The following is a 57,671-nucleotide window of genomic DNA, read 5'->3' on the forward strand; positions in this document are numbered from 1 at the left end:
TCGCTGCCGCTCGACTTGCATGTGTTAGGCCTGCCGCCAGCGTTCAATCTGAGCCATGATCAAACTCTTCAATTAAAATTTGATTCGCTGCTAAATAAATAGCGGCTCAATGAAATACTGTTAAACCATTACCGAAGTAATGATTGAATTGACTGTGCCAAAATATCTCTTCTATAAATAGAATCTCTATTTTGTATTGGTCACTCAGTTTCATTGATAATTCTTTTGTTGACTATCATTTCACGAGTGCCCACACAGATTGCATGGTCAAATTGTTAAAGAACAATACTGACTGGATAGCGGCTTAAGTTGCCGTGCTCCGTGTCAGTGAGGACGCATTATAGAGACTTCGATCACATTGGCAATAGCGAACATGCAATTATTTCATTCAAATTAACCAATCGTTCAATAAATAGACAAACCTTCTGTTTTACGCATAATTTGCCGACACAGCAGCGCATTGAGCAATATTTTTGCCGCTTCGGAACTCTACTTTTTCTGTCCCAACCTCCTAGCATTGCGTATTACCAAGGCCGCAGCAACAAAGCAAACCCAACAAGACATGGCGGTTGATTCTAATCAATTGATTTACAATTTGCGGCTGAAGCGGCGGTGGGGCTTTGAATTGGTTGAAGTGAGCTGAGACATTATAGCCGCTTTGTGGTTTCACATAGATCCAACCCTCAAGCTCCAACGGCTCATAGGCTTTCATGACGGTCATCATGCTGATTGATTGTAGCTGGCTCATTTTGCGAATAGATGGGATCCGCTCGCCCGGTAACCATAGTTGGCTAACTTGCTCTGTTTAATCAACTCAACAACGCCTATTACCCGGTTAGGCTCCCTTTCAGATCGCATAGTAGTTCCTGTGTCACTGGAATAAGGACAAGCAATAAAAGAGCTTAAGATAATGAGGCTGGTGATGGTGACCGAAACAAAGCTGATACGCAGATACAACAAAGCCCCGACTTACGTCGAGGCTTTGTCATTTAAAAATGGTGCCCGGGGCCGGACTTGAACCGGCACAGTTATTCACCGGCGGATTTTGAATCCGCTGCGTCTACCAATTTCGCCACCCGGGCAGATGCGGCTTATTATACGTATATAGGGCTGATAGACAATTGTTTTTTTGCAAACAATTCAAAAACAAACACTAAGCGCCTAATGAACAACCAAGCCGCTCAGATATAAAGCAGCAACAGGTAATTGGGAGCTACGCCGTATAATAAGACAGGGAGTAAGACCTATCGAAGGATATAGCAATCATGAGAGATCAACACATTGCAACTTGCTCAGCACACACAATATCCAATAAGTCACAGGATTGAGTTATGTCGTATGTATCAAAGAAGCCAAAGTTTATCTTTCTCGCAAATACAACAAAGCCCCGACTTTCGTCGAGGCTTTGTCATTTAAAAATGGTGCCCGGGGCCGGACTTGAACCGGCACAGTTATTCACCGGCGGATTTTGAATCCGCTGCGTCTACCAATTTCGCCACCCGGGCATGCGAATCATTCTACGCATATCGCTTACCAACGCAATAGGAAAAAGTAGGAAAATCGCTCCTTTGCGTTTGTTTGCTGAGATTTTGAGCGTTTTAAGCAAAAAGGTCCATTAGCAAGTGCTATGAACGCCAGAATTGGTACATGAATTTAGGCCCATGACGCATCCACCACCCTACCCCTGATATCGATACTTTATATGGTAGCCAGACACGTAGCCAACTTTGGCGCCGGGCAATCCTCAAGGAACCACCGTCAGGAACACTGACAACTAGCTGATGACCCTCAAAGATAAAAGGGATTCGTGATAACGTTTTTGAAACCGGAAAACGGCAATAGAGCCAAATCAAAGACACAAGCATGCTTTCACTTGGAACCTCTAGGGTTAACCGCCCTCCTTGTGCGTTGAGGTGAGCAATTTCACCACCATGCTCAACCTCAACCTCAACCTCACCATCATATTCCAACATCAATCCAGATTACGCCCACGAATGCTGATACTGCCATTCACCTTCCAAATCGAGTGCTCTGGTTTATCACCAGCTCCGCTTGGCACGCTGATTTCAACATGGTCAAAGTCATAGGTCAGTTCAGCATGCCGCTCTGTTAGTTTGTCATATAGAGCACCGGCCAATTCAGGCCAGTTGGTGGTATTGTCATTGATATCAGCCATGGTGTTGCTCCTCAATCTCAATGCCCCGGAACAGGCTATCGTGTGGACATCTGCTATTTTTACCTCGCCCTATTAAGCGTTGAACTGCAGACTCAATAAATATAGTGCTGATAGCAAAAAGTGCTGCTGAGATGGCTCTCATTTCCAAGATCCGCCCCATTCACCCAACTGGCTTATATTGCTACACTGCCTGCAACATATTGAAGCTACGTTAATTTGGAAAGCCTTGTGAAAAAGAAGAAACAGCCGGACGTTGCATCCACAAAACAATACCCAAGCCTTTTTCGTCGCCTTGCGGCATGGCTCTATGACACCCTGGTCATCGCCGCAGTACTTATGCTTGCTGGCGGCATCGCTATCGGCTTGATGGCCATTTTGGTCTCTATCGGAATGGTCGATATTACTGGCTACGAAGATGTCAGTGCCTACATGACCAAGCACCCTGTGGTTGGCATGATTTATACCGGCTACCTAACCATGGTCATTGTGGGCTTTTTTACTTATTTCTGGTGCCAGGCAGGACAAACATTGGGCATGCGGGCATGGAAGTTACGCATACAAAATAAAGATGGCTCCAATATTAGACCGACCCAAGCGATGATTCGTATGGCAACGTCGGCATTTGGACTGGGCAACTTGTTATCACCTTTCAGCAAGACAAATCAATCTTTCCAAGATGCCATGGCAGACTGCGAGATGGTAGTCCTGCCTAAGGTCAACTAGCCGTAGTTGGGCAGACATAAAAAAGGCGCCAGTGGCGCCTTTTCTTTTGTCCATCCCTATAGCTTTCTTCGCAACAGATAGATAGTGATAAACAAGAACACTAAACTCGGCCCTAGCGCCCCAATAATGGGGTGCAATCGGTAGACAATACTCATCGGTCCGAAAACTTCGTTTGATATATAGAAGCCGAAACCAAAGATCACCCCTGACAGTACCCTCGCCCCCATAGTGACCGAACGCAACGGGCCAAACACGAATGACAGCGCCAACAGCATCATAACCGCGATAGAGAAAGGCTGTAGAGCCTTTCGCCAAAATGCCAATGCATACCGCGATGAATCCTGCTTGGAATCCTCGAGGTAATTTTTGTAGTCATACACACCGGTCAGTGAAAGCTCTTCCGGCTTGAGGGTTACCACCGCGAGCTTATCCGGTGTGAGCGTGGTCTGCCAATGCATCTCAGGAATGCGCTCATTGACTTGCTGAACCTTACCCAAGGTCGTCACTGTCACATTCTTGAGTTGCCATCCCTGCTCGTTGTCATAATCTGCCGATTCGGCAAAGGTCGAATGAGTCAGTTCGTCTTGTTCGTTGAACTGCCAGATATTGATACCATGCAGCTCTTTTTGTTCATGCACCCGAGCGATATAGATAAAGTCATTATCGTCTTTGGTCCATATACCACGCTGAACAGAAAGAATATTACCACCAGAAGTCCAAAGTGCGCGTAGCTCTCGGGCCGCTTTCTGGGCTTCAGGAGCCCCCCACTGGCCAAGCAATGTCACCATCAACATCAAAGGGACTGCTGTTTTCAGCACCGACAAACCAATATCCAGCTTGGAGAAACCAGCCGCCTGCATCACGACCAACTCCGAGCTTGATGCCAACATGCCGAGACCAATCAACGCCCCCAGCAATACCGCCATCGGGAAGAACATTTCGATATCACGCGGGATACTGAGCAGAACATATGCCAATGCCTTCCACAAATCGTAAGTTCCATCGCCCACTTTACGCAACTGCTCGACATACTTGATGATCGCCGACAGGCCCACCAAAGTCGACAATGTCAGGGCCGACGTCGAAATCAGTGTCCGGCCAATGTATAAATCCAGAATCTTAAACATTAACCGCGTCTCCGAAACTTCTCTCTCACCTTACGTATCGCTAAGGTATCCCAACTGTTCAGCGCAATCGCCACGGCAAAAATCACCCCGTTGATTGACCACAAACCAATATACGACGGTAAACCGCCGTCTTCGATGGCCGATTTTCCCGCACTGATCGCCAAAAAGTACGTCAGGTAAATCAAGACTGCCGGTACCAGCTTGGCAAAGCGCCCCTGGCGAGGATTCACCGCAGACAACGGAACCACCACCATAGTTAGCAACGGAATACACAGAACCAGCGACATCCGCCACTGGAATTCGGCCCTGGCTGCTAGCTCCGAGCGTTGCATCAACTCAAGTGTCGGTAAAGCATCCCAATCACGACTTTTTTCACGCACCGCCCGCTGACCGATAAGCGCTTGGTAGTCATCAAACTGGGTAATCGAATAATCCAGCCGAGTTGGAAGCCCCTCGTAGCGGGTTCCTTCTTTTAGATCCAGCACCTGGCGTCCATCAGGAAGTTCACTGACATAACCGCGATCAGCAACCATCACACTCGGGCGAAGGGTATCGCGGGAAGACAGTTGGGCAACAAACACTTTATCCAACCGGCTACCGCTATCGGTAATATCATTGACGAATACAACCCCCTGGCCATCAGGCGCCCCTTTGAATTGGCCTTTCACCAATAAATCGAGGCCTGAATCGGCTTTGACCTGCTCCACCAACTGCTCGGTTTTCTCTACCGACCAAGGGGCTAGCCACAGCGCATTGAATGCCGCAAAAGCGCCGGTAATAATCGCCAGCAACAACGCCGCCTGGATCAGGAACTTATTCCCAATACCTGTGGCATTCATCACCGTAATTTCACTTTCGGCGTATAAACGACCGAAAGTAAGCAAAATGCCAATGTACAAACTCAGCGGCAACATCAACAAGGCCATCGATGGCATGTATAAACCGAGCAAGGTCACAATCAAATCACTCGGGATGGAACCCTCTGTTGCATCAGCTAGAATGCGAATAAATTTCTGACTGATAAAGACAAGAAAAAGGACAAAAAGAACTGCAAATTGGCTTTTTAATGTCTCACGCGTCAAATACCGAACAATAATCACGCTTTAATTACCCATAGAAAACTTGTTTTTTTACTGGAATCACTATAATTTTTCGGTTAATCAGTTATTTTTTTAATCTTTCGGCTAATTGTTAACCTGCACTTTAATCCTATACCGAAATTAGGGTCCAGCAACATAAGTGCGGCATTATCTAACATTTAGCTTTAATTGTCTTTATTAGGATGTAGGAGTACGCATGGAGTTCAGTGTAAAAAGTGGTAGCCCCGAGAAACAGCGCAGTGCCTGTATTGTCGTTGGGGTATTTGAACCACGTCGCCTTTCTCCCATTGCCGAACAGCTCGACAAAATCAGTGATGGCTATATCAGCTCGCTGCTTCGCCGCGGCGATCTAGAAGGCAAGCCTGGTCAAATGTTGCTGCTTCACCATGTACCAAACGTACTCTCAGAGCGTGTATTACTGGTTGGTTGTGGTAAAGAGCGCGAACTTGATGAGCGCCAGTACAAGCAGATCATCAAAAAAACAATTAGCACCCTAAACGAAACCGGTTCAATGGAAGCCGTCTGCTTCCTAACCGAATTGCACGTAAAAGGTCGAGATACCTACTGGAAGGTCCGTCAGGCCGTTGAAACGACAAAGGACAGCCTGTATACCTTCGACCAGTTCAAGAGCAATAAGCCGGAAACCCGCCGTCCATTGCGCAAGCTGGTATTCAATGTGCCAACCCGCCGTGAGCTATCTTTGGGCGAACGCGCTATTTCACACGGCCTAGCTGTCGCTTCGGGCGTCAAAGCGGGTAAAGATCTGGGCAACATGCCACCCAATGTGGCTAACCCAGCCTACCTAGCTTCTCAAGCTCGTCGCCTAGCCGATGACTTTGACACTGTCAGCACCAAGATCATTGGTGAACAGGAAATGAAAGAGCTTGGCATGACCTCTTACCTAGCTGTCGGCCAAGGTTCGAAGAACGAAGCCATGATGTCGGTGATTGAATACAAGGGCAACCCTGAGTCAAGCGCCAAGCCAATTGTCTTGATCGGCAAGGGCCTGACATTCGATTCCGGCGGTATTTCTATCAAACCATCGGCCCAAATGGATGAGATGAAATACGACATGTGCGGTGCGGCGACCGTCTTTGGTGCCATGAAAGCACTGGCGAAACTGAACCTACCAATCAATGTTGTGGGTATCCTTGCTGGCTGTGAAAATATGCCTGGCGGTGGTGCCTACCGTCCGGGTGACATCCTAACAACGATGTCAGGCCAAACTGTAGAAGTATTAAACACCGATGCCGAAGGCCGTCTGGTACTGTGCGACGCACTGACTTATGTTGAGCGCTTTGAGCCAGAGTGCGTGGTCGATGTGGCGACACTGACCGGAGCCTGTGTTGTAGCACTAGGCAACCATATCAGTGGCTTGCTTTCAAACCACAACCCGCTAGCTCATGAGCTGATCAACGCATCCGAGCAAGCTGGTGACCGTGCGTGGCGCCTACCAATGAACGACGAGTACCAAGAGCAACTTGCCAGCCCGTTTGCCGATATGGCCAACCTTGGCTCACCGGGTGCGGGGACCATCACAGCAGGTTGCTTCCTGTCTCGCTTTACCAAGAAGTACAACTGGGCACACCTTGATATTGCCGGTACCGCCTGGGTCGGTGGCAAAGCCAAAGGGGCAACCGGTCGTCCGGTCCCATTGCTGGTCCAGTTCCTGCTCAACCGAGCCGGCCTAGAAAACGTCGAGTAACATTGACGCTTAAAAGGGGGCCAAACGGCCCCCTTCGTTTATAGAGAAAACGCCATGACTCATGCTACTTTTTATATAATCAGTGAAGAGCAACATGCAGGGGATAACCAATTCCAACTGCATTTTGCTTGTCACCAAGCAGCAATGAGTTACCGTCAGGGCCACAAAGTCTACCTGCTGGCAGCCGACAAAGCGCAAGCAGAACAAATAGATGAGTATTTATGGCAACTGGACCCCGATAACTTCGTGCCCCATAACCTGATAGGTGAGGGCCCCCGCGGCGGCTCACCGGTCGAAATTGGCTGGCCCGGACTACGCCACAGCGGACGCCGCGGGATCCTGATTAATTTGGGGCAAAATGCACCAAATTTTGCCGTAACCTTCTCACAAGTGATAGACTTCGTCCCTTGCGATGAAAATCTGAAGCAATTGGCACGCGATCGCTACAAGCAATATCGCCTAGCTGGTATCCAGCTCAATACGGCCAATGCTGCTACGACGCCTTAATTCCACATAGATCCTTCTAAGAGCGCTATGGAAAAGACATACAACCCACAATCAATTGAAAAAGCGCTGTACCAGCGCTGGGAAGAGGCTGGTTACTTCAAGCCTCACGGTGACACATCAAAAGATGCCTACAGCATCATGATCCCACCGCCAAACGTCACAGGTAGCCTACATATGGGCCACGCGTTCCAGGATACCATCATGGATACCCTGATCCGCTGTGAGCGTATGAAGGGCAAGAATACCCTATGGCAAGTCGGTACCGATCACGCGGGTATCGCAACCCAGATGGTTGTGGAGCGTAAGATTGCAGCCGAAGAAGGCAAGACTAAGCACGACTACGGCCGTGACGCCTTCATCGACAAAATCTGGGAATGGAAAGCGGAGTCTGGTGGCAACATCACTCAACAGCTTCGCCGCCTAGGTGCATCTGTAGACTGGGATCGTGAACGCTTTACGATGGATGACGGTCTATCTAATGCGGTTCAAGAAGTGTTTGTTCGCTTGTACGAAGATGATCTCATCTATCGCGGTAAGCGCCTCGTTAACTGGGATCCAAAGCTGCACACCGCTATTTCCGATCTTGAAGTTGAGAACAAAGACAAGAAAGGCCACATGTGGCACTTCCGCTACCCGCTGGCTGACGGCGTGAAGACGGCGGAAGGCAAAGACTACATTGTGGTAGCAACAACCCGTCCAGAAACTATGCTGGGTGATACCGGTGTTGCTGTTAACCCGGAAGATCCACGCTACAAAGATCTGATTGGCAAAGACATCCTTCTGCCTATCGTTGACCGCCGTATTCCAATTGTTGGTGATGAGCATGCCGACATGGAAAAAGGCACAGGTTGTGTGAAGATCACTCCTGCGCACGACTTCAATGACTATGAAGTCGGTAAGCGTCATAGCCTACCGATGATCAACATCCTGACCTTCAATGCTGACATTCGCGATGCTGCTGAAGTCTTCACCACCAACGGTGAAGCTAGCGATGCATACAGCACAGAGCTACCAGCGAAATACCACGGCATGGAGCGCTTCGCTGCCCGTAAAGCGGTTGTTGCAGAGCTTGATGAGCTTGGTCTGCTTGAAGAAATCAAAGATCACGATCTGACTGTACCTTACGGCGACCGCGGTGGCGTGGTTATCGAGCCGATGCTAACTGACCAATGGTATGTCCGTGCTGCACCGCTTGCAGAAACAGCGACCAAGGCAGTGGAAGACGGCGAAATCCAGTTTGTTCCAAAGCAGTACGAAAACATGTACTTCTCTTGGATGCGCGATATCCAAGATTGGTGTATCTCTCGCCAGCTTTGGTGGGGCCACCGTATCCCGGCTTGGTACGATAACGACGGTAATGTCTATGTTGGCCGTACAGAAGAAGAAGTACGTGCAAACAACAATCTGGCACCGGTTGTGGTTCTACGCCAAGACGACGATGTGTTGGATACCTGGTTCTCATCAGCCCTTTGGACATTCGGTACGCAAGGTTGGCCAGAGCAAACAGATGATCTGAAAACCTTCCACCCGTCAGATGTACTGGTAACCGGTTTTGATATCATTTTCTTCTGGGTTGCCCGCATGATCATGATGACCATGTACTTCTGTAAAGATGAAAACGGCAAACCACAAGTACCATTCAAAACAGTTTATGTAACGGGCCTGATCCGTGACGAGAACGGCGACAAGATGTCGAAGTCGAAAGGTAACGTTCTTGATCCAATCGATATGATCGATGGTATCGGTCTTGAAGAGCTTGTAGAGAAACGCTGTGGCAACATGATGCAGCCAAAACTTGCCGCGAAGATCGAAAAGCAAACACGTAAAACTTTTGAAGACGGTATTGAACCTTACGGTACAGATGCCCTGCGTTTCACTCTCGCAGCAATGGCCTCAACGGGCCGTGACATCAACTGGGACATGAAACGCCTAGAGGGTTACCGTAACTTCTGTAACAAGCTTTGGAACGCAAGCCGTTACGTGCTGATGAACACGGAAGAGCAAGACTGCGGCTTCGGTGAAGGTGCTGAGCTTGAATACTCTCTAGCAGATAAGTGGATCGAATCTCAATTTGAACTCGCGGCTAAAGATTTCAATGCACACATTGAAAACTTCCGTCTAGACATGGCTGCTGGCACAATTTATGAGTTCATCTGGAACCAATTCTGTGACTGGTACCTAGAGCTAACTAAACCAGTATTGTGGAAAGGTAACGAAGCACAGCAACGTGCTACGCGTCGTACTTTGATCACTGTACTTGAGAAAACGTTACGCCTTGCACACCCAGTTCTGCCTTACATCACTGAATCTATCTGGCAGAGTGTTATGCCGCTAGTAGACGGTGTTGAAGGTGAAACAATCATGACTCAGGCGTTACCACAGTTCGACGAGTCTAACTTCGATGAGAACGCACTGGCAGATATTGAGTGGGTGAAAACCTTCATCACCTGCATCCGTAATCTACGTGCCGAGTACGACATCGCACCAAGCAAAGCGCTTGATGTGATGCTGAAAGTCGCTGACGAGAAAGATGCAGCACGCATCGAAGCCAACCGTACAGTACTGATGTCTCTTGCTAAGCTAGAAGGCATTAAGGTACTGGCTGACGGTGAACTTCTTGATGGCAAAGAGCTTCCAGCTTGTGCAACCGCACTGGTGGGTAAATCTGAGCTGATGATCCCGATGGCTGGCCTTATCGACAAAGATGCTGAACTTGCTCGCCTTGCGGGTGAAGTGAAGAAAACGGAAGGTGAGATCAAGCGTATCGAAGGCAAGCTAGGCAACGCAGGTTTCGTTGCCAAAGCACCGGAAGCCGTGGTAGCAAAAGAGCGCGAGAAGCTTGAAGGCTACAAAGAAACCTTGGTGAAACTGGCTGAACAGCAAGCGACTATCGCAGCCCTCTAATCGCTAACAAATACAAATCATTAAATAAAAGCCGGCCATGTGCCGGCTTTTTTCTTGCCTGCTCTCCCATAGCACCGGATATCCCCTTCCCCCCGATTAGATCAACGTAATCAGCCATAGCTCACACCTATCAAAGCGATAGATGATAATTAGTTGCAAGTGATAATGGTTATCACTACTATCTAGTTATCAACTGAGGGAGAGTCCACCATGAAAAAGACCATTAGCTTTGCCATTATCCACTTCTTTGTCGCATTTAGCGTTGCCTACTTACTGACGGGCGAGATCCTGATCAGCAGCCTGATCGCCATGATAGAGCCAATGGTCAATACGGTAGCTTTCTACTTCCATGAAAAAGCTTGGCAAACCAAAGCGCTGCTTCGCCGTGGCTATGCCAATCCGGGACGCAAAACCTTCAGCTTTGCAGTTGTCCACTTCAGCGTAGCGTTTGGTGTTGCCTACCTACTAACCGGAGATGTGTTGATTGGTAGTGTGATGGCAATGATTGAACCGGCTATCAATACCGTCGCCTACTACTTCCATGAGCGTATTTGGCAAAAGAAAACCGCCAAACAGGCAGCCAAAGAGGCTCTGGGGCACCTTGCCTGCCACCATGGTGAATTGCAGCAGTGCGCCGATGTCAGTGATATCTCGGTTGACAATGTTGCGAGAAGCAACTAATTTTGATTGCATCACGCAACCAAAAGAGTTTGATACATGGACGCCGTTACCCTCAGAGCCCAATCCCGCCTGCTCGTGCGGGAATTGGGAATGCTTGACCGCCAGTGCGGAAATCTTGATATTACCCCAGTCCAAGCCCACGCCTTGATTGAGCTGGAAGACCAACCACTGTCCGTCAACCAGCTTGCCGCCCGGCTTAAGGTAGATAAATCCAATGCCAGCCGAACCTGTGCCACCCTGCTCAATGCTGGCCTACTAACCACCCAGGCTGATCCAGAAGACGGTCGCAAGCAGCTCTCGCGCTTATCCGAGCAAGGCCAAGCGCTACTTGGCACCCTCAACCAGTCACTCAACCAGCAAGTGGCCCACTTCATGGCGCAACTCGATCAGGACGAAATAGACAGCCTGGCCCAAAGCCTGCAACGTTATACCAAAGCGATTCAAGCCAACAAACAACAGGAAGGCTATCAGTTACGGCTTCTAACTCCGCTTGATAACGCCGCTATGGCTGCAGTTGTACGCAGGGTATCAGACGAGCACGGCTTAACCGCCGATAAAGGCTATGGTGTGTCAGACCCGACTCTGGATGCGCTCAGCGAGGTCTACAGCGCGCCTGGCTGCGCATTTTGGGTGGTAGAGAGGGACAATCGTATCCTTGGCGGCGGAGGGATCGCGGCCTTAGCGGGAGAAGAAGGAGTATGTGAACTGCAAAAGATGTATTTCTTACCGGAGTTACGGGGTAAAGGCTTCGCCCGGCGGATCGCCGCCACAGCACTGAAATTTGCCCGTCAGCAGCAATACAAGGCATGCTACCTCGAAACCACCGCCTCACTGCAGGCTGCCATCAACTTGTATCTGGGATTGGGTTTTGTCCGGATCCCCCACGCCATGGGACAGACCGGCCACGATGCCTGCGAAGTCAGGATGCTGAAAACACTCTAGTGCTGAAATAGCTGCTGAAGACAAAAAAAGCCGGCTACAAGCCAGCTTTTCAACGTTATCAAAGTGCAGTTATACCAATCTGGATAAGTCGTTGATCAAGTATTTACACTAGAAAAACCGTTGTTATCAAGGCAGATATTGCAGTAACAAGTGACTCTAGTTACAAAATATCTAACGCAGAGAACAGCGGTTTTAACCAGCAAGGCTGATCAAATATTTATGTAGGTTGGTATTATGGCAGGCGAAGATTACTCTTCGTCTTCACCCTCTTCTTCATCGTCTTCGCCCGACTCGAAGTAAGTGCCCCAACCGTCGTAATCGATGTTGTGCTTCTCAGCCAGTTGGATCAGTTTATCAGCCTGCTCATCAATAACCTCTGCATTCAGCGCAGATTCCATCACGGCATCAAAACACACCACTTTGCCACCACCGTCTTCCGGTGCCAACTCAAGCTCTTCCGCTTCCAGCACTTCAAAGCCCATTTTGAAAGCTTCAACAGCTGCAGCTTCAAGCTCTTCAAAAGTATCGGCTGAGAAATGGTGCTCGATGGTGTAAAGCGCATCAGGCACACTGCCATCTTCTAGCAACGCCGCAATAATTTCGCGCGTTTCTTCCTTCTGCTCTTCGATCAGTTCTGCATAAGACATGGGGAAACTCCACCTATGGAATAAATTCGAACGCAAATATCGCATGGATCGCAATAAAATACCAAGTGAAATCTCCCTAGTTTGAAAACTTGATATTTATCAAACTAACCGCCGATTTATTCCGCCACACAATGGCTCTGGGAAATGCATAATATTCCCCAATATGCGCTTCAAGCGAATAAACACAAAACCCTCAATAGCATATTCACCCACAAAACTCAGAGAAATACCCTAAGCCGCCTATTTAGCGATGGACAGGCGATATGAAAGGGCGGGAAAAGTGTGAACAATCCCAAAGATATACTGCGCCTAGCGGCATAAAATTCACTGGCAACAAGCCAATAGAGCCACGGCAAAGACTGATGGCCATTAATAAGCATACGAGAGATACGATCATGAGTAACTTCTACCACGGCCTTGAGCCTGGGAGGCGGCGCCGTAATCAGCTGCGTCGTCCCCGTAGGACACTCACCAACCTTACATTCGCATTGGACAGCGTTCCGCTGTCGGGGATCACTTCCCCTCCCTTTGCGGTGTCAGGGAGTGAGTATACGGCTTCGACACCTCACCCAACGTTGACACCCCGATCCCGCCTGTTTCGACAGCAAGGATAAACAACCTGTAAACCATTCCCGTTAGCAACTTGCTAATGCCTGGTTCTGCCTGCTCCGGCGTCATGTCCGGCGAGTCCCGTCATGCCTGACGACAGGCCTGGTAGATGAATCACCCTTGTGCTGAATGTACAAGGGCAAGGAGATAACAATGACAACCGAAACAATGAAACAGGAACAGAAAAGCGGCTTTTTTGCCAATTTTAAATTCCCTTCTGCTTACACCATTTTATTTGCTCTTATTGCCCTCGTCGCATTAATGACCTGGATTGTACCTGCTGGTCAGTACGACCGTGTAATGAATGACGATTTAGGCCGAGAGGTCCCAGTAACCGGAACTTATCAATCCGTAGAAAGTAACCCGCAAGGCGTGGTCGACGTCCTGCTGGCCCCCATTGATGGCTTCTACGATCACAACACTTATGAAGCCGCGGCAATCGATGTTTCACTATTTATATTGGTAATCGGTGGCTTCCTCGGCCTCGTCACCAAGACTGGTGCAATTGATGCCGGTATCGAACGGGTAACCGCGCGCTTACAAGGGCGTGAAGAAATGATGATACCGATACTGATGGCGCTGTTTGCCGCAGGCGGTACTGTCTACGGTATGGCGGAAGAGTCACTGCCATTCTACACACTGTTGGTGCCTGTCATGATGGCCGCCCGCTTTGACCCTGTCGTTGCCGCTGCTACAGTACTACTCGGTGCCGGTATAGGTACTCTGGGATCAACCATCAACCCGTTTGCCACCGTTATCGCGGCCAACGCTGCGGGCATCCCATTCACCGATGGCATCATGCTTCGCATCGCCATGTTGGTAGTCGGCTGGTTGATCTGTGTTGCCTATGTTATGCGCTATGCAAAAATGGTTCGCGCCGACAAAACTAAATCGATTGTCTACGACAAATACGAAGAGAACAAAGCCCACTTCTTGGGTAACCAATCTGGCGAAATGCTGGAATTCACAACGACCCGTAAAGTCATTTTGGCTATCTTCGCCGCTTCATTCGGTATCATGATTTACGGCGTAGCTGTTGCAGGATGGTGGATGGCTGAGATTTCAGGCATGTTCCTGGCTTCAACCATCATCATCGGCTTGATTGCCCGCATGAGCGAAGAAGAATTCACGTCAAGCTTCATCGACGGTGCTCGAGACCTACTGGGTGTTGCTCTTATCATCGGTATCGCTCGCGGTATTGTGGTGATTATGGACCGCGGTATGATCACAGACACCATCCTCAATACTGCAGAGCATGCAGTGACTGGTCTGTCTTCAATCGTATTCATCAACGTCATGTACTGGCTAGAGATCCTGCTGTCGTTCTTAGTACCTTCATCATCAGGTCTGGCGGTATTGACCATGCCGATTATGGCACCGTTGGCTGACTTTGCCGGTGTAAGCCGCGACCTTGTCGTAACGGCATACCAATCAGCATCGGGTATTGTGAACCTAATGACACCAACATCAGCAGTGGTAATGGGTGGCTTGGCTATTGCTCGAGTCCCTTATGTACGCTGGGTAAAATGGGTGGCGCCACTACTAGGTATCCTAACGGTGCTGATCATGGCGATGCTGAGTGTCGGTGCCATGCTGTAAATAACAATCTACCTTTCGATCTTGCTTGTTTCGCCGCCCCTTTTGGGGCGGCTTTTTTATCTTATACCGACCATACCGCCAACCACGAAAGCACAATAAGCTGTCGTACAACCCCGCATAACAACGAGCGAGCTAGCTCGACCGTCACCGAACTTATATTCCACCGCCCTTAAAGATTTTTAAAGAAAATATAAATAAAACACCATAAAAACGACACCTGTTATTTTTAAACTCATACCAAAAAATCAATCAACGGATAAAAACCACAAATAAACCTGTGTGGATAAATTACAAAAAAGCACTCACATCAAATAAAAAGAAAAATATTTGTTACTAACACAGTAACATTCCAATTATTTTTATATAGACAAACACTTTTAATGCATAAGATTATAGCTTTTACATTACAACAACATGAATATTTCTGAATAAGATTCCACCACCACCACCTAACATGATAAAAAACAAATAGATAAGAAAGTCACAGCCACTTAAAACCTAATGAAAATACATAAATACCCATGCATGTAATCCAGTGACAACTGCATTAAAAATGTTAACAAATCAAATATATAGCGTTACCAGCTTAATAATAAAAGTGTGATAGACCTCTAAGACTCCCCCCCCCTTTGGGGTAAAATGAAACCCAGATACGAAAGCAAAGAAATAAATAACTTCTTACTTTGCAATAAAATAAATACAGCCAAAAAAATTGGCAATAAATAAAGAGAGATACGATCATGAGTAAGTTCTACGTAGGTTCTGAAATAGGTCAATTACGCCGCGTTCTTATCCACCGTCCAGAGCGTGCGCTAACTCACCTAACTCCATCAAACTGTCACGATCTACTATTTGATGATGTATTAGCGGTTGAGCGCGCTGGCCAAGAGCACGACGTATTTGCTAACACACTACGTGAGCAAGGTGTTGAAGTCATGCTTCTTGGTGATTTGCTAGCAGATACGCTAGAAGTGCCAGAAGCAAAAGATTGGCTTCTTCAAACGCAAATCTCTGACTACCGCCTAGGTATTGCATTTGCTAACGATGTACGTTGCTTCCTTGCAGACCTACCAAGCAAAGAGTTATCTTCCATTCTTCTTGGCGGTCTTAGCTATGCTGAGCTACCAATTCAGTCTTCTTCAATGATGCAAGGCATGCACGAGCCAACTGACTTCATCATTGAGCCACTACCAAACCACCTATTTACTCGCGACACATCTTGCTGGGTATACGGCGGTGTCTCTATCAACCCAATGGCGAAAGCAGCCCGTCAACGTGAGACAAACCACGTTCGCGCTATCTACCGCTGGCACCCAACCTTCGCAGGCCAGGACTTCATCAAGTACTTCGGCGACGAAGAGAAGATGTACGACAACTCGACTATCGAAGGCGGTGACGTACTGGTTATCGGTAAAGGCGCAGTCCTTATCGGTATGTCTGAGCGCACAACACCACAAGGTGTTGAGCAGCTAGCATCAAGCTTATTCAAGCACGGTGAAGCCAAGCAAGTTATTGCAATGCAACTACCTAAACACCGCTCTTGCATGCACCTAGATACTGTTATGACGCACATGCGTGAAGATACCTTCTCTGTTTACCCAGAAGTTGTACGTAAAGACGTTCAGTGCTGGAGCCTAACTGGCGACGAATCTGGCGCAGTCAAAGTGAAGGAAGAAGGTTACTTCGTGACCGCTATCGAGAAAGCACTAGGCGTAGACAAACTAAACCTAATCACGACAGGCGGCGACAGCTTCGAAGCAGAGCGCGAGCAGTGGAACGATGCGAACAACGTACTGACAGTGAAACCAGGTGTGGTTATTGGTTACGAACGTAACACTTACACCAACGAGAAGTACGACAAGGCTGGTATCACAGTACTGCCTATCCCAGGTGACGAACTAGGCCGCGGCCGTGGTGGCGCTCGCTGCATGAGCTGCCCAATCGAGCGTGACGGTATCTAATACCGAGGCCATTTGCCTAACCTGACAGCCGGTGCTCAGCACCGGCCACCAAACAGCAAGACCTCTCAGAATCCAGGCGAAAAGCCAAATAAAACACAATAACTGAGAGTAAACCAAGAGAGACGATCACATGACCAAGCAAACTGTTGTAGTAGCACTGGGCGGCAATGCCCTGCTTCGCCGCGGCGAGCCACTCGAAGCCGATGTCCAACGCCAGAACATTGCCAAAGCGGCACAGACGATCGCGGAGATTGGCAAGGATTACAACGTTGTTCTCGTGCACGGCAATGGTCCACAGGTTGGCCTGCTAGCGCTACAAGGGTTGGAGTACAAAAAAGTTAACCCATACCCATTGGACGTACTAGGTTCAGAAACCCAAGGCATGATTGGCTACATGCTGATGCAAGAACTGAAAAACCTACTGCCGGAGCAAGATGTCTCCTGCATGCTAACCCAGATGACTGTAGACCCGAACGATCCGGCCTTTGCAGATCCAACCAAGCCTATCGGTCCGGTCTACGAAGAAGCCGAAGCCCGTGAAATGGCGGAAAAATACCACTGGACAGTCAAGCCTGACGGTCAGTACTTCCGTCGCGTGGTACCAAGCCCACTACCAACCGGTATTGTCGAAAGCGATGCAATCACGACCTTGATCAAACAAGAGCACCTCGTGATCTGCACTGGTGGCGGCGGTATCCCGGTCAAAAAAGAAAATGGCAAATTGGTTGGTGTAGAAGCGGTTATCGACAAAGACATGTCTGCGGCATACCTTGCCCAGCAGCTTAATGCCGACGCCCTGCTGATCTTGACCGATGCCGATGCAGTTTACCTGGACTGGGGTAAACCAACCCAGAAAGCACTGCGTAGCACCACCCCACGTGAACTGGCTCAGTATGCCTTTGATGCTGGCTCCATGGGACCAAAAATCGATGCCTCCTGCAAGTTCATCGAAAAAGGCGGCAAGCTGGTTGGGATCGGTGCCCTTGCAGATGGCCTAGCCATCCTAAAAGGTGAAGCCGGCACAAATATTATTGCAGAATAAGAGAATACTTATTCACAAATCATACGTAATGCGTTAAACAATACATAATAACTTCCGGTCGTGGGGCAGATTCATTAAACCCTGCCCCCTCCGGCCAGAGAGATACAGATTCAGAGAGGATAACATCATGGCTTTTAACCTTCGCAACCGTAACTTCCTAAAACTACTAGACTTCACTCCTCGTGAGATTCAACACATGCTAGATCTATCTGCTGAGTTGAAAAAAGCGAAGTACAACGGTTACGAGCAACCTCGCCTAACAGGTAAGAACATCGCGCTAATCTTTGAAAAATCATCAACGCGTACTCGCTGTGCATTCGAAGTAGCGGCATTCGACCAAGGCGCTAAAGTGACTTACTTAGGCCCATCGGGCTCTCAAATCGGTCACAAAGAGTCAATGAAAGATACAGCACGTGTACTAGGTCGTATGTACGATGGTATCGAGTACCGTGGCTTTGGTCAGGAAATCGTTGAAGAACTAGGTGCACACGCAGGCGTTCCTGTATGGAACGGCCTAACAGACGAATTCCACCCAACACAAATCCTAGCTGACTTCCTGACTATGATGGAGCACGGCCGTGGTAAACAACTGCACGAAATCACTTTCGCTTACCTAGGCGATGCTCGTAACAACATGGGTAACTCACTAATGGTTGGCGCTGCGAAAATGGGCATGGACATCCGTCTAGTGGCACCAAAAGCGTTCTGGCCTGAAGAAGCGCTTGTTGCACAATGTCGCGAAATCGCAGAAGAAACTGGCGCAAAAATCACTCTGACTGAAGACGTGCAAGAAGGCGTTCAGGGCTGTGACTTCCTATACACTGACGTATGGGTATCTATGGGTGAAGCGAAAGAAGCGTGGGCTGAGCGTATCAACCTCATGCTACCTTACCAAGTAAACATGGATATGCTTAAAGCAACCGGTAACCCACATGTGAAATTCATGCACTGCCTACCTGCTTTCCACGGTGAAGACACAACCGTAGGTAAAGAGCTAGCTCAAGAATACCCAATGCTGAAAGACGGCGTTGAAGTAACCGACGAAGTGGTTGAATCTAAGCACTCTATCGTCTTCGATGAAGCAGAAAACCGCATGCACACAATCAAAGCAATCATGGTTGCCACGCTAGGTCAGTAATCGACTCTCTTGAGTGTAATTACTCTCAAGCCCATACCGGCCTTCGGGCCGGTATTTTTTTATGCCCCTCCCCATTCTTCGCTTTCTACTTTCGAAAATAAACCCTTACAGAACACAGGGTTAGTTCACCTTTTCTAGCCCGAAAAACACCCACGAAAAGTGCATAAAGTTCCACTAAATGAATACTTTAGGCAAACGCTTGCGTTCGCTAGAAATGGGGGTATAATCCTTCGCAATTTGTCTAGAGAGAGATAAAAAATGCGCCCGTCTTTTCAGCTAAACCTGATGACCCTACACCGACTTTCGGTGCAGGCGCCGTTTTTTGTTTTTCCTGTTTTTGTAAAAAAAGCCTCCTTTGTTAAGGGGGCTTTTTTTTGCCGGCTGCCCACGCCAGCGGGCACCTGTCGTTCATCATCGTAATTAAAAGGGAAGAGAAGCCATGGCGAATTCGCTGTTTCAAAAGCACATCATCTCCATTCCGGAACTGAGCCGTAGTGAGCTTGAGCTAGTAGTAGAGACTGCCGGTAAATTGAAAGCCGATCCGAACCCTGAACTTCTAAAAAACAAGGTCGTTGCAAGTTGTTTCTTCGAGCCATCTACCCGTACCCGCCTATCTTTTGAAACCGCTATCCAGCGCCTAGGCGGTACCGTGATTGGCTTTGACAACGGCGGTAACACGTCACTGGCGAAGAAAGGTGAAACCCTTGCTGACTCGGTCCAGGTAATCTCCTCATATGTTGACGCTTTCGTTATGCGCCACCCGCAAGAAGGTGCCGCTCGCCTGGCTTCTGAATTTTCAAACAATGTCCCAGTGATTAATGGTGGTGACGGTGCCAACCAACACCCAACCCAGACCCTGCTGGATCTGTTCACTATCTACGAAACTCAAGGTACGCTGGATAACCTCAATGTCGCTTTCGTCGGTGACCTGAAATACGGGCGTACAGTCCACTCCCTGACCCAAGCACTTGCTAAGTTTAACAACGTGAAATTCTTCTTCATTGCACCTGAGATTCTGGCAATGCCAGATTACATCTGCGAAGAATTGGACGAAGCAGGCATCAGCTACAGCGTACACAGCGCAATGGAAGAAGTCATTCCTGAGCTGGATATCCTGTACATGACCCGCGTCCAGAAAGAGCGCTTCGACGAATCGGAATACGCCCACATGAAAGCGGCTTATATCCTAACTGCACCGATGCTGACCGATGCCCGTAGCAATATGAAAGTACTGCACCCGCTACCACGCATTGACGAAATCACCACTGACGTCGACAAAACAAAACATGCTTACTTCTTCCAGCAAGCAGAAAACGGTGTCTACGCACGTCAAGCCCTACTGGCACTGGTCCTAAACGAAGCAATCTAAGCAGGAGAAAGAACAATGACGAAGGAAACACAACTACAGGTTGAAGCGATAAAGAACGGTACGGTTATCGACCATATTCCTGCAAATATTGGCATCAAGGTGCTAAAACTGTTCAAAATGCACAAGACTAACCAGCGCGTCACTGTAGGCCTTAACCTGCCTTCTTCAGCGCTAGGCGGCAAAGATTTGATTAAGATCGAAAACATCTTTATCAGTGAAGAGCAAGCGAGCCAACTGGCACTGTATGCGCCACAAGCAACGGTCAACCAAATCGAAAACTACGAAGTCGTGAAGAAACTGACCCTTGCGCTACCTGAGCAAATTAATGCGATATTCAAATGCCCAAACTCCAACTGTATCTCGCATGGTGAGCCCGTCGACAGCAGCTTCAAAGTCGTCACCAAAAAAGAAGATATCCAGCTTAAGTGTAAGTATTGCGAAAAAGTGTTTTCACGCGAAATCATGACTGAGAACAACTAAGCAAAGATTGAAAACATCGCTAACCAGCTGAAAAGCTGTCTCATTAGCGACATTTCCTGCCTAAGTAAAAAGAAAGCCTGCTCAACTTTGAGCAGGCTTTTTTATTCTCATTTCCGACCATCCCCCGCTTCTCTCTTACTCACTACCTTTATTATTCCGGCCCCATATGCCGACACGAAAAAACTATAAAAATAAGGCTAGTAAAATGAGAAATATTGCGCACCTAGTAAAAGCAGTCAGGTGCCTGCTTGCCCGCCCCTGTCATATCTGTATTACCGCCGTCACCCTGTCTGGCTGTGTGGCCAGCAATGGTCCGGTCCAGCAAACCTACCAGCATTCAGCCAACGAAATGGTGGTAATCGGGGTTCCGATGCTGCTGGGCGGCTTTGGCTCCGCTGTTCCCATCAATAATGACTATATGATCACTGCCAAGCATGTGGCCCAACTGTCCTGGGATACGGGTGTCATCTACCACCCAGCCTGTGACTTGGCTTTGGTCCCTCGCTCCTCGAATGCCCAACCGACCTGGGGATTAATTTACCCCGATCAGACCGTTATCCACCATGGTCACTCCCTAGTAGGTACCGCTGTTAGCGGTGAAGGTAGATACATCCAGGATGTCGTCGATACCACTACCGACTGCCTCTACTCGCTCAGTGATGCTCCTGTAATGTCGGGCATGAGTGGCGGGCCGGTATTCAATGCCGATGGAGAGATCGCCGGGATCACCGTGGCCATCGTCGACAATCCGGAAGAATTGCAGAATCTGCAACCGGCAATCCGCTACAGCCAATTTGTCCCCTCACCACTGATCTTTGACTGGCTGGACGCTCTGGGTATTGAGGTTCAATCGGCCAGCACCGAGCTCGCTGGAATTAAGGTCTCGGACTACGTCAGCCAGCTCAACCGTCCGAGTACAGAAGACATTCAAGTTGCCAGCAATACCTCAGATACCACCTCGGAGGCTCAAGCAAACAGCTCACAACGCCGCGCTCTTCTACCTGTAACCCAAGACAGTACCTACTCAACAAACAACCTGTCAGGGCTTAACTTCCCCGAAGAAAACGACGGTGTGGCAGCGAACCAGTCCCAGCAGGAAATCAAGTTAAATCCTCGGACCCTTCTAGATCGTTCGGGATATAATTCCTCATTCTAACCATGTAGATGGCGTTTTGTTTTGGTGATAGGGGTCAATAAATTACGGTTGCATTGTTGATATGATGCCATTGCAAGATTATGCAATCAAGGCATTATATCTTGCCAACCTGCAGCCCATTACTCGCATCGTAAAGAAGCACAGACTTCCCGAACAATAAGCCAATGCGAGGGCTGTCCACGAGATACGATCAAAGACCCAACAGAATAACAAGGAGTTGCCCGTGAGTGGATACAGTATGCACGGAGCGATAGACGCTTTCTGTCAAGAAGAAAGCATGACTTCCGCCTGTAAGCGATTATTGCAGCAACAAAGCTTCTCAACCCAAGATGATATCCGCACACAGCTTATCGATATGGGTTTTGAAGATGTCAGCCAATCTACCGTGTCCCGCCTGTTATCAAGGCTGGGCGTGGCAAAAGTGCCGAATGCCTACGGTAAGAAGGTCTACTGCCTGACAGTGGAAAGCGAGCCGGTACAAGTCGGCTCATCGATTGCTTCCCAGATCGAATTTATCACCCACAACCAGCTCGTCGTAGTGGTAAAAACCCACCCCGGCGGTGCCCAGCTCGTCGCTCGGCTGATCGACATCCAACCGCATGCCGAGATCCTCGGTACTGTGGGGGGGAACGACACCGTGATGATCGCACCGAAAGATATCTCTCGTATTGACGAGTGTGAAAAAGTGGTCAAGGCAAGACTTGGGATCCCAGCCTAAAACCGGTTTTCCCTAGAGCCGACCTGTTACCGACCGCTAGGGATAAAGGCAGCCAAAGTCCAACCGTGCTGCCTTTTCAACCCGCTTACCTGAAACCCTTTGACCTCTTCGTCAATGGGTTGCAAACTAGACCTCTAACGATGACCTAACATAATTAAAGTAAGGACAAGTAATGACTCAAGTACTTCACACAGAGCAGGCTCCAGCTGCAATCGGCCCTTATGTACAGGGTGTTGACCTAGGTAACATGGTTCTGACTTCAGGCCAGATCCCGGTGAACCCTGAAACCGGTGAAGTGTCTGACGATATCGCTGAGCAAGCTCGCCAGTCACTAGAAAACGTTAAGGCGGTTGTTGAGTCATCTGGCCTAAAAGTGGCTGATATCGTAAAAATGACGGTATTTGTGAAAGACCTTAACGACTTCGCTACCGTTAACGAAGTGTACGGCAAGTTCTTTGACGAGCACAATGCCCCTTACCCTGCGCGTTCTTGCGTTGAAGTTGCTCGCCTACCAAAAGATGTGAAGATTGAAATCGAAGCGATTGCTGTTCGTAAATAGTCGCTTTTTGATTCGCTATTAAAGCGTACAAAAAAGCTGCCTTCAGGCAGCTTTTTTGTTTCTATCACAACTTATAGTCCTATAGCGCTAAGCATTCGCCAAAGCCAATACCAGCACCTGCGGGAACCAAGCGGTAAACAAGTGAGGCTCTTGATCTAATGCTGCTAGGAGCTCACTCTGAGCCCACCAGCGATAAGCCAACACTTCTTCTGGATTCGGGTTAATCACGATGTCAGAGGCCGGTGCCATCAGGACATGGTCCAGTTCGTGTTCAACTAAATCATTATCCAGTTCAGCACGATAGACAAAGCTTGCCACATCAGACAACGTCCGAATATCGACAATCCCCATCTCTTCTTCAAGCCGGCGGATCCCTGCCTGTGCCATCGACTCGCCCAGGCGTGGGTGTGAGCAGCAAGTATTGGTCCACAACCCGCCACTGTGGTATTTACCCAATGCACGTTGGTGCATCAGAAACTCACGCTCATTGCCACCGTCCCGGTACAACAAGACCGAAAACGCCAGATGAAGGACACCATCCCGGTGAGCCTGCATTTTTTCCTGAACGCCAAGCTCCCTGCCTTGCGGATCGACCAATATTACCTGTTCTTCAATCATGGTGTTTTCATCTACATACAATACCAACCTAAATTAAGTCTAGATCAAAGACTTATCTTGGTTGGTAAAAACAAAAAGGACACGCACAGGCATGTCCTTCATCAGTCATATTTTGGCTAACAGCCTAATCGATTACTTTGTCGAGCGGCGCGTCGCCTCAGCATTTAGCTCATCCAGTTTAGCCGCCATCATATCGCGACACTGGTTCGATAGTGCTCGGACATCTTCTTTTGTCATACCGTCTACCGGTACGGGTGGTAGCATCTCAACGATCACCACACCGTTGTCCCATTTGTTCAGCTTAACATTTTCCGTGCTACTACACACAATCGGCACAACTGGCACACCAGCAGAGATCGCGGCATGGAAGGCGCCAGTTTTGAACGGCAGTAAACCACGACCACGCGAGCGGGTACCTTCAGGGAACATCCAAATAGAGACATTGCGCTGTTTAATTTGCTCAACCACCTGGCCGATTGTACCGACAGCCTTACTGCGGTTAGCTCGGTCAATGAGGATATTACCGGTTAACCAATAAAGCTGACCAAAGAAAGGCATCCACGAGATGCTTTTCTTACCCACGGTCACGGTTCTTGGTTGGATAGCACCAGAGACGGTAAACAAATCATAATTGTTCTGGTGATTCGCTAAATATACGCTTGGAACGGGCTGCTCGCCATCAGGGTAACGAAATTCCAGCTTAATACCGAAGATACGGGCCATCTTGCAGAAATGGCGACCGACAATATAAACATTCTTAGGGTTACGCGGGCTTAGCAGACAATAGCCACAACCGAATACAAACATGACAACAGTAAACACTACTACAGCAATCATGCGCAATACAAATAACATCAGACTCTCCTCAGCGTACAAGCGTTCGCTAGTATACTTAGGCTGCGGGAAAAAACACCTTTTATGTTCAGAAATTAGACCACATCCTACCTCTTTCTGCTCCGAACTACTGGAAAAGGCCCAACAAAAAGCCCTCCGTCTGGAGGGCTTGAATCATGGCTCATCCACCTAACTTATTCTTCCGATGTTTGCGGTGAATCTATTTCAAAGCGAGTCACACGCTGCAGGCCACGTGGCAACATGCTACCCCGTCGGCCGCGCTCACCACGGAAGTTATCCAGATCAGCAGGCTTGAGCCCCAGCTTGCGCTTGCCAGCATATAGTGTCAGGTGACTGCCTTTCGGTAGCACAACTAATTGTGACAAAAACTCTTCCCGCGACTTCGAGCGGGCCGCTGGAATATTGATGATCTTATTGCCTTTCCCCTTGCCCAGCTGAGGCAACTCTTTGATCGGGAACAACAGCATCCGGCCTTCGTTGGTAATGGCGAGGATCTCGTCATTGTCCAAGTCCGCAATACACTGCGGCGGTACCACCTCGGCATTTTCAGGAACCGTCAGCAACGCTTTACCGTTCTTGTTCTTCGACACCATGTCACTGCATTTACAGATGAAGCCGTATCCTGCATCCGACCCCATCAACCATAGCTGATCATCATCAGACATCATGACCTGACGGATATGGCTCCCCGGTGTCAGGTTCAAACGACCAGTGACCGGTTCACCTTGGCTACGGGCTGATGGTAGGCTATGGGACTCAAGCGCATAGCTGCGACCATCCGACCCAAGGAAAACGGCAGGTTGATTGCTCTTGCCACGGGTATGGGCGAGATAGCCATCTCCCGATTTGTAGCTTAAGGAAGTAGGGTCAACCTCATGCCCCTTGGCATGGCGAACCCAACCTTTTTCAGACAACACAACCGTGATAGCTTCAGACGGGATCAGCTCACGCTCGGTCAGCGCCTTAGCTTCTTCTCGCTCAACCAATGGCGAGCGGCGGTCATCGCCATACTTCTCGGCATCGGCCAAGATTTCTTTTTTGATCAAGGTGTTTAAACGACGCTCTGAGCCCAGTAGCTTCTCAAGGTGATCACGCTCTTTCGATAGCTCATCCTGTTCACCACGGATCTTAATTTCTTCCAGTTTGGCCAACTGGCGAAGCTTGATTTCTAAGATCGCATCAGCTTGGATGGCTGACAGGTCGAAACGAGACATCAACTCGGCTTTCGGATCATCCTCGGTACGGATGATTTCAATAACCTCATCAATATTAAGGTAAGCCGCCAACAAACCCTCAAGGATATGTAAACGGGCATTCACCTTGTCCAAACGATGCTGCAAGCGACGGCGCACCGTGGTACGGCGGAATTCGATCCACTCAGAAACGATCTGCACCAGCCCCTTAACCTGCGGACGACCATCAAGGCCTAGCATGTTGAGGTTAACACGGAAACTCTTTTCCAAATCGGTAGAGGCAAACAGGTGGTTCATCAACTGCTCGCTATCGACCCGATTTGAACGTGGCACAATCACAATACGGGTCGGGTTTTCATGATCCGACTCATCACGCAAGTCTTCAACCATCGGCAGTTTCTTGGCGCGCATCTGGCTGGCGATCTGCTCCAATAGCTTCGAGCCCGACACTTGGTGTGGCAAAGCGGTGATCACGATATCTCCGCTTTCCTTGTGCCATACCGCACGCATTCTGATACTACCGCGGCCAGTGCGGTAGACCTTTTTAAGATCGGTTTTCGAGGTGATGATTTCGGCTTCAGTTGGGTAATCCGGCCCTTGGACAAACTCCATGACCTCGTCAAGTTCCGCTTTCGGATTCTCAATCAGGTGTACAGCGGCATTGGCCACCTCACGGGTATTGTGCGGCGGGATATCCGTTGCCATCCCCACGGCAATACCGGTTACGCCATTGAGCAAGATATGCGGCAGGCGGGCAGGCAGCATCTTCGGCTCTTTCATCGTGCCGTCAAAGTTCAAGCCCCAGTCAACCGTGCCTTGGCCCAGCTCAGCAAGCAAGACTTCAGAAAAGCGCGACAGGCGAGATTCGGTATAACGCATCGCGGCGAAGGATTTCGGATCGTCCGGAGCACCCCAGTTACCCTGGCCGTCCACCAGCGGGTAGCGGTAGGAGAAAGGCTGCGCCATCAAGACCATGGCTTCATAACATGCCGAGTCACCGTGCGGGTGGTACTTACCCAGTACATCACCGACAGTACGTGCCGACTTCTTATATTTCGCGGTTGCCGATAAGCCCAGCTCGGACATCGCATAGATAATGCGGCGCTGAACAGGCTTGAGGCCATCACCGATGAACGGCAAGGCACGATCCATGATCACGTACATGGAGTAATTGAGGTAGGCATCTTCGGTAAACTTCCGTAGCGGAAGCTGTTCTACGCCATCCATTGAGACATCAGTCATCGTTGGGTATTCCGTTTATATTTCTAGTCCGGGCGCATTGCATCCTCGGGCTATCAAATCATCAGGCAAGGCCCGCCACTATACAAGACAGTACTGGCAGGCCCGGTCAATCACACTTCGGCCATATCGCCTTTGCTCTGCAGCCAGTGGCGGCGGTCTTCCGCACGCTTCTTACCCAGCAACATATCCATCATCTCGTTGGTCTGCTCATCATCATCGATAGTCAGCTGAACCAGGCGACGAGTATTCGGATCCATGGTGGTTTCGCGCAGCTGAAGCGGATTCATCTCACCCAGTCCTTTAAAGCGCTGGACGTTGACCTTACCACGCTTGTTGCTAAGGCGATCGAGGATCCCGTCTTTCTCGGCGTCATCCAAGGCGTAATACACTTCCTTGCCAAGATCAATCCGGTACAGTGGCGGCATGGCGATATACACATGGCCAGCACGAACCAGAGACTCGAAGTGACGGACAAACAGAGCGCACAGCAAGGTTGCAATGTGCAAACCATCCGAGTCGGCATCAGCAAGAACGCAAATCTTACCGTAGCGCAAGCCACTAAGATCATCACTGTCCGGGTCGATACCCAATGCCACAGAAATATCATGCACTTCCTGCGAGGCCAGCACCTGATCGGCAGAGACTTCCCAGGTGTTCAAAATCTTACCGCGCAGCGGCATAATAGCCTGGAATACACGGTCACGGGCCTGCTTGGCCGAGCCGCCTGCCGAGTCACCCTCGACCAAGAACAGTTCAGTTCGGGACAAATCCTGCTGCGAACAGTCTGCCAGCTTACCCGGCAATGCTGGACCAGAAGCGACCTTCTTACGTACCACCTTCTTGCTGGCGCGCATCCGGCGATGGGCATTGGCAATACACACCTCTGCCAACTGCTCGGCAAGTTGCGGACGCTCGTTCAACCACAGGCTGAAGGCATCTTTTACCACACCAGAGACAAATGCCGCACACTGGCGCGATGATAAGCGCTCTTTAGTCTGGCCGGCAAATTGTGGATCCTGCATTTTCACCGACAACACATAGGCACAGCGGTCCCAAATGTCATCTGCTGTCAACTTCACGCCACGAGGCAACAAGTTGCGGAACTCACAGAATTCACGCATGGCATCAAGCAGCCCCTGACGCAGGCCGTTAACATGGGTACCACCTTGAGCCGTTGGAATAAGGTTAACGTAACTTTCGGTGATCAACTCACCGCCTTCCGGCAGCCATAGCAACGCCCAATCAGCCGCTTCAGTCTGGCCGCTGAAGACACCGGTAAACGGCTCTTCCGGCAGCAGGGTATAACCCTTGACACCTTCAGCCAAGTAGTCCTTCAATCCGTCTTCGTAACACCAACGGATGGTTTCATCATTGGTTTTGTCGGTAAAGACAATTTCCAGTCCCGGGCAAAGCACCGCTTTGGCCTTGAGGTTGCTTTTCAGGCGAGAGACAGAGAACTTCGGGCTGTCAAAATACTTAGGATTTGGCCAGAAATGGACACTGGTTCCTTTGGCACGGCGACCGCAAGTTCCAATCACTTCCAGTTCACTGACCTTATCACCGTTTTCAAACGCGATCTGGTAGAGCTGGCCGTCACGTTTCACCGTGACTTCTACCCGGTTAGACAGGGCGTTGACTACCGAGATCCCAACCCCGTGCAAACCACCAGAGAACTGGTAGTTTTTGCCTGAGAATTTACCACCGGCGTGAAGCTTGCATAGGATCAGCTCGACCCCAGAAACCCCTTCCTCAGGGTGGATATCTACTGGCATCCCCCGTCCGTCATCAATCACTTCCAGCGACTGATCCGCATGAAGAATGACCTCTACCTTGCGGGCATGGCCAGCCAAGGCTTCATCGACACTGTTATCGATGACTTCCTGGCCAAGGTGGTTTGGCCGTACCGTGTCGGTATACATCCCCGGACGGCGGCGTACTGGCTCAAGGCCATTTAGAACCTCTATGGCTCCAGCGTTATAGCTTTGATCTGTCATAATTACGGAAAGTTACGGAATAATTTTTGGCCACAATAGTCAGTAACCCCAGCTCGGTTGTCAAGCTGGGGTCGAAAATGGGGCCCACAAATGTGAGTCGAATTTGATCCAAGTCGGGACAAATACCTCTCAAGCAACAAGTGCTCGGAAGGTATTACAATCCCAAGAATTGAATGATTTTTTCAGGATAACGATCAAATCCGACAAAACTATGATCCCCTTCGGGCTCAACGGTTTGCCGGCAGGACGAGTATCTCTCGACAGCCTGGCGGTAATCCAGTACTTCGTCACCTTCTTGTTGCAGCAGCCACAGCTGCTCGGGACGGCTAGGTTGGGCCACATTCATCTGGCGCAGTTCATCCATATGTTTGGGCTCAAGGAAATAACGTTCACCGGTGTAAGGGTTTTCTTGCTCACCCAAATAGTCCTGCAGCAGCTCATAGGGCTTAACCGCGGGGTTAACCAAGACTGCAGGTAACTGATAACGGTCATTGAGCCATGTAGAGATGTAGCCTCCCAGCGAACTGCCAACCAACGCTATCTGGTATTCATGACGCAATGATTGCACCAGCTCATCAATAAACGTCGCCGCCTCCAAAGGATAGCAAGGCATTTGCGGGATCTCGACTCGAATATCCGGTCGCTCACGCTGGCAGTATTCCGCCATCAGGGTTGCCTTGAGAGATTTCGGAGAGCTATTAAAGCCATGGATATACAGTAGCAGCGGCTTCATCTAGTAACCTGCAGATTCAAAGTTTGGTGTAAAGTCATGGCCTTCCAGACGACAGACTTGGGTGTCGAGCTGCCCATTGCTATGCAAAACAAGGTAGCGCCAACCTGGGCTTTTCTGGTCCAAGGCAAAGTCATGGGAGTCAGGCTGAAACTGTATGCAAGTAGATGGTGTCGCGAGCACCCTTACCCCTTGCTGAATCCGATCCAGTTCTTGGTGAATATGGCCACACAAAATTGCCTTCACCTGCGGATAGCGCCCAATCACCTGCCAGAACGGTTCACTGTCATGCAGTTGGTGCTGATCCAGCCAAGAACTTCCGGCTGGTAGTGGGTGATGGTGCAACAGGACCAGCGCATGGCGATCTGGCTGGGCTGATAATGCCTGCTCCAGCATCTCAAGCTGAGCTTGGCTCAGCTCACCATGGGGGACCCCCTTGACCTGACTGTCAAGCAGGATCACCTGCCAATACTCACCAGCCAACACTTGATGGCAAGACTTGATTTGCGCTGAAGGCAAAACGGCTTGCATGCTCGGCTGGTAGTCATGATTACCCGGCAACCAGAAACATGGCTGCGACCAACGAGCAATACCATCGCAAAAGCGCTGGTAGGAATGTTCCGTATGATCTTGTGAAATATCGCCCGTCGCCACTATGGCATCAAAAGGACGCGCAGCAGCATCTACCGCGTCCAAAACGGCATGAAAGCTGTCTTTCGTCGCGACACCCAACAAACTGCCGCCATCGTCGGCAAAAAGGTGGGTATCGGTAATTTGCAGGAGAACCACACTATCGCGGTTCGTCTGTGGCAGAGTAAAAGTCTGCAAAACGTCAAAAACCTTGTCTATCTGATTCTGTTAACAAACCGACTGTTTGCTGATCCCATTTCTTAGGCAGTATGCCAACCAGTCTCCCAAAAAACGGTTAACCTGATGCTTCTCATCTTTCTGATGCATCCGCATATTGGGGTAATCATACCTTGGCTTCAGACGTGAAGTCTGCTGAGCTGAACACACTTCTGCGACCCTGGCATCGTGGTATAACCTGATCGTCATTTTCGGGATCAGGTAATCCGGCAGCGATTTTTCTGCTTCTAGCAGCAGCTCAACTACCGTGGTGTAGCGGGTCGACTCAATAATGGTCAGATGATATTCCTGTTCCGAAACACAATAAATGCAATGGTCGCCAACCTGATCGCTTTTTGGCAGCAATGGGAGCAACTTCGCATAGTTGGTTTCGTAGAGTCGCATGATACCAGCAAAATCAACAGTGTACCTTCTATTCAATCGGTATCCTCAGTGGTCTTGGTCGTCTAAGGAGCAGCTTGCAATCGAGTGTAGTTCAATTGCAACCATTGCAGGGCAATGATCGAGGCTGCATTCTCAATTTTACCAGATTCTACCCAACGGTAGGCATCTTCTCGAGAGACCACGTGCACTTTGATGTCTTCACCCTCCTCTGCCAGGCCGTGAATACCGCCGGCAAGGGTACTGTCGACCTCACCAACGAAGATATCCAACGTTTCGGAACAACCGCCGGAGCTTGACAGATAACGGGTAATTTTATGCAACGGTCCAACATCAAGACCGGCTTCTTCTACAGCTTCTCGGCGCACGACCTCTGTGGGTTGCTCGCCGGGTTCAATAATACCAGCCACAATTTCCAGCTGCCAAGGAGAACAGCCCTCGGCAGCCAACGCGCCGACTCGGAATTGCTCAACCAACACCACCTGATCGGTCGCGGGATCATACGGCAACATGGCAGCAGCATGGCCGCGCTCGAACAATTCACGGTCCATCGGCTCACTCCAGCCGCCGGCAAATAAGCGATGGCGAAAACGGTACTTCACCATGCTGAAAAAACCTTTGAACAATGACTCCTGGGCGATGACATCGACATCACTGGCAGAAAACTGTGCTGGGCCACTGTTCTTATTTGTTGTTTTTGCCATGTTTTTGTCCCTCTGGCCCTTGCGAATACGGCTTCCGGCCGACGAAAACGTATATGATTCCATCCCCGCCAAAGAACGGCAATGATTTAATTCAACATTTATGACAATAATTATGATTTTTTTTAAGTCATTTTTGCCTATGAACCGATTAGAATCACAATTAATCCAGTAAAATATCGTAAAATAAAGTAAATTGTTCAAAGATCAGTTTCTCGCAAGGAAACATAGGTTAAACTGGAGCCTTGCTCTTATTTTTGTCAGGACCAGGATAGGCATACATGAAAAAATTGCTTCCGCTTATTGTTAGCTTTGCGCTTGGCGGTCTTAGCCATACTGCACTGGCTGATGATCTCGCCGAAATCTACCAACAAGCAAAACAAAATGACCCTCAGCTGCTACGTGCGGCTGCCGATAAAGATACTGCGTTCGAAGCGATTAACTCAACCCGAAGCGCACTGCTACCACAAATCAACCTAACAGCTGGCTATAACGTCTCCCGTATGGATGGCGATGCGGACGGTTTCAACGGCGGTCTATCCCTAGACCAGTCGGTCTACAACCGCGCCAGCTGGATAAACCTAGATATCAGCGAGAAGGTTGCCCGCCAGAGCGATGCATTTTACGCAACCTCTCAGCAAGGCTTGATCCTGCGTGTCTCTGACGCCTACTTTGCCGTGCTTCGCGCAATGGACGATCTAGAATTCGTCCGTGCGGAGAAAGCCGCTGTTGGCCGCCAGCTAGAGCAAACCAAACAACGTTTCGAAGTCGGCCTATCGGCTATTACCGATGTACACGATGCCCAAGCTCAGTACGATAGCGTACTGGCTGATGAGATATTGGCAGAAAATGCCCTGACTAACAGCTACGAAGGCCTACGTGAGATCACCGGTCAAGAGCACACTAATCTGAGCATTCTGGACACCCGTCGCTTTAGTGCCAGTGCACCAAAGTCTCACGTGGAAAGCCTGCTTAAAGATGCCGAGACAGAAAACCTTAGCCTGTTGACCTCTCGCATTTCACAAGATATCGCCCGTGATGAAATCACCCTGGCAGAATCTGGCCATTTGCCAACTCTGTCTTTCAATGCTGGCTATAGCTACGATGACAAAGTTTCAGGAACAGATGACGGTACGCTGACAGCCGGTATCAACTTGGCGCTACCTGTCTACACCGGTGGCCGCGTGACCTCTGAAGTGAAGCAGGCCCAGTTCAGTTATGTCGCTGCCAGTGAAGATCTGGAAGGTTCTTACCGCAGTGTTGTTCGAGACGTTCGCGCCTTCTACAACAACATCAATGCCTCAATCGGTGCTCTTCGCGCTTACCAGCAGTCAGTTGTGTCTGCTCAGTCAGCACTTGAAGCGACCGAAGCCGGTTTCGATGTCGGTACCCGTACGATTGTTGATGTACTGGACGCAACCCGCCGCCTATATGATGCAAATCGCCAGTTAGCCAATGCTCGCTATGATTACATCATCAGCCAGCTTCAGCTAAAGCAAGCTGTGGGCTCACTGACCGAACAGGATGTCGTGGACGTAAACGCCGGCCTAGTGAAAGCGAAATAATCGCAGCCTAGCATCAGACATATGTCATAAAAAAAGCGCTATCAACAATGATGGCGCTTTTTTATTGCCTTGATAAAGCCTTAAGGCGACTAGCCTCGGCCTCCTTTGATGGCTTCGATAATTTCAGTTGTCGAGCAACCGTCTTCGAAGTTCAACACCAGTACTTGGCCACCAGCCGCAATCACTTCTTGACCACCGGCAATCTCTTCCGGCTTGTAATCGCCCCCTTTCACCAGCAGGGTTGGCAAAATTTCACTGATCAAACGCTGTGGGGTTTCTTCACTAAATGGTACCACCCAGTCAACCGCGCCCAAGCCCGCCAATACCGCCATACGACGATCTTCCGGGTTAACCGGACGGCCTGGACCTTTGAGTGCCTGTACCGAGCTGTCAGAATTCACGGCCACAATCAGGCGGTCACCCAATTTCGCTGCCTCATTCAAGTACGCCACATGACCGGCGTGCAAAATATCGAAACAACCATTGGTCATCACCACTTTCTCGCCACGCGCACGGGCTGTTTTCACCGCCTGCTTGAGCTGGGCTTCGCTGATCACACCAAACCCGCTGTCCTGGCTACCATGGATCGCTTCGGTCAGTTCAATGGTCGATAGGGTCGAGGTCCCCAGCTTGCCAACCACAACACCTGCAGCGGCATTGGCCAGCTTGCATGAATCCGACAGCGACTTACCCGCAGCCAGCGATGCTGCCAGTACCGAAATAACCGTATCACCGGCACCAGTCACGTCATACACTTCTTTGGCCTGCGTTGGCATGTGTAGCGGCTCTTGGCCTTTTTGCAGCAACGTCATGCCATGCTCACTGCGTGTCACCAACAATGCATCGAACTCATAGCGTTCAATCAGTGCTAGGCCTTTTTCGACCAAGTCTTGTTCCGACTGGGTTTTACCCGCCACCGTTTCAAACTCGGACAGATTAGGAGTCAGTAGGGTTGCGCCACGGTAGCGTTCAAAGTCAGCCCCTTTCGGGTCAACCATCACCGAAATACCGGACTTGCGTGCCAGTTGGATCATTGCCTGCACATGCTCAAGGGCGCCCTTGGCATAATCAGACAGTACCACAACCTTGCTTGAAGACAGGGCTTGCTCCATACGCGGCAAAATCATATCCGCCGGCACGTTGTGGAAACCTTCTTCGAAGTCCAGACGGATCATCTGCTGGCCGCGGCTCATGACGCGCAGCTTGGTGATGGTCGGATAATCAGGCAACGTCACGAAATCACAACGCACATCCAGTGACGACAGTTTTTCAGACAGCGCACGGGCTGGCTCATCAATACCCGTCAAGCCGACCAACCGGGCGTGACCGCCCAGTGCTGCAATATTCATCGCCACGTTCGCGGCGCCACCCGGACGCTCCTCAACCTGATCAACTTTCACTACAGGAACGGGGGCTTCAGGGGAAATGCGGCCTGTCGGCCCATACCAGTAGCGATCCAGCATGACATCACCCACGACCAGCACGCCTGCTTGATCATAATCAGGAAGAGTCAGTTTCATTTTTTTCTCCGGGATTGTGTTAACCCCCAAATATTAACACAAAGCCAAATTAGCATGCATCTGCTCAGGGGATTTCAACGGTAATTCAATCACAAAGAGCGAGGCGATGCCCCGCTCCTACTTATTTTTGCGAAATATCAATTAAGCACCTGGCTCCAGTAATGCCTGCCAGATCTGCTGCACCGCTTGGCGTTCAGCCAAAAACCTGCCATCTTCCACGTAGGCAGGTAAGCCAAGCAGACTCAAACGATGAATTTCATCGCGCATCACACAGTAAGCGTGCTTGAGCTGCATAGCTTGCTCCGGCGCCAATATTTCATAGTCCGCCATGGTCTCGAACAAACGAACATTATCAGACCAACGGATCAAGGCCTTTTCCTCTGCCGCATGCAATAGCACCAAATACTGGGCCAGAAACTCGATGTCGGTGATCCCACCTTTATCCTGTTTAAGGCCGAACATACCCGCCTTTTTGCTACCTAGATGTTCTCGCATCTTATGGCGCATTGCGACCACTTCCTTACGCAATGGAGCGGCCTCACGAGGAGACATCAAAATCGCTTGCCTCACCGCAGCAAATGCCTGTTGAAGCGGCGTATCACCATAAATCATTCTGGCCCTAACTAAGGCCTGGTGCTCCCAGGTCCATGCTTCTTCCTGCTGATAGTCAGCAAACGCTTCCATCGTGCTCACCAATAAACCTGATGCACCAGATGGGCGCAGGCGGACATCGACTTCATACAGTACGCCCGAAGCCGTGCGGGTAGAGAACAGATGAACAATCCGCTGAGTCAAGCGCAGATAAAACTGACGGCCATCGATTTCTTTGCGACCATTGGTATAGACGTTATCCGGACAGTCATGCAAAAACACCAGATCCAAATCCGAGCCATAACCCAGCTCCCAGCCACCAACCTTGCCATAGCCCAATACCGCAAACCCGCGTCCGCTTCTCTCGAGCAGATGGGTCGGCTCGCCGTATTTTTCTGCCATTTGCAACCAAGCCTGATTAACCACGGCCGCGACAATCGCCTCGGATAGGTAGGTAAGATGATCGCTCACCTTCATCAGCGGCAACGCCCCGGCAATATCCGCGGCCGCAATGCGCAGCAGTTGGGTCTGCTTGAACTGGCGGATCGCCTCCATCTGCTGCTCCATATCCTCTTCCGGGATCCGGGCAAGGAACTCACGCAACTCATCACCATAATTCTCCAACGGCGTCGGGTTATACAGATGCTGGGGATCAAGTAACTCATCGAGCAAGATAGGATACTGGGCCAGCTGGGTAGCTACCATCGGGCTGGCGGCACACAAGCGCACCAACTGCTCAAGGGCCGCAGGGTGCTCACTGAGCAGTTCGAGGTAAGTCGTTCGGGTTGCTATTCGGACTATCAGCTTACACACCCGCTCGAGCACAGCTGGGGCGTCTTCGCGGGTGACAATCAACATCAAAACCGTCGGCATTAATTTGGCCAGGACCTCGCGTCCCCTGGGCCCGAGGGTGCGCTTGGAGAGCTCAGATTTCATATTGCTCAAAATAGCAAACTGCCTGTCAGCCTCAGACGCATTGAGCTCGCCAAGGATCGCAGTCACGACGTCGGCGTCTTTGATCATTGCCCACATTTCATGAAAATGGGCTGTAGCCTCGCTTTGTTGCTCTTCCTCATCGGCACCGATAATGTCATCGAACACCTCATGGATTGCAGCCATACGCTGGCTCACAGCCTGCTCCAGCCCGAACCAATCCTCAAACCCCATCGCTAAAGCCAACCGATATTGATCCAACGGCTTGTCCGGTAAGGTCTGGGTCTGCATATCGTCGATTGCCTGCAGCAAGTTTTCTAGTCGGCGCAAAAAAGCATAGCCCTGATCCAAATCATCAACCTGCTTCTCAGGCAGTAGACCCTGCGTTCTGATCGCCTGAAGAGTTTCGCGCAAGCCACGACCACGCAACTCCGGTGTTCGGCCTCCACGGATCAACTGAAACGACTGGGCAATAAACTCCACTTCGCGGATCCCACCCGGTCCAAGCTTGATATTGTTGGTCAAGCCTCGACGACGAACCTCACTGCTGATCATCGCCTTCATACGTCGCAGTGACTGAATAGCACTGAAGTCGATATAGCGGCGGAACACAAATGGCCGCAACATCTGACGCAGCTCCTGATACTGAGAAAAACTTTCTTTGCCCATCACCCGGGCCTTGATCATGGCATAGCGCTCCCAGTCACGGCCCTGCTCCTGGTAGTAATCTTCCAGTGCCGCATAGCTCATCACCAAGGGGCCACTGTCACCAAAAGGACGCAACCGCATATCGACCCGATAACAGAAACCATCATACGTTTGTTGGTCGAGCGCCTTGATCAAGCGCTGTCCCAAGCGGGTAAAGAACTGAGCGTTGGCTAGACTTCGTCGTCCCCCCTGGGTCTCACCATTTTCCGGGTAGGTGAAGATCAAATCGATATCGGACGAAAAGTTCAGTTCACCGCCTCCGAGCTTACCCATCCCGAGGATCAGCATCGGCTGCGCTTCGCCACTACTGTTCATCGGTGTACCCCAGTCACGACAACACTGGGCGTAAAGCCAGTTGTAAGTTTCCATGATCATCGCCTCTGCCAACATCGATAAATGGCTAAGGCTCAGATCCAAGCTATTGCGGCCAATGAAGTCACACCATGCTATCCAGACCATTTCGCGGTGACGGAACTGACGCAAAACCCGCATCATGCCCGCTTCATCACTCACCGTTGCCAACTGTTGAGCAAGATCGCTCCGGTAATCTTCTGCCCGAGCTAGATCATCCAAGTGCTGAGCCAGCCAAGGTAACAAGGTGGCATCGCGAACAACCGAGGCGGTAACAAAGTCACTGTAAGCCAAGACTTGCTTAAGCTCATCGAGCTTACTCTTCGGCCAGTCTGCTATTGCATCAGGCTGGGCACTATTTACCTTGTCCCACGCCTTTTCCATCGCCGTTTGGAAGTGATCCTGCACAGTCATAGGGGTTCCTTTTCAAATACCTGTCGTCTTATCTGACCAGCAAATGACAGCGAACAAAGCCTTACTGCCAAGCTGGATATTAACTGTCCTTACGATAGCACAACGCCCACCATAGGCGGGCGTTGATTTGGCTGAAAACCAGCACGTAACTAAGCCATTAATCTACATGTGAAAGGCCCGGATTTTCTTTTCCAGCTCAGAGGCATGATCCTGCATGGCATCCGATGTTTCCGACAGCTCAGTGACCACCACGACCGATGCCTCTACCAGCTCACGGACATTGGTCAGATTCTGGTTCATCTCATCGGCCACGGCGCTCTGCTGCTCGGCAGCCGAGGCAATCTGGAAGTTCATGTCATTGATCAGGCTGACCTGCTCAACGATCTTATCCAGCTCTCCACCGGCACTGGTCACCAGATCAACCCCCTCGGCGGCTTCAACAACACTTTGCTCCATCAAGCCAACAGCCTGCTGGGCACTGGATTGCAGCTGGGAAATCATCTCCTGGATCTCAACGGTTGCCGTCTGAGTGCGCTGGGCAAGATTACGGACTTCATCTGCGACCACGGCAAATCCCCGCCCGGCGTCGCCAGCACGGGCAGCTTCGATAGCCGCATTGAGCGCCAGCAAGTTGGTTTGCTCAGAAATGCTCTGGATAGTGACAATCACACTGCCGATCTGCTCTACCCGCTCTTCCACTTGGTTAACAGCATTGGCTGATTGGCTGATGTCCTGTGACAGCTGGTTAATTGTGCCAATGGTCTGTGATACGAACTGCTGGCCTTGTACGGCTTGGCCTGACGTCCCTTCAGTCGCACTTGATGCCTCGCGAGCATGTTCGGCAACAGTTTGCACGGTCGAGGTCATTTCACTCATTGCCGACGCCAACTGGTCGATTTCATTGAACTCTTCCTGCGCCGACTCCTTGGTCTCCACCATGCTGATTGACATCACCTCGGCAAGACCGGATAACTCACCGGCAGCATCACGCTGGTTAGCGATCACTTCACACAGCTGCAGACGGGTTTTCTCAAGCTCTCTGGCCAGATCACCATATTCATCACGGCATTCCATGACAATAGGTTGGGTCAGATCGCGGGCAGCCAGTCGTTTGATGCTTTCGGCTAAATATTGGGTCTGACGTAGCATGACATGAGAGCCACAGAGTAAGATCACAACAAAAGCAACGATCATCAATGCGGTTTGCCATGCCACCTGCACCAAATAGTGCTGATAATAAGCATCCGCCTCTGAGGCTGCCTGTGAAGCGACAACCACCCAATTAAGACGCGGTAATTCAACCGCATATTCAAACCGGGACTGATCGGAAAAGTTCAATCTGGCCTGTCCTGACAGTTGCAGTAAGGCACGATTAAGACTTCCCTGGCTATCAACATTGCCCAGCAGTTCAGACAATGCCTTCGCGTCTGGGTGGCCGATGACTTTATTGCTTCCCCGATCCACCAGGTAAACATAAGCCTCGCGGTTCATCGCCGCCGCTTGGGCGGCAACCACGCTTTCCACCAAAGTAACATCCTGCTTGGTATCCGATGGTAAAGCCTGTATCACGGCCGCCGTTGCCAGCGCTTGCTCTTGCGCCCTGTCCTGTTGAATTTCCACTACCGACTGATAGAAGGTACTGGCATCCCAAAGCTGTTTGCCCACCAGCAAAATGGTACTGAATACCATCAGCAATAACAGCTTGGGAACCAAGCGAATATTTGTCAGTCCTTTTTCCCATGGCTTTAAAACCATTTTGGTCATGTGGTATCTCCATATATTCTTATTACGTCCCAGAGCAAGAGTTACTTCGTCATCCAAATGCCCTATAGTCATGCACGGGAAAGCGGGGAATCTGTGCCTAGAAATCTACTTATTTTTAGTAACAAAACAATATACCTCATTCTAACTATCGGCAACGCAGTAAAAAAATTTAATGATGAAAAAGATCGACTCCGTCAAATATGAACTCAATCCGATGAGCCTGATGTCACTGGCGTTGTCGTTTGTATCACTGACTATTGTGACCACCATGATTTTCCTGCCCAAACAGAGTAACAGCTACATACTACTGCTTGGCATCGACACGTTTATCTGTCTGGTATTTTGGTGTCAGCTACTGGCTGACTTTTTCCGCAGCCAAGACAAATCACACTACCTCAAAACCCACTGGCTCGATTTTGTCGCTAGCGTTCCGATAATCGAGCAAATCCGTTTTGCCCGTTTGCTACAAATCTTCCGAGTGATCCGTTTGATCCGCTCTAGCCACCAAGTCCTCAACCAAATCCGCAGCAACCGCCGAGAAGCGACAGTCGCCAGTATTTTTTTACTATTGACCGTACTGATATCGGTCGGCTCAGCCCTGATGCTGATCCTGGAAGGCAATGTGCCGGAGTCCAATATCAAGGACGCCAGTGATGCCCTATGGTGGGTTTTCGTGACGATTTCCACTGTAGGCTATGGCGACCACTATCCGGTAACCGAGATTGGTAAAATACTGGCGGCTGTCATTATTATCTGTGGCGTCGGCTTATTCGGAATGGTGGCAGGCTTGATCAGCTCTATTATTTCGGATCCGGAGCAGAAGAAAGAGAAGGACGATGCCCGGCACGAGCAAGAGTGGCAAGCCATGCTGGACAACCAACAACGCCTGATTGAGCGTCTGGAGGCGATAGAAAAAAAGTTGGATCAGAAGTAGCCCATAAAAAAACACCGGCCTCATGGCCGGGTGTTGGTGAGTTCTCGTAGGGACGCTTACGGCCAGTATGGCACCAGTTCGATGCCCATTTGGCGAGTCTGGTCCATCGCATGGATCAGTGATTCTTCCTTGCGCTGTAGCCATTTCTCTATCTGGCTACGCTCCTCTTCATCATCCTGCTGATCCAATAATTGTCGAATAGGCTCGAGGTGGCGCAGATCATCAATGCCCTGCAGCAAGTCCAACCAAGGCATCCGAAAGACCAAGCGCTTATCGTCTTCATATAAAGACGCAAAGCTAAGGCCGCTCATTAGGTTGCGGACCAAGCGCGGTTGCTGGTCAAGATAATCAACTCGGTTTAGCTGCCGCTCAGCCGGAAAGACATCCAACAGCTCCTGCCACGAGCGAGCCAACATATTGTCGGCAAAACCTTTGATCGGTTCGGCCAGGCGTGCCCGGGACTTATCATCGAGGAACGGCTGCCAGCCTCGGCTAAGGAGCCAGCGGCTCAAGTCAAGTAGCAGGCCGCAATAACGGGCCGAGCTCAGCAACAGCAACATTTCGTTGTCATCAGGCAGATCTGCCTGCACCTCTTCAAGCTGCTTAACCAATTGCTTACGCGCATTCAGCTTTTTCAGGGCATGGCCTTTTTCCGCCAGCAAATAATCCAAACCGGCAGCTTCACCCAGCCAGTCCAGTTCACCTTCCAACCATTGCAGCTCCTGGCGTAGCAGGGCACTGGCTCGGCGTGGGATCATGCCACCGAAAGTTACCAAGGTCTGACGAAGTAAGCCCAGTGCCTGCTGGATTTGTACCAGCGCAGCGGGCTCTTGGCACTCGGCAAAAATTTGCTCATGGTAATGCCAGTGGCCGAGCGCATGCTCGAGCGTTTTGACAAATACCGCTTCTACCGATTCGCTACCATCGAGTTTGACCGGAGCCAACGGAGCGACTTCATCCCCCTGATAACCCGCCGCTAAGCGGTAGCCTCGTGCGGCTTTGCTCAGGTTACCCAATCGCATGCCACCATCGACACACAGTTCACGAGCCAAGGTAAACAAGGCATCGGTTTGGCCGGACTTGAGCTCGAGTTCGACTTCGCATATTGGCGAAGTTTGGCCATTCGCACTGACTTCGCCCTGATCAAAGGCTAGCTCTACCTGACTACCATCCGGCATCGCGACAAGCCATTGCTGGCGAGTGAAGTCTGTAGAGAAAAGCGGGGCCAGTTGTTGCTGGGTGCTATCGACATCAAAACCTTCCGGCCAGGCATCAGCGGGATGCAGGGCAAGATCAGGATCAGTGCAGTTGGTTTCGGCATTGTATTCCGGACGCTGGTGCAACCCGGCGACCACGCGGCCCGCGGTCTTCAATGTTTGGACAAATACATCATCAAAACGACGGATCCGAAGACCGATGTCGTGCTGGCGAAGAATTTGGTCTGGGGTGTCGAAGTAGACATTGCCTAACTCACGACGACTTTGCTGCAGAACTTTCGCTTCAGCGATTTTTTTGAGTAACTGACTCGAAAATTCTGGTGAGACGAAAAACTTCAGTTCTATCTCAGTTTCCATAGTTCTACCTATAAACAGTGGCAAAGCAAGGATATTGGCAATTGCACTCCGGGGCAAGCATGAAATATCAACAAAACCTTGATCGAAATTAGTTCCCCTATACTTACTTATGCGTTACCATGCGCGCCTTAATGACCATCGCTCAAGAATTAGCCACTTAAGGCACTTTCTAGGTTATTCGGCTATGCCAGTAAATACTATTATGGGACTATTTGCTAAGTCCCCAATCAAACCATTGCAACGTCACGTTACTCGTGTAAATGATTGTTGTGAACTACTTGTCCCTTTCTTCGAAGCCTGTAAGGCGGGTGATTGGGAGCAAGCGGCTGTCCTGCGCGAGCAAATTTCCCAGCTTGAAAAAGATGCGGACGTGCTCAAGCGTGAGATCCGTTTGAAACTTCCTCGTGGTCTGTTCATGCCAGTCGATCGTACTGACATGTTAGGACTGCTGACCCAACAAGATAAGCTTGCCAATCTGTCGAAAGACATTGCAGGTCGCGTCTTGGGTCGCCAGCTTCAGATTCCTTCCGAAATGTATCCTGACTTTATTGCCTACGTTCAACGTTGTCTTGACGCCGCCAATCAGGCGAACCGAGTGATCAACGAACTGGACGAACTTCTTGAAACAGGCTTTAAAGGCAGGGAAGTGACGCTTGTGGCAGAGATGATCAATCAGCTAGATGTTATCGAAGACGATACTGACAGCATGCAGATCAAGCTTCGCCAACAGCTCATGTCCATCGAAGACCAATACAGTCCGGTGGATATCATGTTCCTTTACAAGATTCTCGAGTGGGTTGGTGCTATTGCTGATCAGGCACAGCGTGTCGGCTCGCGTCTTGAAATCATGCTATCGCGTTCATAAGCGAAAGAATGTAACAAAAACAAGGTTTTACAATGGAAATCCTGGCTAACTACGGCACCATTCTTATTTTGGTGGCGGCTTTTTTTGGTCTATTGATGGCTATTGGTATTGGTGCAAACGATGTTGCTAATGCCATGGGTACCTCGGTTGGTTCAAAAGCACTAACCGTTAAACAAGCAATCATCATTGCGATGATCTTCGAGTTTGCGGGTGCTTACCTGGCAGGTGGTGAAGTAACTGATACCATCCGTAAAGGGGTTATTGAAACCTCTCTTTATGCTGCCAATCCTGAAGTATTGGTGTACGGCATGATGTCGGCCCTGTTGGCTGCGGGTACTTGGCTACTGGTTGCATCCTATATGGGTTGGCCGGTGTCTACTACTCACTCCATTATTGGTGCCATCATCGGTTTTGCCTGTGTTTCAGCGGGTACAGAAGCTGTTGACTGGAGCGCGGTACAGGGCATCGTCGGTAGCTGGCTTATCACTCCGTTGATCTCGGGGCTGTTTGCTTATGCTATTTTCATGAGTGCTCAGCGCCTGATTTTCGATACCGATAATCCAGTTGTAAATGCAAAGCGGTTTGTGCCTGTCTACATGTTCATGACCACGATTGTCATCGCTCTTGTGACAATCAAAAAGGGTCTGAAACATGTCGGTCTTCACCTTTCTAGCGGTGAAGCATGGGTTGCCTCTATTGCAGTGTCACTCATTGTAATGGTGTTTGGTTACATTTATATTAATCGTAAGTACACAGATGACGGTTCGTCAGTAGATAGTAACGGTTACGCCGGTGTTGAGCGTATTTTCAGCCTGCTGATGGTGGTTACAGCTTGTGCGATGGCCTTTGCCCACGGCTCTAACGACGTAGCCAATGCTATCGGTCCTCTTTCTGCCGTTGTCTCTACTGTTCAGAACATGGGTGAAATCACGGCCAAGAGCCAAATTGCTTGGTGGATCTTGCCTCTGGGTGGTATTGGTATCGTTGTCGGCCTGGCAACCATGGGCCACAAGGTGATGGCGACCGTTGGTACCGGTATTACCGAACTGACACCAAGCCGTGGCTTTGCTGCACAGCTAGCAACCGCATCAACCGTTGTGCTTGCTTCTGGTACAGGTCTTCCTATTTCAACCACGCAGACCCTGGTCGGTGGTGTCATTGGGGTTGCCTTTGCCCGCGGTATCGCAGCATTGAACCTGGGTGTGGTACGTAATATCGTTGCCTCTTGGGTTGTTACTCTGCCTGCTGGCGCCCTGCTTGCAGTCATTTTCTTCTACGTAATGCAAGCGGTGTTTGGTTAAACACCGTCAAAGCGGGCTCAAGATCAAAAGAGGGAGGCGATGCCTCCCTCTTTTCTTGCACCCAGCCCACAAAATTCTTAGACTTTGCCTCTTAGAGAAAAACAGGCTCTCCCCCAAGGAATCAAATTGTGAAGCAGCTAATCAGCTTACTATTATTCGCTTGTGCAATAGCGACCATGCCTGCACAGGCCCAAACTCGGTATATCTCCGACAATCTATTCACCTATATGCACAATGGACCAAGTACCCAATACCGTATTATGGGCAGTGTGAACGCCGGTACCAAAGTAGACCTACTGGAAACCAATCGCGAGACGGGATTTAGTAAAGTCCGTGATGACCGCGGTCGTACCGGCTGGGTTAACTCTGATTTTGTTTCACCGCAAGTTGGCCTGAAAGTGCGTTTTCCTGCCTTAGAGAAAGAGCTCACAGAGGTCAAAGCACAACTTGAAGAAGCCCTTGAGTCAGGCGATGAGAAAACGGCTGGCCTGCAAAGCTCTCTCAAGCTTCGTAACGAACAAATTTCTGATTTAGAAACCCAGAACAGCCAGCTCAACGAGCAGCTGATGACATCACAAGCAGAGATCCGCGAGCTACGTGCCCGTCTGGATACACAAAAAGACGACTTGCTGATGCGCTGGTTCACCTATGGCGGTATGGTTGCCGGTGGTGGTTTGCTATTCGGTCTGGTTCTACCTCACCTTATCCCACGTCGCCGCAAGCGCAACAACGGTTGGGCATAATCTGGCTACAAGCCCAGGTTCAAAAAAAGGCAGCTTAGCTGCCTTTTTTATTGCCTAATATTCTATGGTAACCATACCCGCTAGCTTTATGGTTACCACTCCGACAGCGCCGGCATCGATATCAAGTAAGATTCAAAATCGAACACCACCTCACGCGGGTCAATACGTCGTAATATCACTCCGGGCGCGATCTCATCGCCTTCATAGGCTTCGCTGCCGTTGACCTTCACCCAGCGGCTATTGGGTACAGAAGAGTAGATATGGGTCTGAAAATTTAAAGCAGGGATACGATCTTGAACCGATGCCGGCAACGCACCAATGGATACCGCTGCCATCGGCTCCTGTGGCTTAGGCATTGATGGCAAGCGTTCTTCCTGCAGCAGTTGAGGCAAGGTTCCCCCGTCGCCGGTGGCAGCGATGGCAGACCGCAGCTGGCTGGCTAGCTCGGGGGACAGCTCGGAATAATCGAGCGCTTCAAGATCCCAGCTATCATTCACTGACCGCTCAACCTCCCTACCTACAGGTATAGGCTCACTGTCCCAACCACTTGGCTCATTGGCAGCCTGCTCTACAGGCAATGAAGATGACGGCATTTGATTATAGCGGGCTCGCTGGGGCCCTCTTGTGTTACTCGGCAACGGCTCAGTGTAGAGCTGAGGGTAGCCGAGCAGTTCAATTTCTTGCGGATAGATCTGAGTTATCGATACGGCTTCAGCCACTGGCAGCAATACTGTTTCTGGTACTGAAGCCGGTATAGCAGCTGGCTGGGCAGCCTTTGGCATCGAGGCTGTGGCCGCGACAACCTGTCGCACTGGCGCTGGTTTCACATCCGTCTGCTCAGATGACAAAGAGAGGTACCCCAGAATGCCAATCACCGGCAGGGCAAATCCCAATCCCGGTAGCAACCATGGATTTGTTTGCTTGGGAGCAGTACCTGTACGGTAAGCAGGCCGTGACGAAACCGTTGCCGAGGCGCGCTGGGCATCAGACTGAGCCAGAGCAGAGAGTAACTTCGACATTAACTTTTCTCCGGTTGCAGGGTGGGCCCCGGCAAATTCAGTGCAGAATCAATCACCATCAAGGTATGAGGCCCGGCAATGCCATCCACAGATAAATCTTGCGCCCGCTGGAAACGGCGTAATTTGTTGAGCAATGCCTGCTCAAAGGTATCCTGATTCTCCGGCATAACCCCTAATAACTGGCTCAGCTGGTGATCGAGCCACTGTACCCGGGGGCCTTGCTGACCGTAACGTATCGCGGTGTTCTCTCCCAGTGGCGGACGCCACAGCAATGTATACTGGCCATCCCAGCGCTGTGATAGCCATTGTGCACTCACCGCGAAGCGCTGCCCAGCCAGCAACAATTCAACCTTATCTTTTCCGATGGCATAGATAGTGGCAAAGAACGCCTCACCACTAGGCTCATTGAGCGCTACGATGGCTGGACGGTTGATCAGGGCCAACTGTTCCAATGAGCCATTGCCGTTAAAGCAGCTAAGCTGGACACGGCTCCCCGATTCACAATTGGCCTGATTGAGCTGGGTACTGTAGCCCCATAGGCTGTAGAGGGTTTGCATCGCGAGACGCTCGGATCCCGCTTGTTTGACAACCGCCAGCCACTGCGCCTGGGGAGACAATTGCTGCGGCAAGGAAGGTGCCGACTGTACCTGCGCTGGAGCCAGCACAGGTTTGGCTGGCTGGGGCGCCGCGGCAGAGGCAGCCGTCTTGGCCTCTTCCGCCGTCACTACTTGCCCACTTGCTGCGGTTTCTACCGTCAAGGCTGAGCTCGTGGGCAAGGACAGCAACCCCATCCCATACCCCACACCAACCGCGGTGATGATCCCGGCGGCCACGGCCACCAGCAAGGGCTTGCGTGAAGCCGAAGGAGCATCAAGTTGGCCCGGCGCGGTATATTGCGGTAGCTGCCAGCTCAACACATCATTGCAAGCTTGCTCGACCAGCTCTTTATTCAACAAATGGGTCGATTGTTGGTGGGCCAGCTGCATCGACTTGTCACACACCAGATTGATCAGTCTTGGGATCCCGCTTGTCGCCTTGGCAATCTGCTTGGTTTGGGCCGGAGGGAACACCTCATGCAGGCAGTCCACCGCCTGCAAGCGGTAATGGATATATTCCCGTACTTCCTCTTCGGTCAGTGGCAATAGGTGATAACGGGAGGTGATACGCTGGGCCAACTGACGTAGCCTATCCTGCTGCAATAACTGTTGCAGCTCTGGCTGACCGACCAGCACCACCTTGAGAAGTTTGACACTGTCGGTTTCAAGGTTAGTCAAAAGACGCAGCTGCTCCAACACTTCCGGTAGCAGATGCTGGGCTTCGTCGATGAGTAGCAGAGTCTGACGACCTTCTCGGTGATTGGCCAGCAAGTGCTGGTATATCCCATCGGTCAGGACTTTGATCGTCGCTTCATCGTTATATTCAATGCCGAGTTCATCGCAGATACTGGCGAGCAATTCCCTGGTCGATAGCGACGGGTTCATAATGATCGCCACCTGAGTTTCCTGAGGCAGACGCGATACCAGAGCCCGCAGAACGGTTGTCTTCCCCGTACCAACCTCGCCGGTCAATAAACCGAAGCCGCCCCCTCCACTGAGGCTGGACAACATATGGGTCAGTGCTTCGCGGTGGCGCTCACTCAGGTAGAGAAAGCGTGCGCTGGGCACAATTGAAAATGGTGACTCGGTGATCCCAAAAAAGTCCTTGTACATGCCATTTGATCTCTTATTGTTGGCCTGGAAGGGGAAGCCCCCTACGTTACCTGTCCCTTTACTGAATGTATAGCCCTTCAGCTCAAGCCTGACAAGCGTTTAGCCTTTAAACCTCGGCCAGCCGCAAGCCATTCGTGAGAGCCTTTAAGGTTTGGTATACTCAATGGATAACAGTCTGCAGTCAGAGCGAAAAAGGATAAAACAGTGCAAACGTATTTAGTTGGCGGGGCTGTTCGTGACGCCCTGCTTGAACTGCCAGTGAAAGACAAAGACTGGGTTGTTGTGGGTACCACCCCTGAGCAGATGCTGGAGCGAGGTTACAGCCAAGTTGGCAGCGACTTCCCGGTCTTCCTGCACCCGAAAACCAAGCAAGAGTACGCCCTCGCCCGCACCGAGCGTAAGTCCGGCCAAGGCTACACCGGCTTTACCTGCTATTCAGCACCGGATGTCACTCTGGAGCAGGACTTAATGCGCCGTGATTTGACCATCAATGCCATTGCCCAGGCGCAAGACGGTTCTCTGATTGACCCCTATCAAGGCCAGCAAGATCTCGCATTACGCCAGCTTCGCCATGTCTCGCCCGCCTTTGCCGAAGATCCATTAAGGGTTCTGCGTGTTGCTCGCTTTGCCGCCCGCTTTGCTCACCTAGGCTTTAACGTCGCCCCCGAAACCATGGCGCTGATGCAAGACATGGTTGTCACCGGCGAACTGTCCGCACTAACCCCAGAACGAGTTTGGATCGAGTGGGAAAAGTCACTGCAGTCGGACAACCCTGAGGTTTTCCTCAAGATCCTGCGCCAATGCGGTGCTCTTGCGGTGATCATGCCTGAAATCAATGCCTTGTTCGGTGTTCCCCAGCCAGAAAAATGGCACCCGGAAATCGACTGCGGTATCCATACCCTGCTGGTCGCCGAGCAAGCTGCAGGCCTCAGCACTTCCAAGGTGATTCGCTTTGCCGCCCAGGTCCATGATCTAGGAAAAGCCCTGACCCCGAAAGAAGATCTACCAAGCCACAGAATGCACTGCCAAACCGGACTCGGTGCGATACGTAAGCTATGCCAACGTCTACGGGTACCCAATGAGTACCGTGACATCGCATTGATGGTCTGTGCCCAGCATACCAAGTTACATTTTGCGGCCGAACTACGCCCAGCCACCTTCATCAACATCTTTGATCAAATCGATGCCTGGCGTAAGCCTGAGCGGGTGGCCCAACTGGCGACCTGCTGCCGCGCAGATGTCCGTGGACGAACCGGTTTTGAAAATGATCCCTACCCACAGGCCAATATCTTCGAGGGCGCTTTTGCCGCAGCCCAATCTGTCGATGTAAAGCCCATCGTCGAGGCCGGCTTCAAAGGGAAGGAGATCAAAGAGCAACTCGCCTTGAGACGCGCGGATGCGGTGACAGCGGTGCTGGCCACATTACGCCAGCAGATGAATTAGACCCCAGCAAGCGACAAAATAAAGAAACAAAAAGCCCGGCAGACAAATGGCCGGGCTTTCTGTATCAATTGCTTGTCTCAAAATTACTGAGTGACCAGAAACGCAATCAGACCAGCACCAAGCAACAGGCGGTACACCACAAACGGAAACATTCCCAAACGAGTGACTAGCTTAAGGAAAGCATGGATACACGCGTATGCACTGACAAAAGAAACCGCAATACCAATCATCAAGGCATCAACCTGAATCGGCGCACCACTCACCACCAACTTCATACTGAGGTAACCGCCGGCCAGCAGAATAATAGGGATCGACATCAGGAACGAGAAACGCGCTGCCGCTTCACGGGTGAAGCCCAGGTAAAGCGCCGCCGTCATAGTCGCACCAGAGCGAGACGTCCCAGGGATCATCGCCGCAGCCTGCGCCAAACCGATAAACAGCGAGCGCTTCCAGTCAGCCTGGTATTCATCGTCTTTTTGCGAGGCACGCACATCCACCCACCACAGCAGCAAGCCAAAGATGATGGTCGTACAGGCGATCACCCACGCCGAGCGCAAATAGATCTCGATGATATCTTTCATGAACAGGCCAAAGATACAGGCAGGGATCGTGGCTAACACAATCATCCATGCTAGCTTGGACTCGGCGCTATGTTGCTTTTTGAAAATAGATTCAATCCAGGCCGACAGCAGAGAAATCACTTCCTTACGGAAGTACCAGATCACCGCGGCTAAGGTACCGACATGAACAGCGACATCAAACGCCAACCCCTGATCATCCCAACCTAAAATGGCTGAAGGCAAGATCAAGTGAGCAGAGCTCGAAATCGGCAAAAACTCAGTCAAACCCTGAATAAGGGCCAGCACAAAGGCTTCAAAATAACTCATAACTATCCCTAAACAACAAAATGATGCTCAACAGGCCAAAGGGCCTGTTCAAAATGAGAAGCGTGCCAAAGCTCGGTGACCGTACGGCCATCACCAGGGATCACCTGATGTGGGCACAGCTCCATCAAGGGCTGCAGCACGAAGGCAAACTTATAAATATCGCTACGTGGGAGAACCGGGTAAGCGTCCTGTACGGTGTCCCCGTATAGGAGGATGTCCAAATCCAAGGTACGACTTTGGTTTTTGACCGCATTGGGTGAGCGGCCGTGTTGCAACTCTAGCTGCTTCAGCGCGTGCAGGAGTATATCCAATGACAAAGACGTTTCGATGACAGCGACACAATTAAAAAAATTCGGCCCACTAAACCCCACCGGCTCAGCTTCATAAATGGTCGACACCTTCATCCCCGAGCCTAGCAGGCTCAGGCCAGCCAAACCGGCCTGGAGATAGCGTTCGCGATCAATGTTTGAGCCAAGGCTGATATAAACCGTGGTCACTTGCTTCCTCGCTCAATCACAACCCCCACACCGCGGGCATTAGCCACCGCTCCGGGCTTGGTGACACGTACCTTGATCCATGGCACAGAGAACTGGGTCATGATCAGGTTAGCGATTTCCTCCGCCACCCGCTCAACCAGCAAAAAACGGCCATTTTGAATATGCCCTGTCACGGCATCGCTTACCGCCGCATAGTCAAGGGCATAGGCGACATCATCACTTTGTGCGGCAGGACGATTGTCGTGTGCCATTTCCAAATCAAGCACCAATTTCTGCTTAATTTCCTGTTCCCAGTCATACACACCAATGGTGGCGATGACTTCTAGATGTTCGATAAATACTGAATCCATGTTCAATCGCTAATTTTGTTAGAGGTCGGATACCTAATTTGAGCAAAAACGCGTATTATCAGGTCGTAATCGTCAATATACTATGATCTTGATTTATATGATCATCGTGTTGCCTATCGGCATTGGCTGAGCACTATACCATATGCCGGCCCATGCAGCATGGCTGACGATCGATAAATCGGCGACTTGAGGCCACTAGCTACAGGACCTTGCATGACACCACTTGTACTCATGATCATTATCGGCGCTTATCTACTGGGCTCTATATCCAGTGCCGTATTGATCTGCCGCCTGTATGGCCTACCTGATCCGCGTGAAAACGGCTCTGGTAATCCCGGGGCGACCAATGTCTTGCGTCTTGGCGGACGCGGAGCAGCCGCTAGCGTGCTGGTGTGCGATATCCTCAAGGGGATGCTGCCGGTATGGATCAGCTACTTTATCGGAGTCAATCCATTCATGCTGGGGATCATCGGGATCGCCGCGTGTCTCGGTCATATCTATCCGATCTTCTTTCATTTTAGGGGGGGGAAAGGGGTGGCCACCGCTCTAGGCTCACTGGCTCCCATCGGCTGGGATTTAAGCGGCTTGCTGATCAGTACGTGGGTGCTGACCGTGTTGATGACCGGTTATTCTTCGCTGGGTTCCATGGTCACGGCCCTTGCCGCACCGCTCTTTACCTGGTGGATCAAACCCGAATACACCATGCCAGTGGCCATGCTGTCATGCCTTATCGTCTTACGTCACCACGACAACGTCCGTCGCCTGCTGGAAGGTGAGGAAAGCAAGATTTGGAATAAATTCCAGCGCAAAAACAAAACAACCCCGCCACAAGACTGAGTCACAGCTTGCCGCAGGGTTGCTTCTCTCGTCGATTTATCTTGTAAGCCGCTTATTCGCCTTGAATCGGCTTAAGCTGGTCAATAGGCCAACGTGGGAAAGCTTTCACCCCCAAGTCCATCGTCTCTTGGTTTTTCAGGCGCTGCATACCGGCAAAGGCGATCATCGCCCCGTTATCTGTACAGAATTCGGTACGCGGGTAGAAAACCTCACCACCCATCTTCGTCATCATGGCTTCCAGCTGCTCACGCAAGTGCTTGTTGGCACTCACACCACCGGCAATCACCAAGCGCTTGAATCCCGTCTGCTTGAGGGCTCGCTTACATTTAATCGCCAAGGTATCAACTACGGCTTCCTGGAATGCGTAGGCAATATCAGCACGGGTCTGATCATCATCGTCATTGGCGCGAATGGTATTTGCTGCAAATGTCTTCAGACCAGAAAAACTAAAGTCCAGCCCCGGACGGTCGGTCATCGGACGCGGGAACTTGAAGCGACCAGCCGTGCCTTTATCTGCCAACCGCGACAACAAAGGGCCGCCAGGGTAGTCCAGCCCCATCAGCTTGGCGGTTTTATCAAACGCTTCGCCGGCGGCATCATCGATCGACTCACCCAAAATTTGGTACTCGCCAATGCCTTTGACTTCGACCATCATGGTATGGCCACCCGACACCAGCAGTGCCACAAACGGGAACTGGGGCGGGTTATCTTCCAGCATAGGGGCCAGCAGGTGGCCTTCCATATGGTGTACAGCAACAGCGGGTAAGTCCCAAGCATATGCCAAACTACGGCCAATCGTTGCCCCGACAAGCAATGCGCCGACTAGGCCAGGGCCAGCGGTGTAAGCCACACCGTCCAAATCTGCTGGCGTCAAGCCAGCATTGTTAAGCGCTTCCTTGATGAGCGGAATCGTCTTCTTGACATGGTCACGGGAAGCCAGCTCAGGAACAACACCACCGTAGTCGGCGTGCAGTTTTACCTGGCTGTAAAGCTCGTGTGCCAATAGGCCTTTTTCATCATCGAAAATAGCCACACCTGTTTCGTCACAGGAGGTTTCGATGCCCAGTATACGCATAACAACCTCTATACTTATGGTAATTGAGGGCCATACTACCGCCCTTGACAGAAATTAACCAGTTCAGGGTTGCAGAATGCTTTACAAATGCCCCCAGATCAGATTAGAATTTCGCACCATTTTTAATCAGCTGATACTTTAATGAACATCAGCATTAACCGAATCACTCTGAGGTGAGTATTACATGCCAGTAATCAAAGTACGTGAAAACGAACCGTTTGACGTAGCACTACGTCGTTTCAAGCGCTCTTGCGAAAAAGCAGGTATCCTTTCTGAAGTACGTCGTCGTGAGCACTTCGAAAAGCCTACTACTGTACGTAAGCGTGCGAAAGCAGCGGCAGTTAAGCGTCACCTGAAGAAATTGGCTCGCGAAAACGCGCGTCGCGTTCGTCTGTACTAATCTGTCTGATTAACAGAAGGAACGTGTTATGACTCTGATTGAACGTCTAAAAGACGAACAAAAAACAGCGATGAAAGCCAAAGACAAACCACGTCTTGGTACGATTCGCTTGGTAATGGCTGCCATTAAACAGCGTGAAGTTGACGAGAAGATCACTCTTACCGATGACGACGTGCTGGCAGTATTGACCAAAATGGTAAAACAGCGCCGTGATTCTGTTGCTCAATACGAAGCAGCCAATCGCCAAGATCTTGCTGATGTTGAGCTTGCTGAAATCACAGTACTGGAAGAGTTCATGCCACAGCCACTGACCGACGACGAAGTCGCCGCTCTGTTGGATGAGGCAATTGCTACAACCGGTGCTGCCAGCATGCAAGACATGGGCAAACTGATGGGCGTGTTGAAGCCACAAGTTCAGGGTCGTGCCGATATGGGTAAAGTTAGCCAGTTGGTGAAAGCCAAGCTAGGTTAATCCCTACCCTATTTCTGCAACAAGCCGTGCTATCCGGTTCCGGACTGCGCGGCTTGTTCGTATTCAGCACCCCGTCAATTATATTTCAACGCAGCCAAATCAAAGTGCTATCATCAGCGATAACACTTTGATTTGGCACCCCACACGCAGCAGGTAACACCACGCTATGGCAGGAAAAATCCCACGTACATTTATCGATGATCTCATATCGCGACATGACATCGTGGATATTGTGGATGCCAGAGTTAAGCTAAAAAAACAGGGCAAGAACTTTGGTGCCTGCTGCCCGTTCCACAACGAAAAGACCCCCTCATTCTCTGTCAGCCAAGAAAAGCAGTTCTACCACTGTTTTGGTTGCGGTGCCCACGGCAATGTCCTCGACTTTGTCATGGAGTTCGATCGTCTGGAGTTTGTCGAGGCGATAGATGAGCTTGCCTCACAACTGGGTCTTGAAGTGCCGCGCGAACAAGGCAGTGGTGGCGGCCAATCTGGCGTCCGTAGCAAAGAAAAGCTTGGTTTGTACGACATAATGGGGCAGATCTCCCAGTTCTACCAAAACCAACTGCGTACCCAGGAAGGTCAGCTAGCAATCGACTACCTCAAAGAGCGCGGGCTATCCGGTGAAGTCGTCAAAAAGTTTGGTATCGGCTTTGTACCGGATCAGTGGGATCAAGTCCGTAACCGTTTTGGTCGCGATATGGAAGCCCAGCAGGCGCTAGTCAGTGCCGGCATGCTGATCGAAAACGACAACGGCCGCCGCTATGACCGCTTCCGAGGCCGGGTCATGTTCCCAATCCACGATCGCCGTGGCCGAGTGATCGGCTTTGGTGGGCGGGTACTGGGAGACGGTACACCGAAATACCTCAACTCACCGGAAACCCCGATTTTCCACAAGGGCCGCGAGCTCTATGGCCTATACGAAGTCCTGCAAGCCCACCGCGAACCGGAAAAGCTGCTGGTAGTCGAAGGCTATATGGATGTTGTTGCCCTGGCCCAGTTCGGCGTTGACTATGCCGTTGCCTCACTGGGTACCTCGACCACCGGCGATCATATCCAGATGATGTTCCGCCAGACAGGTACCGTAGTGTGTTGCTACGATGGCGACCGAGCCGGCCGTGATGCCGCGTGGCGTGCTATGGAGCAAGCCCTGCCCTACCTCAACGACGGCCGCCAGCTCAAGTTTATGTTCTTGCCCGATGGCGAAGATCCCGATACCTATATCCGCCAATACGGCCAAGAAGGGTTCGAGCAGCAAGTCAACCAGTCGATGAACCTGTCGGACTTCCTGTTCTCGACCCTGCTACAGCAAGTCGATACCAGCAGTAACGAAGGCAAGGCCAAGCTCAGTACGTTGGCTGTTCCGCTGATCGACAAGGTACCGGGCGGTACCCTGCGGCTCTATTTACGTGAGATGTTAGGCAGAAAACTGGGATTACCCGACGAAAGCCAGCTGCAGCAGCTAATCTCTAAACAGGGGGCCGACGCACCAAAGAAAATTGGCCAGCCTGAAATTAAGCGCACCCCGATGCGGGAAGTGATCGCGTTGCTCATCCAGAACCCAGAATTTGTCAATAGCCTAGAATTTGATATGGCAGCATTTGAAGGAATTGATGTCGCTGGACTAAATTTATTATTAACAATAGTTGAAAAGTGTCGGGCGAACCCCAATGTTAGAACTGGACAACTTCTAGAGAGTTGGCGCGGAAGCAAAAGCGAAGGGATGCTGGCTCGTCTGGCGGCCTGGCAGCTACCTCTTGTCAAGGAAGAGGACAACACTCTAGATGTTTTTCTTGACGCAATGGACAAAGTCATTGACCAGTGCGTTAAACAACAAATCGAAAAGTTGCAGGCTAAATCGAGAACCGTCGGCTTATCAGTCGAAGAGAAGCGGGAATTGCAGTTGCTGATACTCAACCGTCCCGGCTAGTAAGTAGTCATCAATTAAGAAATTTGTTATAATTATCGGTTTGCATATCTGCATACTACTATTCTCAATCAGACCCTAAGTTGGATATCGTCTATGGAGCAAAATCCGCAGTCACAGCTAAAGTTACTTGTTGCTAAAGGCAAGGAACAAGGCTATCTGACCTACGCCGAAGTAAATGATCACCTACCAGAAGACATCGTTGATTCTGATCAGGTGGAAGACATCATTCAGATGATTAATGACATGGGTATTAAGGTGGTTGAAACAGCCCCTGATGCCGATGATCTGATGATGACAGAAGACAATGCGGACGAAGACGCGATTGAAGCCGCGGCCCAGGCCCTATCAAGTGTAGAAAGCGAAATTGGCCGCACTACTGACCCAGTACGTATGTACATGCGTGAAATGGGTACAGTCGAACTCCTTACCCGCGAAGGCGAGATTGATATCGCGAAGCGCATTGAAGATGGTATTAACCAGGTTCAGTGTTCTGTTGCCGAATACCCTAGCGCCATCGCATACCTACTTGAGCAGTTTGACAAGGTAGAAGCCGAGGAGCTCCGCCTAACAGATATCATTTCTGGTTTTGTTGACCCGAATGAAGAAGCAACCGCAGCCCCAACTGCCACGCACATCGGCTCTGAGTTAAGTGACGCAGATCTTGAAGATGAAGACAAAGATCTGGAAGAAGACGAAGACGAGGATGACGAAGAAGAAGATACTGGTATTGATCCAGAACTTGCGCGTGAAAAGTTCAACGAGCTGCGAATCGCTTATGACAATATGGCGCTGGCGATTGATACCCACGGCCGTCAAGATCCAAAAACAGCCGTAGCCGTCGAGGTTCTTTCTGATATCTTCAAACAATTCCGCCTGATCCCTAAGCAGTTTGATAAGCTGATCAGCTCACTGCGTGAGTCGATGGATAAGGTACGCACCAACGAGCGCCTGATCATGCGCATGTGTGTCGACAACAGCAAGATGCCAAAGAAAACCTTTGTCAGCTTTTTTGCCGGCAACGAATCTTCTTCTGAGTGGATTGACGAAGCGCTTAACTCTGGCAAGCCTTACGCTGAACGCCTGAAGAACTACGAAGAAGATCTTCGTCGTGCGACGACCAAACTGCGTATTCTTGAACAAGATACAGGCTTGTCCATTGAGCGTATCAAAGACATCAGCCGCCGCATGTCAATCGGTGAAGCAAAAGCTCGCCGTGCGAAGAAAGAAATGGTTGAGGCTAACCTGCGTCTAGTTATTTCGATTGCCAAGAAGTACACCAACCGTGGCCTTCAATTCTTGGATCTTATCCAGGAAGGTAACATCGGCCTGATGAAAGCGGTCGACAAGTTCGAATACCGCCGTGGTTACAAGTTCTCGACTTACGCGACATGGTGGATCCGTCAGGCTATCACCCGTTCGATTGCTGACCAGGCACGTACTATCCGTATCCCGGTTCACATGATTGAGACTATCAACAAACTGAACCGTATCTCTCGCCAGATGCTACAGGAAATGGGCCGTGAACCATTGCCGGAAGAACTGGCTGAGCGTATGCAGATGCCGGAAGACAAGATCCGTAAAGTCCTGAAGATTGCCAAAGAGCCAATCTCGATGGAAACCCCTATCGGTGATGATGAAGATTCGCACCTAGGTGATTTCATTGAAGATACCACGCTTCAGTTACCGATGGATGCAGCAACGGCAACTAACCTGCGTATGGCAACCAACGATGTGTTGGCTGGCCTAACACCACGTGAAGCCAAGGTACTGCGTATGCGTTTTGGTATCGATATGAACACTGACCACACCCTTGAGGAAGTGGGCAAGCAGTTCGACGTTACCCGTGAGCGTATCCGTCAGATCGAAGCCAAGGCATTGCGTAAGCTACGCCACCCAAGCCGCTCAGATGTTCTGCGCAGCTTCCTGGATGAATAACCACACATCCTGACACGATTGATAAAAACGGGCCATCGGGCCCGTTTTTTTATCCCCTTAGTTTCAGCCATCAATGACTTGGCTCCAGCTGCCGACAATATCAAGAAAACACAGTTAACTGCCTAAAAAGCAA

At 50.4% G+C, this 57,671-nt stretch carries 51 protein-coding genes, 2 tRNA genes, 1 rRNA gene and 1 pseudogene; 27 read left to right on the forward strand and 28 right to left on the reverse strand.

Features of this window, described 5'->3' with window-relative positions; genetic code table 11:
- Window positions 1–75 (reverse strand): 16S ribosomal RNA (locus ACVA53_RS09120); the annotation flags it as partial.
- Window positions 76–460: 385 nt separating this feature from the next.
- On the opposite strand from ACVA53_RS09120, the gene ACVA53_RS09125 reads away from it, so the two are divergent.
- Window positions 461–643 (forward strand): hypothetical protein, encoded by a 183-nt coding sequence (locus tag ACVA53_RS09125; protein WP_446504935.1) that lies wholly within the window; start codon window positions 461–463, stop codon window positions 641–643.
- Window positions 644–655: 12 nt separating this feature from the next.
- On the opposite strand, the pseudogene ACVA53_RS09130 reads toward ACVA53_RS09125, so the two are convergent.
- The 5 genes and pseudogenes from ACVA53_RS09130 to ACVA53_RS09150 all read right to left on the reverse strand — a co-directional run.
- Window positions 656–775 (reverse strand): annotated as a pseudogene (locus tag ACVA53_RS09130) (GntR family transcriptional regulator); the annotation flags it as partial.
- Window positions 776–996: 221 nt separating this feature from the next.
- A tRNA-Leu gene (locus tag ACVA53_RS09135) sits at window positions 997–1,082 on the reverse strand.
- A 337-nt stretch (window positions 1,083–1,419) separates the two neighbouring features.
- Window positions 1,420–1,505 (reverse strand) — tRNA-Leu (locus ACVA53_RS09140).
- 120 nt (window positions 1,506–1,625) lie between these two features.
- On the reverse strand, window positions 1,626–1,973 hold the full coding sequence (locus tag ACVA53_RS09145; RefSeq protein WP_446504936.1) for a hypothetical protein: 348 nt from the start codon (window positions 1,971–1,973) through the stop codon (window positions 1,626–1,628).
- Window positions 1,973–2,176 carry a hypothetical protein gene (locus ACVA53_RS09150; protein WP_255045101.1) on the reverse strand — a complete coding sequence of 68 codons (204 nt, stop codon included), beginning with the start codon at window positions 2,174–2,176 and terminating at the stop codon, window positions 1,973–1,975. The genes ACVA53_RS09145 and ACVA53_RS09150 overlap by 1 nt, the downstream gene beginning before the upstream one ends.
- Window positions 2,177–2,404: 228 nt before the next feature.
- On the opposite strand from ACVA53_RS09150, the gene ACVA53_RS09155 reads away from it, so the two are divergent.
- Window positions 2,405–2,899, forward strand: coding sequence for an RDD family protein (locus ACVA53_RS09155; protein WP_255045100.1), 495 nt, complete (start codon window positions 2,405–2,407; stop codon window positions 2,897–2,899).
- Between the two features lie 56 nt (window positions 2,900–2,955).
- Here ACVA53_RS09155 and lptG read toward each other — a convergent pair whose 3' ends face one another.
- Both lptG and lptF read right to left on the reverse strand, forming a co-directional pair.
- Window positions 2,956–4,026: an LPS export ABC transporter permease LptG gene (gene lptG, locus ACVA53_RS09160; protein ID WP_255045099.1), complete on the reverse strand. Its 1,071-nt coding sequence runs from the start codon at window positions 4,024–4,026 to the stop codon at window positions 2,956–2,958.
- Window positions 4,026–5,126 (reverse strand): LPS export ABC transporter permease LptF, encoded by a 1,101-nt coding sequence (gene lptF, locus ACVA53_RS09165; protein WP_255045098.1) that lies wholly within the window; start codon window positions 5,124–5,126, stop codon window positions 4,026–4,028. Before lptF ends, lptG begins: the two co-directional genes overlap by 1 nt.
- Window positions 5,127–5,322: 196 nt before the next feature.
- Between lptF and pepA the strand changes: the two genes are divergently transcribed.
- The 5 genes from pepA (at window position 5,323) to ACVA53_RS09190 (ending at window position 11,865) form a co-directional block, all read left to right on the forward strand.
- Window positions 5,323–6,831, forward strand: coding sequence for a leucyl aminopeptidase (pepA, locus tag ACVA53_RS09170; RefSeq protein WP_255045097.1), 1,509 nt, complete (start codon window positions 5,323–5,325; stop codon window positions 6,829–6,831).
- A 54-nt stretch (window positions 6,832–6,885) separates the two neighbouring features.
- Window positions 6,886–7,338 (forward strand): DNA polymerase III subunit chi, encoded by a 453-nt coding sequence (locus tag ACVA53_RS09175; RefSeq protein WP_255045096.1) that lies wholly within the window; start codon window positions 6,886–6,888, stop codon window positions 7,336–7,338.
- A 27-nt stretch (window positions 7,339–7,365) separates the two neighbouring features.
- The gene (locus ACVA53_RS09180) at window positions 7,366–10,242 is read left to right on the forward strand and encodes a valine--tRNA ligase (protein WP_255045095.1); all 2,877 of its coding nucleotides are present in this window, start codon (window positions 7,366–7,368) and stop codon (window positions 10,240–10,242) included.
- A gap of 210 nt (window positions 10,243–10,452) precedes the next feature.
- Window positions 10,453–10,923, forward strand: coding sequence for a DUF2061 domain-containing protein (locus ACVA53_RS09185; RefSeq protein ID WP_446504937.1), 471 nt, complete (start codon window positions 10,453–10,455; stop codon window positions 10,921–10,923).
- A gap of 36 nt (window positions 10,924–10,959) precedes the next feature.
- Window positions 10,960–11,865, forward strand: coding sequence for a bifunctional helix-turn-helix transcriptional regulator/GNAT family N-acetyltransferase (locus ACVA53_RS09190; RefSeq protein ID WP_255045093.1), 906 nt, complete (start codon window positions 10,960–10,962; stop codon window positions 11,863–11,865).
- A 248-nt stretch (window positions 11,866–12,113) separates the two neighbouring features.
- Here the strand turns inward: ACVA53_RS09190 and rraB are convergent, their stop codons facing one another.
- Together rraB and ACVA53_RS09200 are read right to left on the reverse strand one after the other, a co-directional pair.
- Complete coding sequence (gene rraB, locus ACVA53_RS09195) at window positions 12,114–12,512, reverse strand: ribonuclease E inhibitor RraB (RefSeq protein WP_255045092.1); 399 nt, start codon at window positions 12,510–12,512, stop codon at window positions 12,114–12,116.
- Window positions 12,513–13,025: 513 nt separating this feature from the next.
- Complete coding sequence (locus ACVA53_RS09200) at window positions 13,026–13,190, reverse strand: hypothetical protein (RefSeq protein ID WP_446504938.1); 165 nt, start codon at window positions 13,188–13,190, stop codon at window positions 13,026–13,028.
- Window positions 13,191–13,274: 84 nt separating this feature from the next.
- On the opposite strand from ACVA53_RS09200, the gene ACVA53_RS09205 reads away from it, so the two are divergent.
- From ACVA53_RS09205 to ACVA53_RS09245, 9 genes are all read left to right on the forward strand, one after another.
- On the forward strand, window positions 13,275–14,720 hold the full coding sequence (locus ACVA53_RS09205; RefSeq protein WP_255045090.1) for a YfcC family protein: 1,446 nt from the start codon (window positions 13,275–13,277) through the stop codon (window positions 14,718–14,720).
- A gap of 740 nt (window positions 14,721–15,460) precedes the next feature.
- Window positions 15,461–16,681, forward strand: a complete 1,221-nt coding sequence (arcA, locus tag ACVA53_RS09210) for an arginine deiminase (RefSeq protein WP_255044706.1) — start codon at window positions 15,461–15,463, stop codon at window positions 16,679–16,681.
- A 130-nt stretch (window positions 16,682–16,811) separates the two neighbouring features.
- Entirely contained in the window at window positions 16,812–17,723 is a 912-nt protein-coding gene (gene arcC, locus ACVA53_RS09215) for a carbamate kinase (RefSeq protein WP_446504939.1), read from the forward strand.
- A gap of 127 nt (window positions 17,724–17,850) precedes the next feature.
- Window positions 17,851–18,861, forward strand: a complete 1,011-nt coding sequence (locus ACVA53_RS09220) for an ornithine carbamoyltransferase (protein WP_255044708.1) — start codon at window positions 17,851–17,853, stop codon at window positions 18,859–18,861.
- Window positions 18,862–19,300: 439 nt separating this feature from the next.
- A complete protein-coding gene (pyrB, locus tag ACVA53_RS09225) occupies window positions 19,301–20,230 on the forward strand; it encodes an aspartate carbamoyltransferase (RefSeq protein WP_255044709.1) in 930 nt (309 codons plus the stop codon).
- Window positions 20,231–20,245: 15 nt separating this feature from the next.
- On the forward strand, window positions 20,246–20,710 hold the full coding sequence (pyrI, locus tag ACVA53_RS09230; RefSeq protein ID WP_255044710.1) for an aspartate carbamoyltransferase regulatory subunit: 465 nt from the start codon (window positions 20,246–20,248) through the stop codon (window positions 20,708–20,710).
- A 205-nt stretch (window positions 20,711–20,915) separates the two neighbouring features.
- Window positions 20,916–21,866: a S1 family peptidase gene (locus tag ACVA53_RS09235; protein ID WP_446504940.1), complete on the forward strand. Its 951-nt coding sequence runs from the start codon at window positions 20,916–20,918 to the stop codon at window positions 21,864–21,866.
- 238 nt (window positions 21,867–22,104) lie between these two features.
- Entirely contained in the window at window positions 22,105–22,584 is a 480-nt protein-coding gene (locus ACVA53_RS09240) for an arginine repressor (RefSeq protein ID WP_255044723.1), read from the forward strand.
- A 172-nt stretch (window positions 22,585–22,756) separates the two neighbouring features.
- Window positions 22,757–23,143, forward strand: coding sequence for a RidA family protein (locus ACVA53_RS09245; protein ID WP_255044712.1), 387 nt, complete (start codon window positions 22,757–22,759; stop codon window positions 23,141–23,143).
- Window positions 23,144–23,230: 87 nt separating this feature from the next.
- On the opposite strand, the gene idi is transcribed toward ACVA53_RS09245, so the two are convergent.
- The 8 genes from idi to nudF form a co-directional block, all read right to left on the reverse strand.
- On the reverse strand, window positions 23,231–23,761 hold the full coding sequence (gene idi, locus ACVA53_RS09250; protein ID WP_255044713.1) for an isopentenyl-diphosphate Delta-isomerase: 531 nt from the start codon (window positions 23,759–23,761) through the stop codon (window positions 23,231–23,233).
- Between the two features lie 132 nt (window positions 23,762–23,893).
- The gene (locus ACVA53_RS09255) at window positions 23,894–24,616 is read right to left on the reverse strand and encodes a 1-acylglycerol-3-phosphate O-acyltransferase (protein ID WP_255044714.1); all 723 of its coding nucleotides are present in this window, start codon (window positions 24,614–24,616) and stop codon (window positions 23,894–23,896) included.
- 173 nt (window positions 24,617–24,789) lie between these two features.
- Window positions 24,790–27,051: a DNA topoisomerase IV subunit A gene (gene parC / locus ACVA53_RS09260; RefSeq protein WP_255044715.1), complete on the reverse strand. Its 2,262-nt coding sequence runs from the start codon at window positions 27,049–27,051 to the stop codon at window positions 24,790–24,792.
- A 110-nt stretch (window positions 27,052–27,161) separates the two neighbouring features.
- Window positions 27,162–29,045, reverse strand: a complete 1,884-nt coding sequence (parE, locus tag ACVA53_RS09265) for a DNA topoisomerase IV subunit B (protein WP_255044716.1) — start codon at window positions 29,043–29,045, stop codon at window positions 27,162–27,164.
- A 154-nt stretch (window positions 29,046–29,199) separates the two neighbouring features.
- On the reverse strand, window positions 29,200–29,778 hold the full coding sequence (gene yqiA, locus ACVA53_RS09270) for an esterase YqiA (RefSeq protein ID WP_255044717.1): 579 nt from the start codon (window positions 29,776–29,778) through the stop codon (window positions 29,200–29,202).
- Complete coding sequence (cpdA, locus tag ACVA53_RS09275) at window positions 29,779–30,603, reverse strand: 3',5'-cyclic-AMP phosphodiesterase (RefSeq protein ID WP_255044718.1); 825 nt, start codon at window positions 30,601–30,603, stop codon at window positions 29,779–29,781.
- Between the two features lie 30 nt (window positions 30,604–30,633).
- A complete protein-coding gene (locus tag ACVA53_RS09280) occupies window positions 30,634–31,062 on the reverse strand; it encodes a DUF1249 family protein (RefSeq protein WP_255044719.1) in 429 nt (142 codons plus the stop codon).
- Between the two features lie 26 nt (window positions 31,063–31,088).
- Entirely contained in the window at window positions 31,089–31,727 is a 639-nt protein-coding gene (gene nudF / locus ACVA53_RS09285) for an ADP-ribose diphosphatase (RefSeq protein ID WP_255044720.1), read from the reverse strand.
- 278 nt (window positions 31,728–32,005) lie between these two features.
- On the opposite strand from nudF, the gene tolC reads away from it, so the two are divergent.
- Window positions 32,006–33,289: an outer membrane channel protein TolC gene (tolC, locus tag ACVA53_RS09290; protein ID WP_446504941.1), complete on the forward strand. Its 1,284-nt coding sequence runs from the start codon at window positions 32,006–32,008 to the stop codon at window positions 33,287–33,289.
- An 89-nt stretch (window positions 33,290–33,378) separates the two neighbouring features.
- Here tolC and hldE read toward each other — a convergent pair whose 3' ends face one another.
- The 3 genes from hldE to ACVA53_RS09305 form a co-directional block, all read right to left on the reverse strand.
- Complete coding sequence (hldE, locus tag ACVA53_RS09295; RefSeq protein WP_255044722.1) at window positions 33,379–34,809, reverse strand: bifunctional D-glycero-beta-D-manno-heptose-7-phosphate kinase/D-glycero-beta-D-manno-heptose 1-phosphate adenylyltransferase HldE; 1,431 nt, start codon at window positions 34,807–34,809, stop codon at window positions 33,379–33,381.
- 141 nt (window positions 34,810–34,950) lie between these two features.
- Window positions 34,951–37,806 carry a bifunctional [glutamate--ammonia ligase]-adenylyl-L-tyrosine phosphorylase/[glutamate--ammonia-ligase] adenylyltransferase gene (glnE, locus tag ACVA53_RS09300; protein ID WP_446504942.1) on the reverse strand — a complete coding sequence of 952 codons (2,856 nt, stop codon included), beginning with the start codon at window positions 37,804–37,806 and terminating at the stop codon, window positions 34,951–34,953.
- Between the two features lie 162 nt (window positions 37,807–37,968).
- The gene (locus ACVA53_RS09305; RefSeq protein WP_446504943.1) at window positions 37,969–39,570 is read right to left on the reverse strand and encodes a methyl-accepting chemotaxis protein; all 1,602 of its coding nucleotides are present in this window, start codon (window positions 39,568–39,570) and stop codon (window positions 37,969–37,971) included.
- Between the two features lie 175 nt (window positions 39,571–39,745).
- Between ACVA53_RS09305 and ACVA53_RS09310 the strand changes: the two genes are divergently transcribed.
- Entirely contained in the window at window positions 39,746–40,504 is a 759-nt protein-coding gene (locus ACVA53_RS09310; protein ID WP_255043080.1) for a potassium channel family protein, read from the forward strand.
- A gap of 56 nt (window positions 40,505–40,560) precedes the next feature.
- On the opposite strand, the gene ACVA53_RS09315 is transcribed toward ACVA53_RS09310, so the two are convergent.
- Window positions 40,561–42,078 (reverse strand): CYTH and CHAD domain-containing protein, encoded by a 1,518-nt coding sequence (locus ACVA53_RS09315; protein WP_446504944.1) that lies wholly within the window; start codon window positions 42,076–42,078, stop codon window positions 40,561–40,563.
- A 184-nt stretch (window positions 42,079–42,262) separates the two neighbouring features.
- Between ACVA53_RS09315 and ACVA53_RS09320 the strand changes: the two genes are divergently transcribed.
- The 3 genes from ACVA53_RS09320 (at window position 42,263) to ACVA53_RS09330 (ending at window position 44,987) form a co-directional block, all read left to right on the forward strand.
- Window positions 42,263–42,943, forward strand: coding sequence for a TIGR00153 family protein (locus tag ACVA53_RS09320; RefSeq protein ID WP_107351151.1), 681 nt, complete (start codon window positions 42,263–42,265; stop codon window positions 42,941–42,943).
- Between the two features lie 32 nt (window positions 42,944–42,975).
- Window positions 42,976–44,244, forward strand: coding sequence for an inorganic phosphate transporter (locus ACVA53_RS09325; RefSeq protein WP_255043076.1), 1,269 nt, complete (start codon window positions 42,976–42,978; stop codon window positions 44,242–44,244).
- A gap of 128 nt (window positions 44,245–44,372) precedes the next feature.
- Window positions 44,373–44,987: a TIGR04211 family SH3 domain-containing protein gene (locus ACVA53_RS09330; RefSeq protein ID WP_446504945.1), complete on the forward strand. Its 615-nt coding sequence runs from the start codon at window positions 44,373–44,375 to the stop codon at window positions 44,985–44,987.
- A gap of 92 nt (window positions 44,988–45,079) precedes the next feature.
- Here ACVA53_RS09330 and ACVA53_RS09335 read toward each other — a convergent pair whose 3' ends face one another.
- A complete protein-coding gene (locus ACVA53_RS09335) occupies window positions 45,080–46,006 on the reverse strand; it encodes a general secretion pathway protein GspB (RefSeq protein ID WP_255043074.1) in 927 nt (308 codons plus the stop codon).
- Window positions 46,006–47,715 (reverse strand): AAA family ATPase, encoded by a 1,710-nt coding sequence (locus tag ACVA53_RS09340; protein WP_446504946.1) that lies wholly within the window; start codon window positions 47,713–47,715, stop codon window positions 46,006–46,008. The genes ACVA53_RS09335 and ACVA53_RS09340 overlap by 1 nt, the downstream gene beginning before the upstream one ends.
- Before the next feature lie 204 nt (window positions 47,716–47,919).
- Between ACVA53_RS09340 and ACVA53_RS09345 the strand changes: the two genes are divergently transcribed.
- On the forward strand, window positions 47,920–49,158 hold the full coding sequence (locus ACVA53_RS09345) for a multifunctional CCA addition/repair protein (protein ID WP_255043072.1): 1,239 nt from the start codon (window positions 47,920–47,922) through the stop codon (window positions 49,156–49,158).
- An 83-nt stretch (window positions 49,159–49,241) separates the two neighbouring features.
- Here ACVA53_RS09345 and ACVA53_RS09350 read toward each other — a convergent pair whose 3' ends face one another.
- From ACVA53_RS09350 to folB, 3 genes are read right to left on the reverse strand one after another with little or no spacing between them, the layout of a single operon-like run.
- Window positions 49,242–50,045 (reverse strand): undecaprenyl-diphosphate phosphatase, encoded by an 804-nt coding sequence (locus ACVA53_RS09350; RefSeq protein WP_255043071.1) that lies wholly within the window; start codon window positions 50,043–50,045, stop codon window positions 49,242–49,244.
- An 8-nt stretch (window positions 50,046–50,053) separates the two neighbouring features.
- Window positions 50,054–50,542, reverse strand: a complete 489-nt coding sequence (folK, locus tag ACVA53_RS09355) for a 2-amino-4-hydroxy-6-hydroxymethyldihydropteridine diphosphokinase (protein WP_255043070.1) — start codon at window positions 50,540–50,542, stop codon at window positions 50,054–50,056.
- Window positions 50,539–50,892, reverse strand: coding sequence for a dihydroneopterin aldolase (gene folB, locus ACVA53_RS09360; protein ID WP_255043069.1), 354 nt, complete (start codon window positions 50,890–50,892; stop codon window positions 50,539–50,541). Before folB ends, folK begins: the two co-directional genes overlap by 4 nt.
- A 213-nt stretch (window positions 50,893–51,105) precedes the next feature.
- Here folB and plsY point away from each other — a divergent pair, with 213 nt between their 5' ends.
- Window positions 51,106–51,729: a glycerol-3-phosphate 1-O-acyltransferase PlsY gene (plsY, locus tag ACVA53_RS09365; RefSeq protein ID WP_255043068.1), complete on the forward strand. Its 624-nt coding sequence runs from the start codon at window positions 51,106–51,108 to the stop codon at window positions 51,727–51,729.
- 52 nt (window positions 51,730–51,781) lie between these two features.
- On the opposite strand, the gene tsaD is transcribed toward plsY, so the two are convergent.
- Window positions 51,782–52,804 (reverse strand): tRNA (adenosine(37)-N6)-threonylcarbamoyltransferase complex transferase subunit TsaD, encoded by a 1,023-nt coding sequence (gene tsaD, locus ACVA53_RS09370; RefSeq protein WP_255043067.1) that lies wholly within the window; start codon window positions 52,802–52,804, stop codon window positions 51,782–51,784.
- A gap of 184 nt (window positions 52,805–52,988) precedes the next feature.
- On the opposite strand from tsaD, the gene rpsU reads away from it, so the two are divergent.
- The 4 genes from rpsU (at window position 52,989) to rpoD (ending at window position 57,538) form a co-directional block, all read left to right on the forward strand.
- Window positions 52,989–53,204, forward strand: a complete 216-nt coding sequence (gene rpsU, locus ACVA53_RS09375) for a 30S ribosomal protein S21 (protein ID WP_005301411.1) — start codon at window positions 52,989–52,991, stop codon at window positions 53,202–53,204.
- Between the two features lie 28 nt (window positions 53,205–53,232).
- Complete coding sequence (locus tag ACVA53_RS09380) at window positions 53,233–53,676, forward strand: GatB/YqeY domain-containing protein (protein ID WP_255043064.1); 444 nt, start codon at window positions 53,233–53,235, stop codon at window positions 53,674–53,676.
- Between the two features lie 166 nt (window positions 53,677–53,842).
- A complete protein-coding gene (gene dnaG, locus ACVA53_RS09385) occupies window positions 53,843–55,603 on the forward strand; it encodes a DNA primase (protein WP_446504947.1) in 1,761 nt (586 codons plus the stop codon).
- A gap of 93 nt (window positions 55,604–55,696) precedes the next feature.
- Window positions 55,697–57,538 carry an RNA polymerase sigma factor RpoD gene (rpoD, locus tag ACVA53_RS09390; RefSeq protein ID WP_255043061.1) on the forward strand — a complete coding sequence of 614 codons (1,842 nt, stop codon included), beginning with the start codon at window positions 55,697–55,699 and terminating at the stop codon, window positions 57,536–57,538.
- Window positions 57,539–57,671: the final 133 nt, after the last annotated feature.

The organism is Photobacterium sp. DNB23_23_1, from assembly GCF_052873815.1.

Bases quoted from the DNA above. Each gene is read 5' to 3' on its own strand.
- ACVA53_RS09145 (WP_446504936.1), bottom strand. From the start codon at position 1,973: ATGTTGGAATATGATGGTGAGGTTGAGGTTGAGGTTGAGCATGGTGGT.
- ACVA53_RS09150 (WP_255045101.1), bottom strand. From the start codon at position 2,176: ATGGCTGATATCAATGACAATACCACCAACTGGCCTGAATTGGCCGGT.
- lptG (WP_255045099.1), bottom strand. From the start codon at position 4,026: ATGTTTAAGATTCTGGATTTATACATTGGCCGGACACTGATTTCGACG.
- pepA (WP_255045097.1), top strand. From the start codon at position 5,323: ATGGAGTTCAGTGTAAAAAGTGGTAGCCCCGAGAAACAGCGCAGTGCC.
- ACVA53_RS09175 (WP_255045096.1), top strand. From the start codon at position 6,886: ATGACTCATGCTACTTTTTATATAATCAGTGAAGAGCAACATGCAGGG.
- ACVA53_RS09180 (WP_255045095.1), top strand. From the start codon at position 7,366: ATGGAAAAGACATACAACCCACAATCAATTGAAAAAGCGCTGTACCAG.
- ACVA53_RS09185 (WP_446504937.1), top strand. From the start codon at position 10,453: ATGAAAAAGACCATTAGCTTTGCCATTATCCACTTCTTTGTCGCATTT.
- ACVA53_RS09190 (WP_255045093.1), top strand. From the start codon at position 10,960: ATGGACGCCGTTACCCTCAGAGCCCAATCCCGCCTGCTCGTGCGGGAA.
- rraB (WP_255045092.1), bottom strand. From the start codon at position 12,512: ATGTCTTATGCAGAACTGATCGAAGAGCAGAAGGAAGAAACGCGCGAA.
- ACVA53_RS09200 (WP_446504938.1), bottom strand. From the start codon at position 13,190: ATGACGCCGGAGCAGGCAGAACCAGGCATTAGCAAGTTGCTAACGGGA.
- ACVA53_RS09205 (WP_255045090.1), top strand. From the start codon at position 13,275: ATGACAACCGAAACAATGAAACAGGAACAGAAAAGCGGCTTTTTTGCC.
- arcA (WP_255044706.1), top strand. From the start codon at position 15,461: ATGAGTAAGTTCTACGTAGGTTCTGAAATAGGTCAATTACGCCGCGTT.
- arcC (WP_446504939.1), top strand. From the start codon at position 16,812: ATGACCAAGCAAACTGTTGTAGTAGCACTGGGCGGCAATGCCCTGCTT.
- ACVA53_RS09220 (WP_255044708.1), top strand. From the start codon at position 17,851: ATGGCTTTTAACCTTCGCAACCGTAACTTCCTAAAACTACTAGACTTC.
- pyrB (WP_255044709.1), top strand. From the start codon at position 19,301: ATGGCGAATTCGCTGTTTCAAAAGCACATCATCTCCATTCCGGAACTG.
- pyrI (WP_255044710.1), top strand. From the start codon at position 20,246: ATGACGAAGGAAACACAACTACAGGTTGAAGCGATAAAGAACGGTACG.
- ACVA53_RS09235 (WP_446504940.1), top strand. From the start codon at position 20,916: ATGAGAAATATTGCGCACCTAGTAAAAGCAGTCAGGTGCCTGCTTGCC.
- ACVA53_RS09240 (WP_255044723.1), top strand. From the start codon at position 22,105: ATGCACGGAGCGATAGACGCTTTCTGTCAAGAAGAAAGCATGACTTCC.
- ACVA53_RS09245 (WP_255044712.1), top strand. From the start codon at position 22,757: ATGACTCAAGTACTTCACACAGAGCAGGCTCCAGCTGCAATCGGCCCT.
- idi (WP_255044713.1), bottom strand. From the start codon at position 23,761: ATGATTGAAGAACAGGTAATATTGGTCGATCCGCAAGGCAGGGAGCTT.
- ACVA53_RS09255 (WP_255044714.1), bottom strand. From the start codon at position 24,616: ATGTTATTTGTATTGCGCATGATTGCTGTAGTAGTGTTTACTGTTGTC.
- parC (WP_255044715.1), bottom strand. From the start codon at position 27,051: ATGACTGATGTCTCAATGGATGGCGTAGAACAGCTTCCGCTACGGAAG.
- parE (WP_255044716.1), bottom strand. From the start codon at position 29,045: ATGACAGATCAAAGCTATAACGCTGGAGCCATAGAGGTTCTAAATGGC.
- yqiA (WP_255044717.1), bottom strand. From the start codon at position 29,778: ATGAAGCCGCTGCTACTGTATATCCATGGCTTTAATAGCTCTCCGAAA.
- nudF (WP_255044720.1), bottom strand. From the start codon at position 31,727: ATGGCAAAAACAACAAATAAGAACAGTGGCCCAGCACAGTTTTCTGCC.
- tolC (WP_446504941.1), top strand. From the start codon at position 32,006: ATGAAAAAATTGCTTCCGCTTATTGTTAGCTTTGCGCTTGGCGGTCTT.
- hldE (WP_255044722.1), bottom strand. From the start codon at position 34,809: ATGAAACTGACTCTTCCTGATTATGATCAAGCAGGCGTGCTGGTCGTG.
- glnE (WP_446504942.1), bottom strand. From the start codon at position 37,806: ATGACTGTGCAGGATCACTTCCAAACGGCGATGGAAAAGGCGTGGGAC.
- ACVA53_RS09305 (WP_446504943.1), bottom strand. From the start codon at position 39,570: ATGACCAAAATGGTTTTAAAGCCATGGGAAAAAGGACTGACAAATATT.
- ACVA53_RS09310 (WP_255043080.1), top strand. From the start codon at position 39,746: ATGAAAAAGATCGACTCCGTCAAATATGAACTCAATCCGATGAGCCTG.
- ACVA53_RS09315 (WP_446504944.1), bottom strand. From the start codon at position 42,078: ATGGAAACTGAGATAGAACTGAAGTTTTTCGTCTCACCAGAATTTTCG.
- ACVA53_RS09320 (WP_107351151.1), top strand. From the start codon at position 42,263: ATGCCAGTAAATACTATTATGGGACTATTTGCTAAGTCCCCAATCAAA.
- ACVA53_RS09325 (WP_255043076.1), top strand. From the start codon at position 42,976: ATGGAAATCCTGGCTAACTACGGCACCATTCTTATTTTGGTGGCGGCT.
- ACVA53_RS09335 (WP_255043074.1), bottom strand. From the start codon at position 46,006: ATGTCGAAGTTACTCTCTGCTCTGGCTCAGTCTGATGCCCAGCGCGCC.
- ACVA53_RS09340 (WP_446504946.1), bottom strand. From the start codon at position 47,715: ATGTACAAGGACTTTTTTGGGATCACCGAGTCACCATTTTCAATTGTG.
- ACVA53_RS09350 (WP_255043071.1), bottom strand. From the start codon at position 50,045: ATGAGTTATTTTGAAGCCTTTGTGCTGGCCCTTATTCAGGGTTTGACT.
- folB (WP_255043069.1), bottom strand. From the start codon at position 50,892: ATGGATTCAGTATTTATCGAACATCTAGAAGTCATCGCCACCATTGGT.
- plsY (WP_255043068.1), top strand. From the start codon at position 51,106: ATGACACCACTTGTACTCATGATCATTATCGGCGCTTATCTACTGGGC.
- tsaD (WP_255043067.1), bottom strand. From the start codon at position 52,804: ATGCGTATACTGGGCATCGAAACCTCCTGTGACGAAACAGGTGTGGCT.
- rpsU (WP_005301411.1), top strand. From the start codon at position 52,989: ATGCCAGTAATCAAAGTACGTGAAAACGAACCGTTTGACGTAGCACTA.
- ACVA53_RS09380 (WP_255043064.1), top strand. From the start codon at position 53,233: ATGACTCTGATTGAACGTCTAAAAGACGAACAAAAAACAGCGATGAAA.
- dnaG (WP_446504947.1), top strand. From the start codon at position 53,843: ATGGCAGGAAAAATCCCACGTACATTTATCGATGATCTCATATCGCGA.
- rpoD (WP_255043061.1), top strand. From the start codon at position 55,697: ATGGAGCAAAATCCGCAGTCACAGCTAAAGTTACTTGTTGCTAAAGGC.